Source organism: Pandoraea sputorum (assembly GCF_000814845.2).
Taxonomy (GTDB): domain Bacteria; phylum Pseudomonadota; class Gammaproteobacteria; order Burkholderiales; family Burkholderiaceae; genus Pandoraea; species Pandoraea sputorum.
Genome location: NZ_CP010431.2, coordinates 5691343 through 5742997 on the forward strand (window position 1 = coordinate 5691343; position 51655 = coordinate 5742997).

Below are 51655 nucleotides of genomic sequence, written 5' to 3' on the forward strand. Positions count from 1 at the left end.
GCGCCGCCGTGGCGGAAGCCGAAGCAGCGCAGACTTACGTGATGGCCCACGCATACACGCCGAAGGCCATCGCACGTGCCGTACGTTGCGGCGTGCGCACCATCGAGCACGGCAATCTGTGCGACGCTGAGACGGCGAAGCTCATGGCCGAGAAAGGTGCTTATGTGGTGCCGACGCTCGTCACCTACGACGCCCTCGCCAAGGACGGCGAATCGCTGGGCTTGCCGCCGGAATCCGTCGCCAAGGTGGAGAGCGTGCAACGCGCCGGGCGCGAATCGCTCGCGATCTACCGCGATGCCGGCGTGAAAATGGGCTTCGGCTCGGACCTGCTCGGCGACATGCACAAGTACCAGTCCGACGAACTGACGATTCGCGCCGACGTGCTGGGCGCGGCCGAGACGCTGCGTTCGGCCACGGTGATCGGCGCGGAGATTCTGAATCGCGCGGGTGAGCTGGGTGTGATCGCGCCGGGTGCACTCGCAGACGTGCTGGTCGTCGATGGGAATCCGCTCGAATCGATCGATGTGCTGACGGGTCAGGGCGAGGGTATTCGCTGGGTCTTCAAGGACGGCAAGGTCGCGAAGCAACCGTAACTGCAACAACGCTTTGCAAGAACGAAAAAACGCCGCGACGGGCATCACGTCGCGGCGTTTTTTTGCTTTCGTCGCGCACGCTCGCCAGCCCGGACGCGAGGGCAAAAAGTGAAAGCGACACGCAAGTTGAGGGACTAGTCTCATCTCACAAAACGTAGAGAACAAGGTCCCCCATGACAATCGTTCTGACGCCGCCATCGCCGCCACCGCCCCCCTTTTCGCGCCAGCTTTCGACGTCCCGTGCGAGAGGCAACGCACCGCCTTCGGTCGTCGGTGACTGGATCGTCAAGGTCACGCAGCAAAACGTGTTGTCGCTTGAGGAGGCCTGTGAAGTGCATTCGCTGGAGACACTCCGAACGTCCATTGCCGACGGACTACGGGCCATTAGCAACGCATGGAACAAGATCGAAAACGGGGTGAAGGTCGATGTTGACGACGTACCGCTGTCGAGGGAATTCGCGCCGATCAACGATCTCGTCGAGCGCGTGCGTGCAGCCTCGCGGCATTACGGCGACGGTCTCGTCGCGATCGAACCTTTGATCGGAAGTCTCGAAAAAGCGATCGCGCGAATCTACCGCTCGCGTCAGGCGCCGTGGGGCTCGTGGCGCTCGATCGGCTCACAGAAGACCTTGCTGGCGTGCGATGGGCTCACCCTCAATGCAACCGCTGCGTTCACGGTCTTCTATCACCTCGAACACGCCGTGAAAGACATCTTGTCGACATTGCTCGCCGTTCAGTGCGTGGAAGCGCAAAGCGCCCCCCTTTCGCTCGAACCACCGCAAATCGGTAGCGACGCGGCAAGCGGCGATCTGCCAAAAGACGAGGATCTGATCAAAGCGCAACAGCTCGCCGTTGCCTCCCGAAGGGCGGGACGCGCGCTGGACAAGATGCGACCGATTATCGACAACGCGCTCCTTCTTGCGTCGGCCGCCATGCCCCCGGAACGACGTCGATGGAAGACGAGAATCGCAATTCTTGTCGGCCTTTTCATTCTGTCGGCCACGCTCATCGTCGCGACGATATTGCTGCCGCAGATGTTTCCGTCACTCCTGATCATCGGCGTCGCACTGAAGATCGCATCGGGGGTTCTCAGCGGTCTTAGTCTCGTCAACAGCGTGTTCACCCTTGTCGCCTACCCGCGCAATCAGGGCTGGGCCGATATAGCGAGGTGCATTGAGAAAGTGCGAAATCTCTACGGCTCGATGAACTTGCGAATCAGAGAACAGCAGGAGGCTGTGTGCGAGCGCGAAGAGGAAATTCTGCGTCGAAGGATCAGCGACTGCGGCACCGAAATCCAGCTTGCCGCAGGCAAGCACATCGACATCATGCGCAAGCTCGATAACCTCAACGACGTGATGGCGCACGCGTCACTTTGATCGCGACGCTGTCGTCTGTTTCACTCACCGAATGACCTTTTGGATAAGCAACGTCATGCCAGAAATCTCCAATCAGTACCCACCTCCTCATCAATACCCCTCGTGTTCGCTGCCAGGCACGGCACGGGCGACAGCGGCCGCGATCGCCAGACGTGGATTGCTGTCGTACCGTAACAGCCAATTGCAGGCGCAAATGGCTTACGTCAGGCAGCTTCGTGCGAGTCAGGACAACGCGTTGCAGTTACTTAACCGACTCGAAGCACGGGCTGAGCAACTGATGAATCAAGGTGCCTCGTCGCATGCGCAAAGCCCGCGCCCGACCTCCTGCGCAACCTTTCGGGCGGAAATCAAACGCTGTCAGGCGGCGTTAGCGGCAGATCCGGATGGCAATGGGTGTACGGGCTCGCCGAATACACCCCCTGCCCTGTGCCCGACGCGCAGGATCCTGATGGAGACAAGTAACGTGATGCCTGCCGATCCCGATCTCACGCGTACGATGTAGCGCAGGTGTGAGAAGCGCACACGCCGTATCGAAATACCGCCCCAAAAAGAAACGGCCCTCCGAGGACTGACGTGCTTTCCAGTCCTCGGAGGGCCGATCCGTCACGCGTCAAGCATCGACGCGCAACGCCTGACTTACTTCTTCCAGCCCGGCGTGACGAATACCGAGCGCACGTCGTCGAGCGTCTGCGAGACCGTCTCGCGGGCGCGTTCGGTGCCCGCGCGCAGCATGTCCCACACGTAATCGGGGTTCTTCGCGTATTCCTCGCGACGCTCGCGCATCGGACGCAGCATTTCCTGCAGACGCTCTTCCAGACGCGCCTTCACCTTCGAGTCGGCCAGACCGCCGCGCACGTAGTGGTCCTTGAGCGCCTGCAGGCCTTCCTTGTCTTCGTCGAAGGCATCGAGATAGGCGAACGCGACGTTGCCTTCCAGGTGCCCCGGATCTTCGACCTTCAGGTGCAGCGGGTCGGTGTAGCACTTCTTCACGGCCGCGCGGATTTCGTCCGGCGAGGAGGAAATGTTGATGACGTTGCCGAGCGACTTGCTCATCTTCGCCTTGCCGTCGATGCCCGGCAGACGCCCGATCGGCGGCACGAGTGCCTTCGCCTCGGTGAGGATCTCCCGACCGGCCATGCGATTGAGGCGACGTGCGATTTCGTTCGTCTGCTCGATCATCGGCAACTGGTCCTCGCCCACGGGGACGAGCGTCGCGCGAAACGCGGTGATGTCCGCCGCCTGGCTCACGGGATACGTGAGAAAGCCCGCCGGAATGTCGCGCTCGAAGTTGCGCAGGGAGATTTCCTGCTTCACGGTCGGGTTGCGTTCCAGACGCGCCACCGTGACCAGATTCAGGTAATAGAACGTGAGTTCGGTCAGTTCTGGCAGCCAGGTCTGCACGCAGATGGTCGTGACGTCCGGGTCGATGCCGACGGCCAGATAGTCGAGCGCGACCTCGGAGACGTTGCGATGGACCTTGTCGCGGCCCTTGCCTTCGTCGTCGGTGTTGTCGGTCAGCGCCTGAGCGTCGGCGACCAGAATGAATTGCTTGTACTCGTGCTGATATGCAACACGGTTCTTGAGACTACCGACGTAGTGGCCCAGATGCAGCGGGCCCGTCGGACGGTCACCCGTGAGGATCACCTTGCGATCCGCAGGCGCCTTCGAAACACTCATTTTCCTCTCCGTAATCAAGCGTCGTTTCCGAATGGTAGCGCGTCGGCCCGATGACGGTACAGAAACCCCTCCCCCAGCACGTTGACGGTGCGGTCACACCAACGCTGTCCGCGCCATGAAAAACGGGGGCCGAAGCCCCCGCATGGTCCATCCTGTACGGTGCAATCGCCCGACTGAACGCTTAGCGCGACGTCACCACCGGAATGCCCTTGAGCGACTTCCCACTGCTGCGAGCGTGGGCGAGGGCCTGCTCGACGGCGTCGCCGGTGGCAGCGGTGATGCCCAGACGCCCCGCAATCGTCGCTTCGACGCGCTTGGCCATCGCCAGGTTCGCCAGCTTCACGTGCCCGTAGCCACGAATCTTCGCCGGGGCTTCGGCCAGCGCAATCGCGTCGGCCAGCGTGTCGGTCGAGAGACCGGCCAGCACGCGCTCCATCGTCGTGCGGTAGTCGGCGATCAGCTGACGCTCCATGCGACGCTCCAGCGTGTAACCGAAGACGTCGAGTGCACCGCCGCGCAAACCGCGCAGCTTCGCCATACCGCGCAGCACCGGCCACAACCACGGTCCGATCGTCACCTTCTTCGGCACACCGCCGTCCTTGCCACGGGCGATGAGCGGCGGCGCCATGTGGAATTCCAGACGGAAGTCGCTGCCCGGCTTGCCTTCGAACGTCTCACCCAACGCATCGGTGAACGTCGTAGCGGCGTACAGACGCGCCACTTCGTACTCGTCCTTGTACGCCATCAGACGCGAGAGCTGCTGGGCCACGGCACGCGAGAGACGTCCCGGCGCACCGGCCACACGCGTTTCCGCATCGACCACCTGCTTCACGAACGCCGTGAATTGCGAAGCGTATGCCGCGCTCTGGTACTGCGTCAGCAAGTCCACACGATGTGCGACGAGCGCGTCGAGCGTCATGTCGTCGGCGACCGGGGCATGCATCGGTGCGTGCGTCGCCTTGGCGGTCGTTTCCGTCAGCGCAGCAGGATCGCCTGCGGCAAGACGACCGATCGCCAGCGCCAGATGGTTCATCGGCACCGCCACGTTATTCAGTTCGATGGCGCGTTGCAGCGCGTGCAGCGAGACCGGCACCAGACCCAGTTGCCACGCATAGCCGAGCATGATGATGTTCGAGCCCATCGTGTCGCCGAGGAAGCGCTGTGCGAGTGCTTGCGCGTCGCAAGCGTCGAGCTTGTCGTTGCCCGCCGCGTGACGCATCTTCTCCAGCAGCGCCCCCGCATGCAGATTCGCATCCGGGTTCTGCACGAAGGTCGCGTTCGGAATGGCATGCGTGTTGACGACCACACGCGTGCGGTCGCGGCGCACCGTCTGCAATGCGTCGGCACTCGCGCCCACCACCATGTCGCATGCGAGCAGCACGTCGGCCTGCTGCGTGTCGATACGCACCTGATTGAGCGCTTGCGGCGTGTTCGCGAATCGCACGAACGACAGCACCGCTCCGCCCTTCTGCGCAAAGCCCATGAAGTCGAGCACCGACGCGCTCTTGCCTTCCAGGTGCGCGGCCATCGTGATCAGCGCACCGATCGTTACCACGCCCGTGCCACCCACGCCCGTGACCATGATGTCGAACGGTGCATCGCCTGCGAGCGCCACCGGCTGCGGCAGCGCGTTCAGGCGTCCCTCGAAAGCGGCCTGATCGAATGCTGCGGCCAGCGCCTTCTTCAACTGCGCGCCCTTGACCGACACGAAGCTCGGGCAGAAGCCGTTTACGCAGGAGAAGTCCTTGTTACACGACGACTGATCGATGCGACGCTTGCGTCCCATCGCCGTTTCCACCGGTTCGACCGACAGGCAGTTCGACGCCACGCCGCAATCGCCGCAACCTTCGCAAACGGCTTCGTTGATGAACAGACGGCGATCCGGATTCGGGAATTCGTTTTTCTTGCGACGGCGACGCTTCTCGGCGGCACACGTCTGGTCGTAGATCAGCACGGTCGCGCCGGGAATCTCACGCAGTTCGCGCTGCACGGCGTCGAGTTCGCTGCGGTGATGGAACGTCGTGCCCTTCGGGAATTGCCCTTCGTGGCCGATGTACTTCTCCGGCTCGTCGCTCACCACGACCAGTTTGGCGATGCCTTCGGCCTCCACCTGACGCGCAATCTGCGGCACGGAAATCGAGCCGTCGACCGGCTGTCCACCCGTCATCGCCACCGCATCGTTGTAGAGGATCTTGTAGGTGATGTTCGCCTTGGACGCGACCGCCTGACGAATCGCCAGCAGCCCCGAGTGGAAGTACGTGCCGTCGCCCAGATTCTGGAAGACGTGCGCACGCTTAGTGAAGTGCGAATGCGCTGCCCAGTCCACGCCCTCGCCGCCCATCTGGATCAGCCCGGTCGTATCGCGATCCATCCACGACGCCATGAAGTGGCAGCCGATGCCCGCCTGCGCGATGGACCCCTCGGGCACCTTCGTCGACGTGTTGTGCGGGCAGCCCGAACAGAAGTACGGCACGCGGCGCACGCCGTCGGCCGCATTCGACAGGATGTCGTGCGCCACGAGATCGACCACGCGCTCACGACGGTCCAGCGTCGGACGATGCTTCGCCAGCCAGTCGGCAAACACCGGCAGCACGCGCGACGGACGCAGCTCGCCCAGCGCGGAGAGCAGCGTACGGCCTTCGGCGTCGGTCTTGCCAAGCACGACGGGACGCGTGCCCGTGGTGCGGTTATACAGGTACTGCTTGATCTGCTGCTCGACGACCGGGCCCTTCTCCTCGATGACGAGGATTTCCTTCAGCCCGGCGACGAAGGTGTCCAGACGCGACATATCCAGCGGGAACGACAACCCCACCTTGTAAATGCGCACACCCGCCGCCGCGAGGTCGTCGACGGTGATGTCCAGACGGCGCAGCGTCTCCATCAGGTCCAGATGCGCCTTGCCGCACGTCACGATGCCGATGTCGGCGTCGGGTGCCGGGGCAATCCACTTGTCGATGCTGTTCACGCGCGAGAAGGCACGCACGGCGTCGAGCTTGTCCGCCAGACGCGCTTCGAGCGCCAGACTCGGCAGATCGGGCCAGCGATTGTGCAGACCGCCCGCCGGTGCCACGTAGTCGAGCGGCTCGGCCCAGTCAGTGCGGATCTTGTCGAGATCGACGGTGCCACGCGACTCGACCGTCTCGGAGATGGCCTTGAGGCCCGCCCACGCGCCGGAGAAACGCGACAGCGCGTAACCGTACAGACCGAACTCGACGAGTTCGCCGATATCGGCCGGATTGAGCACCGGCATGCTCCACGACATCATCGTGAAGTCGCTCTGGTGCGGCATCGACGACGACACGCATCCGTGATCGTCGCCCGCCACCACGAGCACGCCGCCATGACGCGAAGCGCCGTATGCGTTGCCGTGCTTGAGCGCATCGCCCGCGCGGTCTACGCCGGGGCCCTTGCCGTACCACATGCCGAACACGCCTTCGACGGTGCGCTCGGGGTCCGCTTCCACGCGCTGCGTGCCCATCACGGCCGTGCCGCCCAGTTCCTCGTTGATCGCAGGCAGGAACTTGACGCTCGCCGCGTCGAGCAGCTTCTTCGCCTTCCACAACTGTTGGTCCACGCCGCCCAGCGGCGAGCCGCGATAGCCACTGATGAAGCCCGCCGTGTTCAGGCCGCGTGCGGCGTCCAACTGGTGTTGCATCAGCAGGATGCGCACCAGCGCCTGCGTACCGGTCAGGAAAATCTGACCGCTACGCGCGGTGAGCGCGTCGGAGAGCTGGTAATCGGGATGGGCCAGGGGGTTGGCCGTGGGCGTCGCGAGGGCGGCGCGCATGGGGGCATTCATCGGGTATCTCCTGATCCCCGCGTCCGGCTGGCAACGTCATCGGTGTATCGACTCGCCAGCGGTGCTTCGGGGGCATTTGTTCTGTTCGTCCCGACAGCTTTGCGCATAGCGCGTGAACGTGTCGGTTATGGAAGCAGTGTATGGGGAGGCCCGAGAAAGATTTTTACTATTTCACTCCTTTCGGCGCACAATAAGAAACGTTCATTTCGCGAAAGGCGATTTAGAGAAATGGAATTACTCGACAACTTTGCGCGGCAGATCCTGCGTCTGCTGCAGATCGACTCGCGCCGTTCGGCGCAGGAATTGTCTGAAAACGTCGGCTTGTCGGCCACGCCTTGCTGGCGACGCATCAAGGACATGGAGCAAAGTGGCGTGATCCAACGCTACACGGTGCTGCTCGACCGGGAAAAGCTCGGCCTGCATGTGTGCGCCCTCGCCCACGTGCAACTCACGCGTCACACGGAAGGCGGTACGGAGCAGTTCGAACGCGAGATCCGCACCTGCCCCGAAGTCACCGAGTGCTACAGCACCACCGGCGAGGCGGATTACATCCTCAAGATCGTGGCGCCTGACATCAAGGCGTACGACGCCTTCTTGCACGAGCACATCTTCCGCCTTCCTGCGGTTTCTAACGTTAAAACCAGCGTTGTACTGCGTGAAATCAAGTTCGATACGAGTTTGCCCATCTGACTTCCGTGATTTCCGCAGGCTTTCCGCAACTTCCCATGCGTTGACATTGCGCAACATCCCCTCTTGACGGACCGGAGGATCTTCGCTAAAAATGCAAATGATTCTCATTTAAGTCTTTATCCAAGCTCTTCGTCTCAAGGCCGAACATTGCGGCCGGGTGGCGTGAGATTTTTTCGCCAGCCGCGCCTGCCAGCGTGTAGTGAAGCGTCGAGAGACGCCGCTCACACGCCGATTGCCACGAGCGCTCGCCAGCCAGCAACGGGGTTTTTTGCACTGGGAGCCAGCAGTGAAGCAGTCGTCGAGCGGCGGGGGCCGCGCCTTTGTCATGTCCATGCGCCGGGAACACGGCGTCAACGGTTCAACCAGCGCCATGCATGGCGCAAGAACCGAAGCCTCGCGACGCCAACCGGCGTCCGAGTCACGCCGGCGTCTGCATCCGCTCGCAGGCGCGGTGCTTGCCGCGTTCTGGCTGCCTGCCGCTTTCGCGCAACAGGCCCCGGCCGACGGGTCGGCGCAGCCCGCCAAACCCGTCCAGTCCGCCCAGACGATGCAACTCGCGCAGGCATCGCCCAACGCACCGATCCAGCTCGCCGAAGCCAATCTGCGAGAGGTGAACGTGACGGCAACGCGCACACCGACAGCCAGCGAACGTACGCCAGCCTCGATCTCGGTCATCACCGATCAGGACATCGAGGAGCAGCAGGCGCAGGACATCAAGGAAGCGCTGCGCTACGAGCCCGGTGTGACCGTGCGTCGTGCACCGTACCGTCCGGCCTCTGCTGCTGCGAGTGGTGGTCGCGACGGTAATTCCAGCATCAACATCCGCGGCCTCGAAGGCAATCGCGTTGCGCTGTTCGAAGACGGCATCCGCATGCCTTCCTCGTACTCGTTCGGCCCGCTCGAAGCCGGTCGTGGCGACTACATGGGCATGGACCTGCTGCGCCGCATCGAAATTCTGCGCGGCCCGGCATCGTCGCTGTATGGCAGCGACGGCCTGACCGGCGTCGTCAACTTCCTCACCAAAGATCCGCAGGACCTGCTCGACGTGTTCGGCAAGTCCACCTACTTCTCGCTGCGTCCGTATTACAACTCGATGGACCGCAGCTTCGGCACGACCGCGCAGGCCGCGTGGGGTGGCGAGCAGTGGCAAGGCATGTTGATCGTGGACGGCAACAAGGGTCACGAACTCGACGGCAAGGGCTCGAACAATTCCGCGAGCACGGCGCGCACGACGGCGAACCCGCAGGACACCAACGGCGACTCCGTCCTCGGCAAGCTCGTTTTCAAGGCCACGCCCTTCTCGACGTTCAAGCTCACGGCCGAGAACGTGCGCCGTCGCACGGATTCGGACGTGCTGTCCGCCGTCAATCCGCCCACGACGCTCGGCCTGCACACGAGCGACCGTCTGGAGCGCAACCGCGTCAGCCTCGATTACGACTTCAACGACGCCTCGCAGGCATACATCCAGAACGCACACGCGCTGGCGTACTTCCAGGACGCGAAGAACAGCCAGTACTCGTACGAAAAACGCACGGCAGGCGACCGTACGCGCGACAACACGTACAAGGAGCGCACCGTAGGCGGCTCGCTGCAAGCCGAGAGCAACTTTGTGACGGGTCCGCTCGCGCACAAGCTGGTGTACGGCACCGATGCGAGCCTGGCCTACATCACCAGCTACCGCAACGGCACCGTGCCGGGCATGGGTGAATCGTTCCCGAACAAGGCCTTCCCGGACACCAACTACACCCTCTTCGGCGCATTCCTTCAGGACGAAATCCGCTACGGCGCGCTGACCGTTACGCCGGGTATCCGCTACGACGCCTATTGGCTCTCGCCCAAGCAAAACGACCCGCTGTACGTCTCGCAGACGGCATCGGGCGCTCGCGTGCAGCCCACGTCGTCGAACGACTCCGCCTTCTCGCCGCGCATCGCGGTGATGTATGAGATCGCGCCGTCGCTGATTCCGTACGTGCAATACGCGCGCGGCTTCCGCACGCCGACCCCCGATCAGGTCAACAACGGCTTCTCGAATCCGATCTTCGGCTACATGTCGATCGCGAATCCGAACCTCAAGCCAGAGACGAGCGACACCATCGAGCTGGGTTTGCGCGGCCGTCTGGCGACCACGCTCGGCCCGGTGACGTACAGCACAGCCGTGTTCGCTGGCAAGTACCGCAACTTCATCTCGCAGCAGAACATCAGCGGCTCGGGCCGTCCGAACGATCCGCTCATCTACCAGTACGTCAACTTCAGCCGCGCCAACATTCAGGGTTGGGAAGGCCGTGCGACGTGGGCGCTCAAGGGCGGCATCACGTTGCGCACCGCCATGGCATACACGCATGGCACGACCGAAGACAACGGCGCGGCGAGCCAGCCGCTCAACACCATCAACCCGTTCTCGATGGTTCTGGGTGTGCGCTACGAGCCGAACAGCACTTGGTTCGCGCAGGCCGACCTGATGTTCCAGGCCGCCAAGTCGCAAAGCCAGATCGCGAAGACGTGCACGGCCGGTACGCAGCAGAACCAGAACTGCTGGGCGCCGCCGACCTCCATCGTGTTCGACTTGTCCGGCGGCTACCACATCAACAAGCACGCAACGGTGTACGCCGGGATCTACAACGTGTTCGACCGCAAGTACTGGAACTGGTCGGACGTTCGCAACCTCGCCGACAACTCCAACGTCAAGGACGCCTATTCGGCACCGGGCCGCAGCGTGGCTGTGAGCCTGAAGCTTCAGTACTGATCCTTCGGGATCGGTCGCCAGAACCGCGCCGACGCAAGCAGCTCGACGTCTGAGCTTCGCCCGTCGGCGCATGCCAGCCATCCGCTATCGCCAGCAAACACGCTATTCAAGGACTCGCCATGATGAACGCTCAAAACGCCACCTCCACCGCCCGCCCGGCATTCCCCGCGCTCGCCGACGTCACCCGTCTGCGCAGCGAATTCCAACGAGTGAAGACGGAACAGAACCTGCGCGATCGCGACGCCGCCGCCGCGCTCGGTGTGTCCGAAGGGGAAACGGTCGCGGCATTCGTCGGCGAGCACGTCGTGCGCCTGCGTCCGGAATTCGTCGAGATTGTCGAGGCGCTGCCCGCGCTCGGACGCGTCATGGCCCTCACGCGCAACAACGCCGCTGTCCACGAGAAGGACGGTCAGTACGAAAAGCTCTCGCATCAGGGCACCATCGGTCTGGGGCTGGGCAAAGACCTCGACCTGCGCATCTTCTATCACCAGTGGGCCCACGGTTACGCGGTCGAAACACCGGCGGAAAACGGCCCGCGGCGCTCGCTGCAATTCTTCGACAACTCGGGCACCGCCGTGCACAAGATGTTCCTGCGCGATCACAGCGACGTCGCCGCCTTTGAAGCGCTCGTCGCCCGTTTCCGCGCCGACGATCAGACGCCGGGTCAGCATGTTGTCGCTGCCGACGCCCCGAAGGCCGAAACCCCCGACGCCGACATCGATGCCGACGCTTTCCAGCGCGACTGGCTTGCGATGACCGATACGCACCAATTCTTCGACATGCTCAAGCGTCACGGTGTGTCGCGCGCGCAGGCACTGCGTCTCGCGCCCGCCGGTCACGCGCAGCGCGTGTCGTCCGCCTCCGTGCGTACGCTGCTCGAAGACGCCGCCGGAACCGATCTGCCGATCATGGTGTTCGTCGGCAATGCGGGCATGATCCAGATCCACACCGGCCCGGTGGAGAACATTCGCATGATGGGTCCGTGGGTCAACATCCTCGATCCGGGCTTCAATCTGCACCTGCGCGAAGATCTCGTCGACACCGCGTGGATCGTGCGCAAGCCGACGGCGGACGGCATCGTCTCGTCGCTCGAACTGCTCGACGCCTCGGGCATGGTGATCGCCATGTTCTTCGGTGAACGCAAGCCGGGTCAGGCAGAACGCGAAGACTGGCGCGCGACGCTGGTGCGCGTGGAGGGTTCGCAAGGGGTGACGGAGGCGTCAGCGTGAACAAAGCTAACGACGCACGCGACGCGCTTCGCATCTCGCGTCGCACCCTGCTCGGCGGTGGTGCGACGCTCGCCGCCAGTGCATGGCTCGGCACGCTGCTCCCGCACGCCCTCGTGGGCGAAGCGCATGCGGCGACGGATGCATCCGTCGCCAAGGACGGACCGAAGCGCGTGATCGTCGCCGGTGGCGCGCTGACGGAAATCGTCTATGCCCTCGGCGCGCAGAATCGCGTGATCGCCAACGATCTGACGAGCCTGTATCCGGAAGCGGCGTCCAAGCTGCCCAAGATCGGCTACCTGCGCACGCTCTCGGCCGAGGGTGTGCTCTCGCTGCATCCCGATCTGTTGCTCGCGGGTGCCGAAGCCGGGCCGCCCAACGTGCTGTCGCAGATCGCCGCCGCAGGCGTTCCCGTGCAGCACTTCAAGCACGGTTATACGGCCGAGCTGGTGCGCGAGAACATTCGCGGTGTCGCGAACGCGATGAAGCTGAACGATGACGGCGTGCGCGTAGCAGGCCGTTTCATGTCCGACTGGATTCAGGCGCGTGGCAAGATCGAGGAGATGTACGGCATTCAGAAACGTCCGCGTGTGCTGTTCATCCTCGGTCATACGGGCAATCAAGTGATGGTCGCGGGGCAGGACACCGCCGCCGATGCGATGCTGGCTTACGCCGGTGCCGAGAACGCGCTGCGCGGGTTCAACGGCTACCGTCCACTGACCGCCGAAGCCGCGGTCGCGGCGCAGCCTGACGTGCTGCTCACGACCACGACGGGACCATCGCCCGCCGACCCGGCCGCCACGCTGCTCGCGCAGCCGGGACTCGCCAACACACCAGCGGGGCGCGCCAGACGCGTCGTCAGTTTCGACGCCCTGTATCTGCTCGGCTTCGGCCCGCGTCTACCGCAGGCGGTCGCCGAGCTTGCCAGGCGCGTGCATACCGCCTGAGGTCGCTGCGTGAGCGTGGCGTGACATTGCGAGCGACTTCGCGGCGTCACGTCAATTCCCGTCCGCCGGCCCCGAACCCGTCATTCGCCAGCCACTCGCCAGTCATCGTTGCCATGTCAGCCGCTCCTCCGATTCCGAAGCCCGCGTCGTCAAGTTCGTCCAGCGCGTCCAGCCGCAGCCGCGCTGCGACGCTCAACGCCTCGACCGACCGTCCTGAGGTGCTGCGCCACACCGGCGCTGCACGTCGGCGTCCGCCGCGCTGGATCGTCATGACGGTACTCGTCGCCCTGCTCGCCGCCGCCGTGCTGGCCGCGTTGTGTGGCGGCGCGTATCGCATCGCTCCCGCCGACGCCATCACCGCCCTATTCCGTGGTGCGACGGGCGACTTTGCGCAGGATCAGGCGCGCAACGTGATGTTGCAGATCCGTTTGCCCCGCATCGTGCTGGGCGTGCTGGTCGGCGCGGGCTTCGGCGCGGCCGGTGCCGCGTTGCAAGCGCTCTTCCGTAATCCGCTGGCCGACCCGGGGCTGATCGGTGTGGCGAGCGGCGCGGCGCTCGGTGCCGCCGGCGTGATCGTGCTCGGCGCGGTGCTGCTGCCTGCCGCGCTCGCGGCGTCGCTCGGCTTGTGGATGCTGCCGCTGGCGGCGTTCGTAGGCGCGCTGGGGGTCACGGCACTCGTCTATCGTCTGGCCGCCGGACGCGGCCGTCTCGCCCTGCCTTTGCTGCTACTCGCAGGTATCGCAATCAATGCCGTCTCGGGAGCCGCCATCGGCTTGCTGACGTATCTCGCGAACGATACGCAATTGCGCACGCTCACCTTCTGGACGCTGGGCAGTCTCGGCGGCGCGCAATGGTCGATGCTCGCGGTGATCGTGTGGCCGGTCGCGCTGGGCATCGTCGCCCTCGCCTCGCAGTGCCGTTCGCTCAATGCGCTGCTGCTCGGGGAAGCCGAAGCGCTGCACCTCGGCGTGGCGGTGCAATCGGTCAAGCGACGGGTGATGGTGGCGTGCGCGTTGTGCGTGGGCGCATTGGTGGCGTCGAGCGGCATGATTGGTTTCATCGGGCTGATCGCACCGCACATCGTGCGTCTGGTGGTCGGCCCGGACCCGCGCGCCGTGCTGCCTGCTGCGGCCCTCTTCGGCGCGATTCTGACGTTGCTCGCGGACCTCGTGGCCCGCACGTGGGTCGCGCCCGCCGAATTACCGCTGGGCATTCTGACGGCGCTGCTCGGCGCCCCCTTCTTCCTCATGCTGCTGTGGCGACGCCGCGGGCAGTTCGGTTTGTAACGGGCCGCTTGCGCTCACCAGACGACCACAGCCGCAACCCCAGCCTCTACCGACCGAGACATCAGCCAACATCAGGACATCGCCATGCTCAGTGCCTACGATCTCACCATCGCCCACTCCGAGTCGCCCGTGCTCGACGGTCTTTCGCTCGACGTCCGTCCCGGGGAGTTGCTTGTGTTGCTCGGCCGGAACGGCGCGGGCAAGAGCACTCTGCTCAAGGCGCTGGCGGGCGAGCCGTTGCCGCCGCGCACGCACATGAGCGGCGCGATCACGCTCAACGGTGCGCTGCTCTCGCAATACTCGACGGCGGCGCTGGCGCGTCTGCGCGCCGTGCTGCCACAAACAGCCCAGTTGTCGTTTCCGTTTAGTGCACTGGAGATCGTGACGATGGGACGTCTGCCGTTTCCGAAGGCGAGCCGTAGCGACACGAAGATTGCCGCACTCGCCCTCGAACAGGCCGGTGCGCTGTCGCTGATCCATCGCGACGTGATGACGCTCTCAGGCGGGGAGTGGGCGCGTGTGCAGTTCGCGCGAGTACTCGCGCAGTTGTGGCCGGACAGTCCCACCGAGAGCACGTCGGCCCCGTCGGTGCCGCGCTACCTGTTGCTCGACGAACCGACGGCGGCGCTCGACCTCGCCCATCAGCATCATCTGCTGTCGCTCACGCGAACGTTGGCAAAGTCGTGGGGATTCGGTGCGATGGCCATCGTGCACGACGTGAACCTCGCGGCGCGTCACGCCGACCGTATGGCGTTGCTTGCCGACGGACGCATTCTCGCCACCGGCACGCCGCATGAAGTGATGCGTGCCGATCTGATCGAAACGACGCTGGGCCTGCCGGTGCATGTGATTACACCGGAGACGGCAGCGGGATACCCGGTGCCGACGGGGGCATCCGCTGGCGTGCCGTTCGCGTTGCCCGCCTAGTGGCCCGCCGAATGGCCTAGGCGGCGGGCACACCATCCTTCGCAAGATTCGCGCGCGCACACAGCACTGCCGCGAGATCCCACAGCGCATAGCCCACGCTCTTGAAGAGCACCGGCCCGCTCGATCGGAAACGGTCGGGTGTGATGATGGCGTCCATCAAGGGCGCGGCGCGTCCCCAGTCGATGGCGGCGTGCAGCAGATCGCCCGCCTCGTGCTTCACTTCCCACGTATCGACCACCAGCGTGCCGCGCACGGCAGCGTCGCGGCATAGCTGCGGCGGCAACTCGCGCATGTCCGGGCGAAACGCACCTACGCCCGCCACGAAAATGTCGTCACGCCAGCGCGTCACGTCGCTGTCCGGCAGCACCGGTTCGCTGCTGGTCGTCGCCGTGATCACGATGCTGACGGTATTGAGTACAGGCTCGATGGCATCGACCACCGTAGCTTCCACACCGAGCGTCGCGGCGTGATCGGCCAGCGCGTGCGCGCGCTCCGGACTGCGCGAGAAGATCATGAAATGACGCGTACCCATGCCCGCCGCGAAAGCCTCCAGATGCGCCCTCGCCTGCACGCCCGCACCGACGATCAGCACCGGCCCCTTCGGACGCGGCGCAAACTTTCTCGCAGCAAAGAGCGTAACGGCGGCAGTACGGCGCCCGGTGACGGTCGGTCCGTCGAGCAACATTTGCCGCTCGCCCGTGTGCGGGTCGAACACCATCACCTCGCCGATGATCGACGGCTTGCCCGCACGGCAATTCTCGGGATGCACGGTGATGTGCTTGGTCATCGCGACATCCCGATTGACGGCAGGCATCACCAGCAGCACACCGGTGCGGCGGCCGCGTTCGGGTTCGGTCAGGGGAAAGTGCAGACGCTCCGGGGCGCGCGCGGTGCCCGAGCGCATCTCCATGAGCATGGCCTCGATGCCATCGGCCAATTGAGGATAGGGCAACAACTGCGCGGTTTGATGCGCATCCAGCGTGATCATCGATTGTCTCCGCTTCGGGGCGTACGCCTTCGGGCGGCGGAGTTTGCACTCGTCGTCGTCACATTGCGTCACGCTTTGCCAAGTCTGATTTCAGTGTAGCGCGCATCGCGTGAACGCGTCTGCCACATCAAAATTTAATCGTGACATTTCGTATCGTCACGACGCGTCAGACCGTTGCGGCGTCGATGCGTCATCGCGCACATGCGCTCAGCGGCTCGCATTGCGCATGCGTTTGCCGTCGTTGACGGTCGCACCGCGTACCTCGAAGCGCACACTGTCGCGCACAGCACCGGACACGTCGACCAGCTCAAGCGTGTGACGCCCCGGCCACGGCAACCACCCCACGCGCGACGTACCGGATAACGGCTTTCCGTCGAGCCGCCACGCCGCTCCTTTGGGCCACGCTGCGGCCACCTGAAACCACAGTCGCTGGTTGGCGGGCGGGATATCGGGATCAAGCGCGACGATGGTCCCGTCCGTCGGTCCGGCAATGCGCCAGAGCGGGCCGCTCGGGGCCTTCGTCGCGAGTGCGGACAACGCAATCGTGCTCTGCGACGTGCCGGGCAAAAACCACTCCTCGCGCGCGGGTTCGACGTGCTCGGCATACTGCACTGCGACATGCTCTACACCGGGTGGCGGCGCGGGTGGCAGGCTTGCGGTTCGACGATGCAGATAGTCCATCACGCGATGCCAGATCGGGGCGGCGCCGGAGACACCGGAGACGTCCCACATCGGCGCGCCGTCCGCATTGCCGACCCAGACACCCACGGTATAGCGACGCGAATACCCGACGGCCCAGTTATCGCGCATATCCTTGCTGGTGCCTGTCTTCACGGCGGTCCAGTAGCGCGTCGAGAGCGGACTGTCGAGACCGAACGTGCGCGTTCTCGCCTGCCGGTCCGCAATCATGTCGGACACAATGAAGCTCACCTGCGGCGAGAAGACCGGGGTGCCTGCCGCCGGATGCGTGCGGTTGTCGTCCCTAGCGTTCTTACCCGCCGGTTTATCGTCCGTTCGCGCTCGCGCCGTCGAAGCAACACGCTCAGGCATGCGCTGGCGAATGCCGCTCGCCGTACCACCATTCGCCAGCGCGCGATACGCGTTTGTGAGCGAGAGCAACGTCACGTCCGCGCTGCCGAGCGCCAGGCTGAAGCCGTAGTAATCACCGCTTTGCGTGAGCGGCAAACCGAGCGCGACGAGCGTCTGCGCGAACCGGCGCGGCGTGACCATCACAAGCGTGCGCACAGCGGGCACGTTGAGCGACGAGCCGAGCGCGGTGCGCGCACTGACCCATCCCTTGAAGTGACGATCATAGTTCTGGGGGATGTACAGACCGCCGCCTGTGGGTAGATCGATGGGCGAATCGTCGAGGAGCGACGCCGCCGTCAGACGCTGCTCGGCAATCGCCTGCGCGTAGAGAAACGGCTTGAGCGTGGAGCCTGCCTGACGCAACGATGTCGCACCATCCACCTGTGCCGCAGACGACAGCGCACCGGACGAGCCGACCCACGCAAGGATGTCGCCGCTCGCGTTGTCGATCACGACAATTGCGCCATCCTGCACGTTGCGCGCACGTCCCGGGGTGCTCAACTCACGCAGCGTCTGCCCCAGTGTAGTCACTGCCATGCGCTGAAGATTCGCGTCCAGCGTGCTGGTGATGCGTGTGCCCGCTGGCGGACGGCTTTCGTTGAAGACGCGTCGTGCAAAATGCGGCGCGAGATTCACGGCGTCGCGCGTCGTCATCACGCTCGCGGGACGCGAAAACACCAGTTGCGTATAACCTTCCAACCCGCTGCAATCGGTCCCTTGCCCCATGTCCTTCAGAATGCCGCAGGCGCGCTGGGAGACGCGCCCGGCAGGTGCATTAGGGGCACGCAACAATGCGACGGCAATCGCCGCCTCACGCGCGTCGAGACCGATGGGCAGCTTGCCGAACAGCGTTTGCGAGACGGCCGAAATGCCGACGAGTTCGCCGCGAAACGGCACGAGATTGAGATAGGCTTCGAGAATCTGGTCCTTGCGCCAACGCTGCTCCAGCCATAGCGCCGTCGCTGCCTGCCCGATCTTCTGCGTCACCGAGCGGTTGCGCGCACTGGGGCGCAGGTCGTCGTCGAGCAAGCCCGCCAGTTGCATCGTCAGGGTGGAGGCGCCACGCGTGCGCGAATGCCAGAGATTTCCCCACGCGGCCGCGGCAACGCCGCGCCAGTCGACCCCGCTGTGCTCGTAGAAGCGCTTGTCTTCAGAGACGATCAGCGCTTCACGGAATGTAGGCGACACATCGGCCAGCGTCACCCAATCGCCGCGTTGCGCCTGCATGTCGGCGCGCAAACGCTGCAACGGCTCGCCACGACGGTCCAGCAAAATCCAGTCGGATGCACGCCAATCCTGACGCACCTCGTCGAACGACGGCACCGCGTGTGCGACGACCGGTGCCTGAAGCAACCCGAGCGCCAACGCAACGCTCAGCACGACACGACGCCTGACGCCTCCACGATGGCCTCCACGACGCCCATCAGGCACTGCGCACATTGGCTTCATCCTTTCTCATTCGACGGCAACGGTGCCTGCCCGGGCGTGCGGATGGCCATGATGCCCGCCACGAGCAGCAATTGCGCGAGCGCATACAGAATCCAGATCGCGTACTCTTGCGCGGGCACCGACCCAACAAAGCGAGAGGTGCCGATGAGCGCATCCGATACGGTGAAAAGCAGCGCACCGACCGGCGCCCACTCGCCGCGGACGTCGGCCAGCAGCGCCGCCGAGGCCATCATGGCGAGCACGACGACGTAGCACGCGACCGGTGCCTTCAACGCCCCCATGCCAGGCCAGTACAGCGCGTACAGGAGCGCCGCCGCAATCCATACCAGAACAATGGCTACACGGTGCCAGCGCGGCACCTGCGCCCAAGGCCGACGCACACGCCAGAACAGCATGAAGTACGCGAGGTGCGCCACCAAAAACGCCCCCAGTCCGAACACGAAGCCCTGCGCGAGCGCCGGGAGCGCGAGCAGCACATCGCCCGCTCCGGAGAAGATGAGCGCCGCACAGAGCCAGACCCGCTCACGCGGCACCCGGTGATACAGCGCAGCAAACAGCAGCAGCGCACACAGGAACACCTTCGCGATGGCCTGATCCGCATACGGCGCGCCACGCAACGCGACGGCATACGCCGCCCCCGCCACCGCGGCGAGCCACCAGAAGCGGCGTGCCTCGCGCGGCAGCGCCGCCGCTGGCGCAAAGAGGTTCGACGTCATTGCAATCGGTCTCCAATGCGTTATTGCTTGGTCGGCACAACTTGCACCGGCGCGTTCGGCGTCTCGCCATACATCGCCGGCTCGTACATCGCTTCGACGCGCGTGGGCGGTGTGGCGAACTTGCCGACGTTGTTCAGACGCACGGTGTACTCGATGCGATGCTGCCCCTTAGGCAGATAGTCGTAGTACGCGCGATAGGCGTCCTGCGCGCGCTCTTCGAACGCGGGCATCGCGCCTTCGCTCTTCTCGCCTTGCGTCGCAATGACCGAGTCGCGTCCAAGCCCGCCACCCAGTACCGTCGCCCCGCCCGGCAGCGGATCGCTCACCACGACCCAGCGCATGTCGGCCTGCGCATCGATATCGAGTCGTACGCGCAGCACGGCCCCCCGCACGAAGCTTTCGCCGGACTTGTCCGCCGCATCCTGCACCTGAACGCTGCGGGTGACGCGATAACCCGCCGCAAACGGTGCTTTGAGCGGCACCGCCGCGACACTCTGAATCGTCGCCCACGGTTTGCCCGCACCGGTCTGCTCAAGCCGCAACACATCGCGCGCGTTGTCGGTCCCGGCCGCCGCGTTGCTCAGCCACGGCAGCGACACGGTCGGCGGCACGGCGCCTGCCTTGAGCTTGTCCCAGTCGACGCTCTGCACCCCGCCGCTCGTCTGGTTGTCGCGCTGCCACTGGACCGTGGTCTGCCCCGTCGGCGTATCACGCTCGAAGCGTGCGGAGAAGCGGTCCACCGCCAGTCCGCCCCACACGTTGGCGGTCGTTGTCGACCATGCGCCACGCGACTGAAGGCCCAGCAAACCGATCACGAGACGCGGCATGTCGTCCTTCCATGCCGGGTTCGCGTTCATCAGCAACGCCAGCCGCGCCGCGTTGGTCTCCGGACCGACCATGAGCCACCAAAGGCCGTCGGTACCCTGCGTCGAGAAGCCCACCCGCGTGCCCTGATACGACAGGCGCGCCCGCAGAATCTGCTCGGCCTGCGCCATGCGTTCGGCCCGTTGCGGCGCATCGGGCAGACGTTGCAGGATCGCGTACCAGTCGATCACGGCCGACGTCGGCCAGTCGTTCGGGGCAATCGTCAACGCACCGAGCATGCGGGCGTTGGCGCGACCGTAGCGCGAGAGCGCTTCAATCGCACTGAGCTTGCGCAGCGTCAGGTCGTCGCGCGGTGCCCAGAAGCGTCGCGTGAGACGGCCTTCCACGAACGCCGTCAGTCCGTCCTCCATGCGCGCGAGCGCGTCGTCCGGCAGACCGTAAGCGGGATCCAACGCTTTCGCCTCATTGCTCATCGCGAGCAGATAGGCCGTCAGCGTATCGCTGCCCTGATTGGCGAAGCCCTCCTGCGGTGGGAAGTAGCTCGCGAGGCCATCTTCGTCGAGATACGACGGCAATGTGCCCATCACGCGCTTCCACTGCGCAACGTCGCGCAAGCCGAGTGCCTTGGACGCCTGCTGTTCCAGACACGCATACGGATACAGCTCGAACCAGCGCTTCACCCCCGGTAACCCCTGCGACAGACGCGGCTGCAAGTTGACGCGCACGCTCCCCCGCAGCTTGCCCGTGCTGTCCGCCACCGCCCCTGCGGGCGGCGCCATCGGCAACGTGAGACTGCCTTCGACCTGCGTGAGCACCGACTGCTGCACCGTCGCTGGCAGGGACGGCTGGATGTCCTGCCCGACCTTGATGGCGTCGCTCGCGGCCGGCGCACCGCCCGCTGCCGGTGCCTGCGCACTGACCTCCCACAGCACTCGCTGCGCACGCGTGTCAGCCAGCCCCGTTGGCGCGGTGACTTCCCACATCACCTCGCGCGACTCCCCGGCTGGCACGTCGATGCGTTGCGGTGCGAGCGTGAGTTGTGTCGCCCGCGCGGTCAGTTGCACCTGCATGGCGTGCTGCGTCGTATTGCGCACGGTGAACTGCGCACGGTAGTTGTCGCCTTCGCGAACCAGCGGCGGCAATCCCGAGATCAATTGCAGGTCCTGCGTCGAACGGATCGTCGCGGAGCCAGTACCGAACCAGCCAAGCGCCTGCGTGCCGGGCTTGCCATCATCCGCCACTGCCACAATCCGGAAACTCGACAGCGAGTCGTTGAGCGGCACGTCGACCGTCGCCTCGCCCTTGTCGTCGAGCACCACGCGCGGCTGCCACAGCAAAAGCGTGTCGAAGAGTTCGCGCGTTGGACTCTTGCCCCCGCCGCCACCGGCAGGCACCGCCTTGCGCCCGTAGTGACGACGGCCAATGATCTCCATTTGCGCCGTCGCCGTCGTCACGGTGTAGCTGCGACGCTGCCACATGGCATCGAGCAGATTCCAGCTTGTGTTGGGTGCGAGTTCGAGCAGCGCTTCGTCCACTGCGGCGACCGCGACCTCCGACCCTGCTGCGACCGGCTTCCCGTCCGGCTGCGTGACCTTGATGCGAACCTTTGCGTGGCCGCGCACGGGATACGTCGCCGCATCAGGCTTCACTTCCACGGCAAGGCGCTGGCCCGCCGTCCCTACACGCAGTTCGGTCAGACCGAACCGGTATGCGGGCTTGCCCAGATCGACCAGACCGGTCGGGGCCTGATATTCACGCCCCTCGTACCAGAACGCACGGAACCACTCCAGGGGCTGTTTCCATCCCCACTGGAAGAAGGAGTACCAGGGCACTTCGTGAATGCGGCCACGCACCGCGAGCACCGAGACATAGACGTTCGGTCCCCATGTCGGATCGACCTTTAGCGAGATGTTCGGATCCTTGCCCGAGATCTCCACCGTTCGCGTTTCCATCACGCCTTCGCGTTCGATGGCCACCAGCGCCGTTGCCGAACGGAACGGCATGCGCACCTGTAACTTGGCCGTCTCGCCCGGCTCATAAGCGCGACGCTCCGGCAGCACGTCCATCCGGTCGGTGTTATCACCGCCGAACCAGACTTCGCCCCGGCCCGTGACCCACACACCGGTCGTCGACGTGCTCAGGTTGCCCTTGTCGTCCTTCGCCTGCGCGACCAGCGTGATCTCGCCCGGCTGGGAGAGCGATACGTCGCACGACAACTCGCCACGCTCATCCGTCTTGCCGCTGCACACCTTGCCGAGATCCTTGACCTCGGTGCGGTTGTCGTAGGCATAGAAGCCGCCCACCATCCGCTTACGGCTGCTCGTGGTGATACGCGCCTCCGCGCGCACCTCCATCGCTACGCCGGACTTCGGCTTGCCCTGCAAATCCAGCGCCAGCGCCTTGACCGGCAGCTTGTTGGTCACCGACACCCAGCTTTCGCTGCGCACGCCGGTGATCAGATTGGCCGGCCACAAGGTGGCGTTACCGCGAAGCGTCTGAATCTCGCCGTTCGGATCGGCAAAGCTCGCTTCGAGCACGAGATCGCTCGGACGGTCGACCTTCGGCAGATCCTTGAGCGTCAGCGTGCCCGCCCCGTTGCGGTCGAGCACGAGTCGTTGCTTGTCAGCCACCAGCTTCTGGTCGCTCGATCCCGAACTTTCGTCGTTGCCCTGATCGTCATCATCGCCGCCCGATTGGGCAGATGGCGGACGATAGGGCGTGAAGCTGTAGTCGTCGTATCCGTCGAACGTAAGATCGCGCACGCGCATCAATGCCGACACGCGCACCGGCAGGTTACCCGCCGGACCACCCGCGACGTAGTTCACCTGCACATTTACCGGCGCTTCGGTCTTGTTGATCAGCGGCGACTTCGCTGCATCGCGTACGCCAATCGATCCGGCCAGCACCGGCAGGCGGAAGGCTTCCACGCGGAAGTGTCCGGCGTCGAGCGACTGCGGATAGGTCTTCGGCCGCGAATCGTTGTCCGTGTAGTCCAGCGTCACCGCGTATTCGCCCAGCTTCGCGCCCTGCGGAATCTGGAAGCTGTTCTCGGCCAGCCGTCCGTTACGCCATGTGAGGGGCTGCGTGTACGTCTGTCCGGAGCCCTCGTGCGTAATCGTCATCTGCGACGGCAGGCTCGCCGGTAATGCCAGCCCCTGCATCGTCTCCTGACGGATGAAGTGCTTCATCGACACCGTCTCGCCCACACGGAACAGCATGCGATCGAACACCGTCTGCGCGCGCACGGTCGGGCTGTTGCCGCCGTCGGTCGGCACGTGAAAGCGCCACGGTTCGATGCCGCGATCCCAATCGGACGACACAAACGCCATATCGGGATCGTTGCCCTGCGTGCGGGCCACTACGAAGTATCCCGAGCGGCTCGTCTTCTGGCAGTACTTGTAACGTTCGAGCGCCTTGTCGATCTTCGCGACGCCCGTCTTGTCGGTGACGGCCGTCGCGACTTCGCTGCCGTCACAGTCGAGCACGCGTACCTTGGCATTGGCGACCGGCTGCCCCTTGTCGAGCGTTGTCACCCATGCGACAGCATTCTCGCGGCCCATCTTGAAGTGCACGCCCAGATTGGTCACCAGCACCGTGGTACGCACGTACATCGGCAACGACTTGCCCAACAGCGCCGCCCCGAGCGAGGGGGACGCCAGTTCCACGACGTAGAAACCGGGCTTTTGAAACGGAATACCGACCACTTCGAACGGCCGGGGATCCTTCTCCTTCGGCACGGGCAAGGTCAGAGCCTGAACGCCTTGCAGCCCCGAGAGCAGGGACAGACTACGCGTGTCGTAATACGTGACTTTCCCTTCGACGATGGTCGCCGAGTTGGGTCCAAACGACTCCTTCGCCGCCGGCGCCGTCAGGATCGACGGCATGTCCAGCCCGATCTGCTTGCGCGTCATTATCGTTTCGTCGAAGCGACGCACGCGCGACATCCAGTTCAGCACTTCGGCGTCATCGTCCACGCGCAGTTGCAACGTCCGCCCCGCACCACCCGCATCACCTACTTTCGCCGCTTCGCCCGCAACGCCCAGACCGTTGATTTGCAGCGCAGGCTCGACCTTGCGCAACGTCACCGGCAACATGGGCGGCATGCCGGGCTCCGCGAACCGCTCGACGATGCCGAAAGGTGCCGCAGCAAACTTCGCCAGCGGCGGCATCGTTGCCGTCTTCGTCTTCAACGGAAATTCGCTGGCGTTGTCGAGCGCGCGACCGCTGTCGTCCGTGAAGCCCTTCGGCAGAGTGATCGTCAGTTCGGCCTTCTCCGGGAACGGCGCATCGAAGGTGACGTCCGTCACGCTCGACGAACGATCCGAATCGCTGGCCTTCGGCGACCGATCGGCCCCTGCCCCCTGCACGCGAATCTTCGCGGCCATGTCTCGCGCTACGGGTGAATTAAACGTCAGACGCAGGGGACGCAACGGTGTGCACGGCGCGTTGGCATTCTCACGCTCGCAACTAAAGCTCGCCGTGAACGGCTCACGCACGTCGTATTCGAAACGCCGCGCCTGTTTGGTCGGCACCCCGGACGGCGTGGCAATCCCCGCCCCCCAGACCAGATGCATCTTCGCGCCAGCGGCAAGCGTGCGATTGCATTGCAGCATGACGACACGCGCCGACTGCTTGTCGAGATTGAAACGCTTGAGCAACGCCGCACGCGTGTCACCCTCGATCCACTTCACGCCGATGCGCTCGCCCACGCCTTCGGTTTCACACCAGGCGTTCTGACGCACGCTGGCAGGCGTTGCCGCCCCATTGAGCGTGAGAATGAAAATCTGGTTTTCGTCGATAGGACCGTACGACGGACGGATGGACGAGACGGCCGGACCGCCCGTATTGAATGCGTACTTCGTGGTGCCGGAGAGCGCGGTGCCTGAGACGGCGGACAGGCCGCTGCGCATCTCGACGGAACACTTCGCGCCCGGCGGCAAATCGCTCTTGAAGTCGAAGACCCAGATCTTGGGTTCGAGCCAGTGGCCGTCGCCGGTCAGCGACGTATCCGTACACCGCACGGCAGCGGGCGCCGTCGCCCGGGGATCTCCTGCGGGCACCATCGCTTCGTCGAACTTGACGACGACCTGGTTCACACTGGCGACCTCGCCCTGCGGGCTGACGCTTACGACGCGAGCGGCCTGTGCCGGCGACGCCATGATCATTCCAAGACTCAGCGCCGCCCACGCCAACGGCGCGGTCGGCCAGACGCGTTGCGTTCGGCTATGCATGCCGGACTCCTCCCGGGTTCTGGTGAGGCGATTCTAACCCGCAGTCTTTGGCATATCGAACCGTTTCCCAACAGAACCTGGACGGAAAACGATATTTGGGATCGGATCCCTGACCGGGTCGGAATCGTCCGGACGGTCGCTCGGAATTCGCTTCGAAACTCTTGCGAATGGGCAAACAAGAAGACGGCCTATGTCACACTGGCGCTTCCCGCATTCGTCACCCGCGCCGCCCATGTCTGTTGCCTTTCTGCACCCAAAGAAGAACGCGCTGGTCTATCTCGTCAAGATTCTTAGCGGGTCGCTGATCGTCTGGTTCGGCCTGCGCGCCGCAGGCTTTCCCGAACCGTACTGGGCGATGATCTCGCTCATCATCGTGACCGAGCCCGATCCGTTGCAGGCCCGCAGCAACTTCAAGGCGCGCTCGATCAACACGATCACCGGGGCGGTCGTGGCATGTATCGTGCTGCTGATGATGGGGCCGGGTCTGGCGGCGATGCTGGTGGGTATTACGATTGCGACGCTCGCTGCGATGCTGGTGCAGAACTATCCGGCGAACTGGCGACTGGGACCGGCCACGGTCGTGATTCTGATGTCGGCGGCGCTCAGCGGACAGGGGCAAGGGCTGCACGAAGAGCTCAGCCTCGCCATGCTGCGCGTGATCGAAGTGTTGATCGGCTCCACCGTCGCGCTTATCCAGTCATTGATCTACGGACGCTACGTGAAGCCGTGGCTAATGCCTGAGGATTGAACCCCGTCCCGGGGCAACGCGGCGTCCGGTGCCACGCAGCGCCACCATCGTGCCGACATCGGCAGCGATCAGCGTGACGCCGGTCGGTTGTTCGACAGATAGCTCAACGGCAACGCGTTGCTGCGCTTGAAAGCGCTTAGCACGATGTTCGAGCGCACATTCTCTACGCCCGGCACCTGCATCAGCCGCTTCATCACGAACGCCGACAAGGCATTCAGATCCGGCACCACGATCCTCAGCAGGTAATCGGCCTCGCCCACCACGGCGTGGCACTCGAGCACTTCGGGCAGCAAATCGATCTCTGCCTGAAACCGTTCGATGACCTGATCGCCGTGATGTTGCAGGCGCAGGGTCGTGAACGCCGTCACCGCCAGGCCTAACGCCTCGGGGCGCAACACCACGCGATACCCCTCGATCACACCTGCGGCTTCGAGCCGTTGCAGGCGTCGACCGATCTGCGACGCCGACAACGCCACGTGCTCCGCCAACTGGTGATGGGTGGCCCGGCCTTCCTTCTGCAAGGCGTCCAAAAGGGCCAAATCGAAGCTATCCAGATCAAGCATGACGATTCTCCGCAATAAATCACATTTTTATGCGAAATTTATGCAAACGACTTTCACCACAGGCGCATTATGCGCCCATTTCGCATGCCATGCGCAATACACTTTCAATCATTGTCACCGCTTAATTGAGTCGTTCGCATCATGTCCCTTACTGCCATGCTCCAGGAGCAATTCGACGCAGGTCTCACGACCCGCTCCGACTTCACCATCGATCAACCCGTCGAGCAATACGGCGCGGTCGATCACGCGGTGTGGCAGCAGTTGTACGAACGTCAAACTGCGATGCTGCCCGGCCGTGTCTGTGACGCCTTCATGGAAGGCATTCGTGCTCTCGACATGGACGCACGACGCGTGCCGGAGTTCGAACGTCTGAACGAAAAACTGATGGCAGCTACCGGCTGGCAGGTCGTGGCGGTGCCCGGACTAGTGCCGGACGAAGTCTTCTTCGACCACCTAGCCAATCGCCGTTTCCCGGCGACCTGGTGGATGCGCCGTCCGGACCAGCTCGACTACCTTCAGGAACCTGATTGCTTTCACGACGTGTTCGGTCACGTGCCGCTGCTTGCCAATCCAGTGTTCGCCGACTTCATGCAGGCCTATGGGAAAGCGGGCACGGTTGCACAATCGCTCGGCGCGCTGCCGCTACTGGCACGTCTGTACTGGTACACGGTTGAATTCGGTTTGATGCGTGACGGCGACGGACTGCGCATCTACGGCGCGGGCATCGTGTCGAGCCGTGGTGAAACGGAGTTCTCGCTGACCTCGCGTGAGCCAAATCGCATCGGCTTTTCGCTCGAACGCGTACTGCGCACGCAATACCGCATCGATACGTTTCAACAGACGTACTTCGTCATCGACGACTTCGCCCAGCTGTTCGACGCTATGCGCGCCGACCTCCCGACGCTGTTCAAGGCGTTCGCCGAACAGCCGTCGTTCGAAGCCAACGCGCGCCGCCCGGAAGACACGCAGATTCTGATGCCGGCATGATGGCACGACCCGGGGCGACCCGGGCGCTTTCGTCCAAAGCCCCCTTCAAGCACGACCAGACTCAAGCGCTATCAGACAGCGCTTACACACGTGCGTCGCCCGCCTGTGAAACAATAGGCCGAATGAACCGGCGAACCGGCCGTTCATGGTTGCAAGAAACGTTTTGAAAGGAATGCCATGACAACACGACTCTCATCCGAGGCACGCGCCAGCCTGGCCGAAGTGCTGCCCGAGTGGCACCAGGTGGTCGGACGCGACGCCATCCAGCGCAGCTTCACGTTTCACGACTTCAACGAAGCCTTCGGCTTCATGACGCAAGTCGCGCTCAAGGCGGAAAAGATGGACCATCACCCGGAGTGGTTCAACGTCTACAACCGTGTGGACATCACCCTCTCGACGCACGACGCCGATGGTCTGACGCAACGCGACGTCGACCTGGCGCTGGCCATCGACCAGTTCGCAGGCGACCGCGCGTCGCGCTAACCTTCCCCCTTCTTCACGCGCTCAGCGCTTCGGCGCGAGCAGCGTGCCGCGACAGGCCTTGCTGCCACAGTGGCAAGCGTATTCGCGTTTGAGTTTCTTGGTATAGCGGGCGTCGATCACAAGACCGTAATCGTAGAAGAGCTCTTCGCCCGCTTCGATATCGCGCATCGCATAAATATAGACGTGCTCGCCTTCCTCGCGCGCTTCGCAGTTCGGCGAGCACGCGTGGTTGATCCAGCGAGCATTGTTCCCATCGACCTTGCCGTCGATGCAGCGACCGTCTTCCAGGCTGAAGTAGAACGTATGGGTCGGATGATCCGGATCGTGCGGATGGCGACGCAACGCCTCGCGCCACGAAATGATCTCGCCCTTGTACTCGATCACGCGATCCCCTTTCTTGAGACGCTTGACCGCATACACTCCCTTACCGTGGACGCCCGACTTCCTGACTTCGATTCTGCGCTTGGCTGCCATCTCTATGCGATGAGGTTTCGTGGATGCAAAAAAGCGCAGTGTACAGGCACGCGACGGTCATGTGCGTGACAACGTCCGACGAAAAAAAACGTCACCCGGTCGCGGATGACGTTCTCCCCCTTGATTCGCCCTGCTCCGGCATCTCACCCGAGCGCAGCGAATACCGGCCGGCGTTCAGCTCTTGCTGTAAAGCTTCCAGACCTTGTTGCGCGTCGCCAGGTCGGCTTCCTGGTGCGCATTGCAGTCGATCGCAAGACGCGAATCGTCGTACGTCGTATTGAAATAGTTGCAGTGGTACATGCCCTTGCCGCGCGGCGCGGCTTCGAAGTGCTCGCATGTCAGGCACATGCGTTGCTGCGGCATGTCCCCGCGGCTCTCCATCGTGGACATGAGCTTGACGAGCATGCGGTACAGCTGTGCCCGGTCCTTCTCGCTCAGCACGTCGGCAGCCGTCGTCACGAAGCTCGCCCATTGCGAAGCCCGTTTGGCGGACGTGCGGCCCTTGGCCGTCAGGCGCAAAGCCAGCGCGCGACCGTCGTTGGCATCGCGACGCTTCTCGACCAGACCTTTGCTCTCAAGCGTACTCACGGCCTCGCTGACCGTGGCCGATGTGAGCGCGGCATCCTCCGCAATTTCGCCCAGTCGCATCGGCACGCCGCGCATGAGCAGGAGCGTGAGAATCTCACCCTGCGTCGGCGTCAATCCAGACAGTGCCGCGCCTTCCCAGGCGTGGCTCCGTAACGCAGTTCCCATGCGCAGCAAGCTTGCCGTGACGCGCTTGGAAAGCGGTTCATCAAGTGGGGTCGGGGTAGCCATGATTTTCGTTAGGATTTCTAAAAACTATACGTCGATAAAACAGCTTGTCAAATGAACTCACGGGCGGTGCATCACACGTCTCTGCCTATTGCTTCGTATATTTTGGCGCCCCGCCCGGGGGAAACCCTAAGCCACTTCCGTGTCGATACTCGACGGCGAGTCGCTGTTGAACCCGCCGCCCCACCACGATTCCATTGTGTGTTCTGAGTTTAATTTTGGCGTATCAGTTCTTGTACTGATCTCCCAAATCCTACTCGCGATGTTTACAAAATATTGGTGTCCTGCGCACTTCTGTAGCGAAGTGTCGTATCGAAAAAAACGTTTCGCATCCCATGCGAATTACATCGCTCGCTGAATTGATGTAACGCGCGGCGGCGTGTCGAAGCACGTCGTACCCCAGACCAATTCTCACCTCGCTCGCAAAGCCTCGCCGGACGTGGCTCGTAGACCGTAACGACCCGCGGCGCATGCGCAACGTCCCTGTTACGTCCCCCTCCAAAATCACTAGATATTCGAGACGACGCTGGCTTGCCCGGGTCATTGCGCGCGCGCACAGACTCCCCTGCGTTTAGGACAGAACGCAAATGATTTGAAACACAACCGTCGGTCGTCAGTGGCCGAGGGTCGTGCTGCGCGAAAAAAAGGGGAAAGAACTGATCGGCGTGTCGGCAAGCGAGCGCTGCGGAACACGCGAATTGAGAAATTTGGCCAAAAGGAGGCTGTCGCTCGTTACGGCCAGCAAAACCAACATCATTCACTTCTTACACCACGTACGGCAGGTCCGGGATTCGGCGTGGCGAGATTGTAGCCGCGAACCGCCCGGTCAATGCGAGAACGTCAAAATTATCCACAAAACCGTGTTTTCGGGGGTACTTTGCACAATATTTAAGCGCCTGTGGATAACTTTATGGATAAGTTATCGGACTAGTTGTGCATGGGTTCGGGATAAGTCGCGAATCTTTCCACAGGGGTCGAAAACTGTTCAGAGTTGTTCTCTGGATACCCGCTGTTTGTCCATCCAGTTCTCATTCCGGCAACTTCCTGTTTACTCAACGTTTACTGTGGTTATCCACAGAAGTTGGCTGCCTTTGTTAACTACTACTATGTATACATACAGTAAACCTATTAAAACCTTAAAACCTTGCTGTGAGCCGAGCGAAAACGGCAAAAAAGCCTGTTGGCCCGAACAGTGGAAAACGTGCAGCGCGCAGCGCCTGCGATACGTGATTCGACGGATTTCTATCCTGCGGAGCGTCATGGCACGGAGATTTGCCTTTGACCAAGGCATGAAGCTGTCGCTGAGTCCCTGGCGCAAAACCGTCGGGCAAGAAAAACCCCGCCAAGGCGGGGTTTCGTCAAACCAGTCGTCAGACAACCGACAGAGCTTGCAACAAGTGTTTCAGTTCACGCGGCCCAGCGAAGACACTGCTGACGAACCATCTCGTTGAGCGATTTGGCGTCCGCATGGATCTCGCGCAGCCAGACAGCGTCGTTCTTTCCTGACGACACGAGCTGACGGATATCCTCGCAGGCCGCTTCGGCTTCCAGGACCGCCGCATGCGGTTTGATGAGTTCCAGGGTCTTCGCGATGTGGTCGCCCAGCATCGAGCGTTCACCCGTCTGCGGATCCACGTAAGCACCTTCCAGACCGAAACGGCAAGCCTCGAAGCGATTGAACGTGTAGACCAGGTAATCGTCCTCGCTCAGGTCGAACGGACGTTCATTGAGCAAATAATGGGCCAGGGACTGGATATAACAGGCAATAGCAGCCGCCCGATCCACCGACAAGGGGGTATCCATCACCCGGACCTCGATCGTCCCAAAACCCGGTTTAGGACGAATGTCCCAGTAGAAGTCCTTCATGCTCTCGACCACGCCCGTCTTCACCATCTTGTCGAAGTAGGTCTCAAAGTCGGACCACTTCAGGACAAACGGCGCACGGCCCGACAGTGGGAACGCGAAAACCGAGTTCAGACGGGCCGAATGGAAACCGGTGTCCACCCCCTGCACATAGGGCGACGAGGCCGACAGCGCGATGAAATGGGGGATGTAACGCGACATTGCGTGCAGGAGGTACAACGCGCTGTCCGGATCCGGGCAACCAATGTGGACATGCTGACCGAACACCGTGAACTGCTTGGCCAGATAACCGTAAAGTTCGGAAAGGAAGTGAAAGCGCGGCGAATCGTAGATCGTGCGCTCGCTCCAGCGCTGGAAGGCATGCGTGCCGCCACCGCACAGACCGACGTTGAGCTGCTCGCTGGCAGCCACCAGCACGTCGCGCACACGACGCAACTGGGTGACGGCATCGCTGTGGTGATGGCAGATGTCCGTCGACAACTCGATCATGCTTTCCGTCATCTCAGGCTTGATCTCGCCCGGATGCGTCTCCTTGGCGACGAGCCGCATCACATCGGACGCAGCCTTGGTCAGATCGTAATCGTGACGATTGACGATCTGCATCTCCAGCTCCACCCCGAAGGTGCAAGGCTTCGAGGGAATGAATTCTTCTAATGACATGGCTTAATCCTTCCGTTCACCGACAAGGGCCAATGCCCAATAGACCACCAGCGGGCCAGCCAGTTGCAGCAACGCGATGGTGCACATCACCACGGCCTTGAGCATCGGATCGAACTGCGGGTAGATGTCGTACGTGTCGGCGACGAGTACGAACGCGAGACTGGCCATCGGGCACAACGACATCCCGAGCGCGACGGCCTGCTTGTAACTGATACCGGCCTGATGGGCGGCCGCCACGGTGCCCACGACCTTGGCGATACCGCGCACGACGATGATCGCCAGCGCCGCCACCCCGCCCAGCACGACGTATTCCCACTGGAACGCCAGCGACGTGAGGACGAACAGCACCACGGCAAGCAACCAGCCGGCCGTGCCGAAGTACGCCGGCCAGAGCTGCGGACGTTCATCCAGATTTCGGAAAATGATCCCGGCGAGCAGCAGCGTGAGCGAGTTCGGCAGCTTGAGCATGTGCACCAGCGCCACCATCAGCATGATCAGGCCGATCAGCATCACGAAAGCGTGGTGGTCCTGGCTGCCGAACTTGCGAAAGACCAGATTGCAAGCCTTGGCCAGCACGAACGCCAGCACGATCGACCCGATCAGCAGATACAGCGGATGGAATAGCACCACCCAGAAGCTGGAGTGGTAGGCCTGGTGCATCCAGCCGTAGACGAGCTTGACCGCCACGACTGCGTAGACGCTGTTCAGGGCGGCAAGCGCCAGCAGACGCTCCGTGACCTGCCCCTCGGCTCGCAACTCGTTCTTGAGCTGGATAACCACCGCTGGCGAGGTGGCCATGCTGATGGACGCGATCAGTACCGCCGTGAGTGGTGAAACGCTGAACACGCGCAACACCACGTAGACCGCGATGAAGGTCAGCAAAGCTTCGAGCGCACTGGTGACGATGATCCACGGATTGGCTCGCATCCATTTCAGGTTCAGGCGGCTACCCAGTTCGAACAGCAGCAGGCCCAGCGCCAGGTCGATCAGCAGGCGGATGGCCGCGCTGGTCTGCGCGTCCAGCATTGAGGAAAGACCCAGGGTGCCACCGACCAGCCCGACCACGGCGTAACCGGTGATGCGCGGCAGGCGCAATCTCCGGAAACAGATTTCCCCCGCGAGACCGGCAAATACCAATGCCAGCCCTGCGAAGAAAACGGGATCGGGCGCCGGCGGCCAGCCCGGAAAAAGGGACAGTTCCGACGTCATTAATGCTCGCTTTGCGCCGCTTGACGGCGCATCAAGTGGTGAAAAGGAAAGAAAGTCGCGCGCGGGGTTGCAGATGAAAGGACAAATGCGCGACGGACCCGAAGGGTTGGGGTCATTTTGCCACAGACGGTTTCTGAGGCTTTCAAACGGTCGTCTTGACGGCCACTGCCCCGCCGCACGGGCGTGTCCGGGCACTTCATCGTCGACGGCCGGATTTCTGCCGGGCCTTCAGGGAGACAGACCGAACTTCGGGCGCCTGAGATCGGCGCTGAGGCAGGGAAGTACGGGGGCAAGCGCCGATGGCGCGCCGCCCCCGCATGGGGCGGACGTTGAACCCCTATAGGGTCAGATCCGATTTATTGAGCGCTTCGTTCTTTCAGAGAACCGGCCCATGAGAGCGCGGATTCGTGAGCGTCGAAGGGCGCGAATAACGGTTAGCGCCGGGTTTTGCCTGACGATTCGGGCGTCCCGTCGCCCGCCGTCGTTACTCCCGTCACGCTTTGCGCAGGGCGTGCATCAGATAGCGCGCCGGATCGATGGCGTCTGCCAGATCGCCGCCGATGGGCCACGGCTCGCCCTCGATCTGGCTGGCGACCAGCTCCGCGCACAACGACGCGAACACCAGCCCTCGCGACCCGAAAGCGAAGCTCGCGTACAGGCCGTCGAGACGTGGCAGATCCCGCAGATGCCCGCCAGTCAGACGGCGCCGCATCGGCTCGATGGCGCGCAGGTCGGGCAACTGCCCCGCCATCGGAAGACGGTCGGGGACCATCGCACGAAACGCCGTGCGCCCGCCCAGCTCGGCGGCGGCGCTTTCACTGGCGAGGCCCGCGTCCCCGAACAACTCGGCATGGGCGGGAAGCAGCGCAGCGAGGCGTCGCAGGTTCGCCTGATGGTCGGCCAGACGCACTTCCTCGGCCGGATCGTCGAAACCGTAGGTTGCACCCGTGATGGGGCCTGCACCGCCCAGGGGGGACGGCGCGACATAGCCGTCTCCACAGACCGGCACGCGCAGGCCGGGCAAGACATCGGGCGGAAGGAAGGTCAGTTGCCCGCGCACCCGCCGTACCGGGAGGAAATCGGGCGCGAGAAAAGGCGAGAGCAGCTTTTGGGAGACGTCGGCCGCCGTCACGATGACGACATCCGCTTCGGCCAGCACACGACCCGCGTCGTCAAGCGCCGTCCAGCGGCCATCATCGCGACGCTCAAGCCGTTCGACGCTCACACCGTAACGCGCATCCATCGACGGCCCTGCCGCGACCAGCTCGGCGCGGCAGAGCATCGAGGGGGCCAACCATCCGCCCTCCGGATACCAGACGCCGCCGTACGCGAGCGTCTCCCCGGCGAGCGCCGATGCCTGCTCGACGTCTACCCACTTCGCATACGACTCCGGATACGCGTGCGCATCCATGAGTTGCTGTAAGGCTTGCGCCTCCGTGGCGGACGTGGCGACCTGAAGCAAACCATCGGCGTGTCCGGGCAGTCCGCCGGGCAGCGTGCGCCATTGGGAGAGCGCGTAGAGAAATCCGGCGCGCGTGAGTCGCGAGAGCACGTTGTCGTCGGCCGACAATTGCGGATGGAAGACGCCGGCCGGGTTGCCCGAGGCGGCGGTGCCCGGGGCCTGTGCCCGCTCAAAGAGCCGCACTCGCCATCCGCGCGCGACGAGCCGTCGCGCCATCGCGGCACCCGCCATGCCAGCGCCGACGACGAAGGCTTCCCTTGCGCGCGGCGCAGGTGCGGGCGGCGGATCGTAGCGCCGCATGCGGTAGGGCGGCGCGTACGGCCCGGCGAGCATCGAGCGCTTCGGTTCGTCGCCGTTGCCGTCACTGTCACCGCCACGCGGCACGACCTGAAACCCGGTGGCCACGAGGTCGCGTCTGACCTGCGCCTCAGCGGTGTACGCCGCCAGTGTTGCGCCATCGCGCGCGAGACGCCCGAGCGCCTTGAAGACCTCAAGTGTCCAGATATCGGGGTTCTTCGCCGGGGAGAACCCGTCGAGATAAAACGCATCGGCCCCGACGCGCACCGTCGGTAGCAGATCGGCGACGTCGCCAAAGCCAACGCTCAGCACGACCCCCGGGGCCAGTTCCAATCGGTGCCAACCCGCCACGGGGGCGGGCCACACCTCGCACAGCCTCTGCACCAACGGCGCGAGTTCGGCCATACCCGGCTGCACGAGCATGGGTTCGAGCATGCGGCGTAGATCCACCGGCCGGAACGGAAACTTCTCGATCGAGACGAAGTGCAGCCGCGCGGGGCGTTGGGGGTCTTCGCGCCACTCGGCCCACGTCGCCAGAAAGTTAAGGCCCAGACCGAAGCCCGTCTCGAGGACGACGAACTGATCGCGGCCGCGCCAGCGCCCGGGCAGGCCGTTGCCTTCCAGAAACGCGTGGCGCGCCTGACCCAACGCGTCGTGCGCGCTGTGATAGACGTCCCCAAACGCTTCCGAGTACGGCGTGCCGTCTTCGGTCGTCGACGCCTGTGCGGGAACGAGTGGGCCAGTGCCCGGGCGGTGGCTCATTCCTCGCCCCGCTCTTCGGTCACGATTTCAATCAACCCGGGCAGCGAGACCACGCCCAGCCACTTCCCTTCGACGCCCGTCACCGGCACCCAGTCGGCGTGCATCTTGCCGACCGAACGAAGCGCACTGACCAGCGCCATGTCGCCGTCGAGCGCCTTGCACGGCGTGACGGTTTCCGTCCAGAGTTCCGGTTTGCCGGTGGCCTGTCGACGCCACCAGCTTGCGGCGTCGAGCGTGCCGATCAGGTGACCGTCTTCCGCACGTACCACGAGGTTGCGGTAGCCGGTCTCGACGAAGCGCTCGCCGATGGCGTCCGAGCTGTCGGCGGCGCTCACCACGGCGTCGTTATCCACTGCCAGCGACGACAACCGCATTTCGCTGCCCTCGCCCGTCATCGAGAGCCAGCGGCCCGCGACCAGATTGCGCCGCAGCGACTTGGCATACACAGAGTCGGCGCGCAGCGTGTGCGCCGTCAGATAGGCCGTGACGCACGCGAGCATGAGCGGCAAAACGACCTGATAGCTCAGCGTCATCTCGAAGATCATCAGAATCGACATGAGCGGCGCGTACGTCGTGGCCGCCAGAAATGCCCCCATGCCGACCACGGCGTAGCTGCTCGCGACAGATGCGGTTGACGGCGCCAGGGCGTTCATCGCCAGCCCGTAGAGGCTGCCGAGCGCGGCACCCACGAAGAGCGTGGGCGTGAAGACCCCGCCGACCGCGCCCGAACCGGCGGACGAAGCCGTCGCCAGCACCTTGAACACCAGCACCATCGCGAGCGCTTGCCACGCCCAGTGCGTGTGCAGGATCGAGTTCACGACGCTGTAGCCGTTCCCCCAGACCTGCGGCACCTGCAACGACAGCACGCCCACGATCAGGCCGCCCGTCGCGAGACGCAGGAACAGCGGGACGGGCAAGGCGCTGAAGCGCTGCTTCGCGGTGTCGAGCAAGCGCAGGAACAGCGGCGCAAGCACCCCGGCCAGCACGCCGAGACCGACGTAGAAAAAGACTTCCCAGCCGGAGACGAAGTCGAAGCGCGGCATTTGATAGACCGCGTCGTAACCGAGGAACTGGCGGATCACGATGTTGGCGATGACCGACGCCACGACCAGCGGCCCGAGCGTGGCCGTCGAGATCGAGCCGTAGACGATTTCCGAGATGAACAATGCGCCCGCGATGGGGGCGTTGTAAGCGGACGTGATACCGGCTGTCGCCCCGCACGCAACCAGCAGGCGAAGCCGCTCTGGCGGGAACGCGAGAATGCGACCGACGAGCGACGCGAACATTGCGGCGAGCTGCACCATCGGCCCTTCCCGGCCAATCGATGCACCCGACGCCACCGAACACAGCGACGACAGGCTTTTGACGAGTGTCTGGCGCAGACTCAGGACACCCGTGCCGATGGCGATGGCCTCCATGTAGTCGTCGGAGCCCTTCTTGGGCACCCAGAGCGAGGCGTATTGGAGAATGAGCCCGGCGATCAGGCCGCCAGCGGTGGGCAGCAGCAGGCGCTGCCACCAGTTGAAGTTCAGCGCCAGCTCGACCATGCCGCTGTGATGACCGGCGAGGAGAAATTGCAGGCCGGAGAGCGCTTCACGAAACGCCACGGTCGCCAACGCCCCCAGCAGCCCGACGATGCCAGCGAGCAGCAGCGTAATTTGCAGGGTGTTCGGTGCGAACTGACGCCGCACCCACACAACGACGGGCGATTTGGCCCAGGCGGACACTGCTGACACGGATAGAAGACCGATGTTGTCGTAGTTGGGCCTCATGGTATCGATCGACGCCTTTTTTTGAAAGCGCACGGCCCGGCGGGTGATTTTTGCCGCAGAAACTGAGGATTGCTCAGGTAACGTAGTTTTCGGACGGAAGTTTGTCGAAGGAGCGGTACAGCGAGGCTACCTGGGGTGAACCGGGCGCAATCCGGATGGACTGAATCCGAAGCGGATTTTTTCGAATCGAATTCCGACGCTTCGTTTTGTTCGACACGATTTAGGCGCGAGTGATTTGCCATCCCCCGCCGTCGGCATGGATTTGACGTCGATGGATTCCGTGGACGTCGATTTTCCGACGTGCGTTTTACCGGGGAAATAAAAAACTGAGGATTGCTCAGATAAGGCATTTTTCCATGCCTCGGTTGCCCAGAATCTGGGGAATCCGCAGCGCGCCGCTACGACCGTCGATTTACCCCTTCTCAGCGTTTTCGGTTCGATGAACTCAGTCAGCGGCTGCGCCGATCAGGCATTTCCGAATCGTTTTCAGATAAAGGTAATTTTCGAGGCCCGAACGCGATTCGGAGAGCAATTTCTGGACGTTTTCCAAAGTTGTTCCACGGCTAGACGCCGGGCAGACGGATGGCGCGATGCCCCCGGTCCCAGTGCTTTCCCGGTTCTGGCGACCGGGAGCAAGACCGCGCTGTCGCGCTTATCTCCAGACTGTTCTTCGTGCTGGTCACATTCCACGCGGTGAAATAGAATGGCGCGCAATTGAATTGGAACCGAAGCGTAATACCCGAATGGCAGTGAGCAAAAAAGCCGCACAAAAAACGCCCGTGCGTCTGGAAGATCAATTGGGCTTCGCGTTGTACTCCGCATCGCTGGCAATGACCAAAGCACACAAACCGATGCTCGACAGACTCGGTCTGACGTACTCGCAATATCTCGCGATGGTGGTGCTCTGGGAGCAGGATGACATCGCCGTCAATCAGTTGGGCGCGCGTCTGGGACTTGACTCCGGGACGCTGACACCTTTGCTGAAAAGACTGGAAATCATGGGACTTTTGACGCGTCGTCGAGGCGAATTCGATGAGCGTCAGGTGTTCATCGATCTCACGCCGCGCGGCGTGAATCTGCGTCGCGAGGCACGTCAGGTGCCTGCGCAGGTGCAAGCGGCATCGGGACAATCGGATACCGCGCAAAAGACACTCCGTAACCTGCTCTTGCAATTGCGCGACGCACTCAACGACGCGTAGTCAAAACAAAACGCGCGCCTCCTTGCGGAAAAGCGCGCGTCATTCAGTTGTGCGCAATTGAATGCGCCGCTGGCGGGTATCAGTGCGCAGGCACGAGCATATCCATGCCGTCGATTTTCTCGACGGTGTAGCCAGCGTCACGCCATGCATCGAGTCCGCCGAGCAGCGGGCGCACCTCCGAAAAGCCCTGTCGACGCAGTTCTTGCGCCAGCTTCGCCGCCGTCACCTCGTTGGGACAAGCGCAGAACACTACGATCCGGCGATCGCGCGGGATGTCTTTCAGCTTGGCTACGATCTCGTCCGGTTCGATGGCCAGTGCGCCCGGAATCGTGAATGGGTCCACGGCGCGGCGCGCGGCTGAGCGCACATCGATCACGACCGGCGTGATGTCGTCCTTCATCCACGATTCGAGCGTCTGCACGCCGATGCGGGCCATGCGCAGCGAGCGCAGCAGCCGGTAACGGTTCAGCCAGCGGTTGAGCAGGTACAGCGCGAAGATCAGCACCACCAGCCAGAGCACCCCGCGGCCGAGGGTATCGAAGGCGTCGAGCACCGCGACGATGTGCGAGGCAAAGCCGACGCCGAGCGCCACGGCCAGCCCCGACCAGAGCACGGCGCCGATGGCGTCGTACATCAGAAACTTGCGCCACGAGACACCGAGCGCGCCCGCCATCGGCACCGACAACGCCGAGAGGCCCGGCACAAAGCGGGCGAACATCAGCACTCGCACACCGTGACGTCCGATGGCCCCTTCGGTGCGGCTCACGCACGTGTCCGGCGAGATCGACAGACGACACATGAGGCGCAGGATGTGGTGGCCGTAGCGGCGCCCTGCGAGGAACCAGAGCGCATCGCCCAGCAGTGCAGCAAAGACCGCCAGCGCGACGATCGAGAGCGGCGGGAACAGCGACGTCGAGGCCGTCACGATGAGCGTGGGATAGGCGGGCAACGGCAGCCCCAGCGCCTGTCCGAAGATATTCAGAAAGACAAGCCAGAGCCCGAAGCGGGCAATGAGATCGAACAACATGCCGGGTACCTGTTGGCAGAGAAACGTTGCGGGGGGAAACAAAACGCAAATACGCCCAATCGGGCGCGATACCGCATGTTAACGCCGTACCGTGACGCTCAGAAGCCGTGAAGTCGAAAAGTATTGTTGCGGATCTGGAACGATGGCCGTGATGTACGGGGAACACGTGCCCCTATCGCACCGATAGTGTCCGGCGCGATAGGGGCAACCGGGTGTCAGTGTCCCATCGCCGCCGATGCCCCTTTCTTCGGTTTGGTCAGCCAAACCAGCGCCGCCATCGCGAGAAAGACGTATCCCGAGAGATGGAAGATGTCGTTCGTCGCCAGCATGAAGGATTGCCGCGTGACGAGGTCGTTCAGCACCCCGAGGTCCGCGCCGTTCGTGAGCCCGAGTCCCTGACGGAGCTGGTCGAGGTAGCTCGTCGTGGCGTCCGAGTATGGCGTGACGTGCTCGACGAGCCGCGCGTGATGGTAGATCGCGCGATCCTCCCACATCGTCGTACTGACAGCCGTGCCGATGGCGCCCGAGAGCGTCCGGAAGAAGTTCGACAAGCCGGATGCCGCCGCCAGACGCTCATCCGAGATGCTGGAAAGCGTGATTGTCGTGACCGGCACGAAGAAGCACGCGATGCCGATGCCCTGCACGAGGCGCGGCTCGATGACCTTTGCGAACGACAGATTCAGCGCGAAATGCGAGTTCCAGAACGATACCCCAGCGAACACGAAGAACGCGAACGAGGCCACGGCGCGCAGATTCAGCCGGTTCATGTTCTGCCCGATGATGGGCGACAGAACGAGCGCCAGCAGGCCCACCGGCGCTGTCGCAAGTCCTGCTTTGCCCGCGGTGTAGTCCATCACCGTTTGCAACCACAGTGGGAAGATCACGACCGACGCAAAAAACGTCATGAAACCGAACGAAATCACCACGACGCCCAGCGCGAAGTTTCGATCCTTGAACAGGGTGAGATCCACGATCGGTTTGTCGGACGTCAGCTCCCACAGGATCAGGAACGACAGACAGATCGCGGCGGTGAGCGCGAGTGTGACGATCAGGCTGTTGTTGAACCAGTCGCGATCCTTGCCGAGGTCGAGCATCATTTGCAACGAGCCGACGCCGATGGCCAGCAGCGCGAGACCGATCAGATCGATGGGCAATTTCTGCGTCTTCGTTTCATGCCCGCGCAGCAGGATCAAACACGACACGGCGGAGAAGATACCGACCGGCACGTTGATGTAGAAGATCCACGGCCAGGTGTAGTTGTCGGTGATCCAGCCGCCGACGACCGGACCGAAGATCGGCGCGACGATGACGGTCATGGCCCACAGGCCTAACGCAAGGCCGCGTTTTTTCTCTGGAAAGCTGCGCAGCAGAATCGTTTGCGAGAGCGGCACCATCGGGCCGGAGACAAGCCCTTGCAGCAGACGGAAGAAGACCAATGACTCCATGTTCGGCGCGAGGCCACACAGCATCGATGCGAGAGTGAAGGCCGCCACGGACATGACGAAGAGCCTCGCTTCGCCCACGCGCCGCGCGAGCCATCCGGTGAGCGGCACGGCGATCGCGGCGGCGACCGCGTACGAACTGATCACCCATGTGCCCTGACTGTTCGACACCCCCACGCTCCCGGCGATGGTCGGCACGGCAACGTTGGCGATGGACGTGTCGAGCACCTCCATGAACGTGCCCAATGCTAGTCCCACGGTGAGGATCGCCAGTCGTGCGCCGGTGAGCGGCGCGCCTTGCGGCGGGGCGGCGGAGGATGCCGTGGCGGCGTCTGCCATGTAAAACGTCTCCCTGTATTGAAGGCCGGACGATGTCGGTCCCGGTAGCGTCCGGCGTCCGAGGCATCGCAGCCAAAGTCTTCCCCGGATGGTGCCGCACATCCCGCACGCTGTGCGACGCAGGTTTGGAAGTGGGTCTCTAAATTGTCAGTTTGCGCTCGTAACTCTCTCGCAATTTGGCTCATCTTGCGTGAATCACGCGCCCTGCAAGGGTTTGCGACCGGTCCGGATCGGGGCGTTCAGGGCTGGCGCGGCGATTCACCGGCGGCAGCCGAATGTCAGACGTTTTTCCCCCTTGACGGCGTTCGGGCGGCGGGATTGAATCGCCGGTAGCGCCCGACGTTAGCGATGCAACATCGTAGTCCTCAGGGCGCTGCCGTCGCTTTATCGATGTCGTGCAGGCTCAAATAAGAAACGCTCGTCCACCGCCTATCGGCGTCCCGGCGACAGCAAAATCACAGGATAAGCCCATGCAGCCAGGTAGCGTCGTCCCTCTTTATTACAGCGAATTCCTTGTCCTGCTTTCCTTCGTGATATCGGCGCTGGGAGCCTATGTCGCGCTGGTCGCGGCGTCGCGCATTCGTGACGAAGACGGACGCATCAGCCTTGGCTATCTCTCGGTATCTGCGCTGGCGCTCGGCGGCATCGGCATCTGGGGCATGCATTTCATCGGGATGGCGGCGCAGCGCATGCCGTTCCCCGTCTCCTATTCCCTCTGGCCGACCGTTGGCAGTCTGGTGCTTGCCGTCGTCGTCTCCGGGGCGGCGCTCTGGTTCGTGGCTCGTGCGCCGTACCGCAACATCCTCCAATGCACGATTGCGGGCGTTGGCGCGGGACTCGGCGTAGCCGGCATGCACTATCTCGGCATGAGCGCCGTGCGCACGCAGGCGTATTTCGAATGGGACACCACGATCATTGCGTTGTCCGTGCTGATTGCCATTGTGGCGGCGAGCGTGGCGCTGTGGCTGGCGTTCCATCTGGAAACGAGTCTGCAACGCGCCCTGGCGGCGCTGGTGATGGCGGTTGCTGTGTGCGGCATGCACTACACGGGCATGCGCGCCGGGACGATCATCTGCACCGCCGAGACGCGCGCGCAAGTCAGCCTGCGGCTCGGGGGTGATACGCTGCCGTACGGCGTGTTCGCTATTGCCTGCGTGGTGTTGCTGGGCATGGCGGTGCTGCTGTATCGCACGTCGCGCAGACGGCGTGAGCGCATGGCCGCGCGGCTCGATGCGCTCATGCGTCAGCGCGCGGGGCATGTCTGAGGCGCATCCTCCGGACGTCGCGCCGAATCCATTGAGTCAATGAAAAACGCCGACCCGTCTTTCGACGGGGCGGCGTTTTTCATGTGGTGCCTACCAAGCGCCTCGCGGCGCAGCACGATGTTCAGTGCAGGATCGGGCTTCCTCCGACAGGCATGACGTCGCCTGTTTCAATCAGGTCGACGATATCGAACGGTTCAGTGTTGAGCTCGCGCGATGCACCGGGCTGGCCGGCATACCACTTAACCATCGCCATATGACCCAGCACACGGGTCACGATGCCAATGGCACCACGCGGCACTGCGATGTGATTGGATTTGACGATCGATCCGACTTGCACTTGAGCCTCCTGCGAATGACGAGAAACCGACGCGCCGACCGGACGGCACATCGTCATCCGACTATACCGTATTGCGTTGCGGGCATTGCCGATTTCTCGGCGGACGTCTCGAAAAAGACGTCGGGTTGCCCGCCGCGCTGTCCGCCGGACTCTCCGCTATGGTGCTCGGCCAGCAAGCGATAGTGCGGCCCGCGCGGTGTGCGTACCGAATGCACGAGGACGTAGCCGTCGCAATGCCAGATCAGCGGAGGTGGATGGAGATCCGAAGGCGCGCGTCGCGCGTGACGCAGCAGCGACACGTGGGGACGGAAGGACTGCGTCACGACGCGCGCACCGGTGGCGCGCCATTGAGACAGCAGCGTGTTGCGGGTGGCAACGAGTTGGTCAGGCACGCCCGGCGCACCCGCCCACACGATCTTCCTGTCCGACCAATAGCCCAGATGATCGAACGTCAGCGTGAACGGTTCGAGCGGCGTGCGCTGCATGAGCGCGAGCAACACGGGCAGACGAGCGGGATCGACTTCGTCGAGGAAGGCGAGCGTCAGATGTAAGGTCTGGGCGCGGAGCACGCGTCCGCCGCATTCCGAATGCGCCGACACGGCCCACTCGTGAAGCTGCGCACGCACGCCGGGCCCCGGCCAAAGCGCAAGGAAGAGTCGCATGGGAACACCAGGGAATGGATCCGACTGATGATTCTCATAGTAGGCGGGCGCTCAGACGAATGCCAGGTGCATACCTTGTCGGTTTTGGCACCCCGAGACGTGACCCTTCCGTTCGGTTCGTTCGATGTGTCCGATTCGTCAGCGATCAGTTCGTGGAAATACCCGGCGTGATGCCCCGGCGATTGCGGCGTGGCGTCTCAGGCGGCTTTTCCTCGGCCTTGGGGGCGGGCGGACGCGTGATGCTGTTCCAGTTGTTCTGGATAGCGGTGTCGGTGGTGTCGCGGGAGACGGCGCGCGAGATATCGGCGCTCGGATTGAATACGGACGAACCGCCAGCGGGTGCCGCGCTATTGGCTGGCGCAGGCGTGTTTTGCGCGTGCGCGTGCGGGGTGATGAACAATGCGGCGGCGATGGCCGCGGGCAACGTCAGCCATAGTGCTTTATGGAGCGACTTTTGCATTACAGAAGCGCTCGGTGCGCGGGAGGCGAAGCGGGACGTCGGGTCGTGGGCCATCGGATGTCTCGTGCGAGAACACGTGCGACGGCCGACGTCTGTGCCCGGGCGGGCTAACGTCGGCTGACGGCTGTCTTCTCGCTATTGTCGATAGGGGTCAGTAGCTGCCGGGCGGCGGCTTCCATCCCGGGGGCGGAGGCGGCGGCGGTGCATAGCGCTGAATCGGTTGCAACGACACCATGTCGCCGCGCACGGGAACGCGATTGCCTGAGGCGTACATGCACTGAACGTAGGCCTGATCATAACGGCTTTGCGTCAGATATGCAGACGACTGCGCGCTGCCCGCACCGACGGCGCCGCCCGCGAGCAGACCGGCCCCGGCTCCGATGGCGGCGCCCGACCCGCCGCCGATGGCTGCACCCGCTGCCGCGCCCAGCGCGGTGCCGAGCACGGCGCTACCGATGGCGCTGGTGTTGGCGGAGGTGGTCGTATCCACGCCACCGTTTTGTCCAGATGCGTACTGGCGGCAGTTGAAATCGTCTTGCCGGAACTGATCGAACGACTTCCCGGTGCCGGGCAGCGCCATCATGCTCGGCCCGTTAGGGACCACGACGCAACCCGCAAGCGTTGCAGCTGCGATAACAGCGGCGACGGGGGCCGCAAGGCGTTTCAGGCGAGGTTGCGAGTCGAATGACATCACGTGTCTCCCGATCAGTTCGATGCCGGTTGCGCGGGCACTTCGCGCCATCCGGCCGGACACGTTTTCACGTAGGGATAGTAGGCACCCGCCTTGTCGCAGTAGTACCAGGTGTCGCTGTTCGCGCCGGGCTGATCGTATTGCGCACCGGCTTGCGGTTGCTCGACGTACTGCTGCGGCTGGCTGGGAACGACGACGAGGGGCGGCGCGTAATACGGCGACGGCGCAGCGTACGGATAGGCGTAGGGGTATGGGTAATAGCCGGGACCGACCCAGACGCCCACGCGGCCATGCCAGGCGAAGGCGCTGCTGCTGGCCATAGCAGCGGCCACAGCGATGAAGCCGAGGACAACAGGAAGACGTTTCACGACACGGACCTCAAAGAACCCGGGAGCTGACGTCTCCGAGTCTAGGCCCGACGCCCCTGCGGAGCAATTACGATGCCTGTTAGAAGTGTTTCAAAGCATTACCTTTCGGGGGGCGGCGATGGTGCTGGAGATGGCGTTGTCGGTGCTTTGTCGTTGTATCGAAGCGTGTACTGCAAGCGGGCAGCTACATGTGGTTACACGTGCCGTGATCGCGGGGTGAGCGTCTTAAGATCCGCTTAAGCTTGGCTTCGCATACTGGGTTCGTCACTCGCACGACAAACGTCGCTCACAGAGGTAAATCATGGACTCGCAGGAAATGCAGACGCTTCAGAGTTTTCTGACCCAACTCACGCAGGCGCAGGCAGGCGTCAAGGACGCGCAGGCCGAGGCGTTGATCGCCGACGCCGTACGCCGTCAGCCCGACGCCGCCTACCTTCTGGTGCAGCGCGCCTTGCTGCTCGACCACGCACTGGTTTCGGCGCGCGCACAGATCTCGACGCTCCAATCGCAATTGCAGGCCGCACAGGGCGGCGCTCACGATTCGTTCCTGGGCGGAGCAAACGCGTGGGGGAATGGCGGCGCTGCGGGAAATGGTGCGGGCACCACTGGCTCGATGGGTAACGGTGGTCCGGTCGGCTACAACCCGAACGCTGCGCCAGCGTCGTATCCGGCGCAGATGCAAGCACCGACGCAGGTGGCGTCGCAACCTCAGGCACCGGCGCAACGTTCCGGATGGCTGAGCGACGGCGCGCGTGGCACGCTCGGTAGCATCGCGACGACAGCCGCTGGCGTGGCGGGCGGCGCTTTCCTCTTCCAGGGCATCGAAAGTCTGTTCCACCGAAACGGTGGCGGGGGCTTCTTCGGTCAACCGGCGATGGGGGGATTGGGCAGCGGCATGATGCCCTCGGAGACGATCGTCAACAACACGATCTACGAGAACGGAAACGGTAATGGCAACGGAAGCGGAAGCGGAAGCGACAACTTCCTGGACACGTCGAACTCGGACTTCTCGAACATCGACGACAGCCTGACCGACACCGGCGACTACGACGACGATTCGAATTTCATTTGATGCGTGATGATGCTTGAGGCAGTGAGCGCGCAGTGAGCGCGAATGGCGCGCTCGCTGCGTCGATGCTGTCGTCACTTCCCAATACAAAACCGGCTGAAAATCACCCCGAGCAAATCATCCGAAGTGAACTCGCCGGTGATGGTGCTGAGTTGTTCCTGGGCGAGACGCAATTCCTCGGCGAAGAGGTCGAGGGCACCGGCGTTCTGACGCGCGTGCGCGTCCGCCATCTCGACGTGATCGCGCGCGGCACGCAGCGCCGACAGGTGACGCTCACGCGCCAGGAACACCCCTTCGTTGCCCGCCTGCCATCCCGCGATCTTCAGTAATTCGGCACGCAGGAAATCGATCCCCTGCCCGCCCTTCGCCGACAAGCGAACGCCCAGCGGCGCTGCCCCTTCCTTCGGCAGTACCGTCGCCGGTTCGCCCGCCAGATCCGTCTTGTTGTACACACGCACGATGGGCACGTGCTTCGGCAATTGCGTTGCGATGACTTCGTCTTCCGGGGTCATGCCGGTGCGCGTGTCGAGCAGATGCAGTACGGCGTCCGCCTTCGCGATTTCGCTCCAGCTGCGCGCGATGCCGATGCGCTCGACCTCGTCCTCCGTCTCCCGCAATCCCGCGGTGTCGATGATATGCAGCGGAATGCCGTCGATCTGAATCGTCTGCTGCACTTTGTCGCGCGTGGTCCCGGCAATCGGCGTGACGATGGCCAGCTCGGCGCCGGCCAGCGCATTGAGTAACGACGACTTGCCCACGTTCGGCTGACCCGCCAGCACGACGTTGATCCCTTCGCGCAGCAACGCACCCTGCTTCGCCTGTGACAGTACCTGCGCCAACTGCGCGCGGATGCGTTCGAGTTGCCCGAAAGCATCGGCGGCTTCCAGAAAATCGATCTCTTCTTCCGGGAAGTCGAGCGTTGCCTCCACCAGCATGCGCAGGTGAATCACCAGATCCACAAGCGCATGAATTTCGCGCGAGAACGCACCGTCCAGCGACCGGCTCGCCGAGCGTGCCGCCGCCTCGGTGCTCGCCTCGATCAGGTCGGCCACCGCCTCGGCCTGCGCCAGATCGAGCTTGTCGTTCAGGAACGCGCGATGTGTGAACTCCCCCGGTTCCGCAAGACGCACGCCGAGCTCAGTGCCTTCGTCGATACAACGCTGCAAGAGCAATTGCAGCACGATGGGACCGCCGTGTCCCTGCAGTTCCAGTACGTCCTCGCCGGTGTACGAATTCGGGCCGGGAAAGTACAGCGCGATACCGCGATCGAGCGCGTCGCCCGTACCGTCCAGAAACGGCAGATACGACGCGTGACGCGGTTTGAGCGGCTGACCGACCAGACGCGTGATGACACGCTGCACAGCCTCGCCGCGATGCTTGCCGAAGGAGACACGCACCACGCCGATACCGCCGCGTCCGGGGGCGGTGGCAATGGCGGCAATCGGAACGGTGGAGACGGTAGCGCTCATGGAACGATTCGTTGAAAAACAGTGGCTTATTTTGACATGCACCAAACAAAACCGCCCGCGAGAGACTCGCGGGCGGCTATGTCAGTCAGACGGTCTAACCTGAATCGTCAGGCCGCCTTTTCCTTCTTTTTGGTACCGAGCATCCGGTTGATGGACCATTGCTGCGCAATCGACAACGTGTTGTTGACCACGTAGTACAGCACCAGACCCGACGGCAGGAAGAGGAACATGACCGAGAAAATCAGCGGCATGAACATCATCATCTTGGCTTGCATCGGATCCGGCGGCGTCGGGTTCAGCTTCGTCTGAATGAACATCGACACGGCCATCAGCACCGGCAGGATGTAATACGGATCCTGCGTCGAGAGGTCATGAATCCAGCCCAGCCACGGCGCGCCGCGCATTTCCACCGACGAGAGCAGCACCCAGTACAGCGCGATGAACACCGGAATCTGAATCACGATCGGGATACAGCCACCGAACGGATTGACCTTCTCGGTCTTGTACAGCTCCATGAGCGCCGCGTTCATCTTCTGCGGGTCGCTCTTGTAGCGCTCGCGCAGCGCTTGCATGCGCGGCGTGATTTCCTTCATGCGCGCCATCGACTTGTAGCTTGCTGCCGACAGCGGGAAGAACACCAGCTTGATGATCACGGTCACGGCGATGATCGCCCAACCCCAGTTGCCGAGCAGCGCATGCAGCTTCGAGAGCAGCCAGAACAGCGGCTTGGCAAGGATCGTGAAGTAACCGTAGTCCTTCGTCAGTTCCAGGCCCGGCGCGATCTGCTCGAGCATGTGCTCTTCCTGCGGACCCGCGAACAGACGTGCATCGACCGTCTCGCTGCCATTTGCGGGAATGGCGGCAAGCGTTTGTCGCACGCCAACGCGGTACAGACCGTTGTCCAGCTTCTGGACGTAGTTCTTGCGCTCCGCGCCTTCCTTCGGAATCCAGGCCGTGGCGAAGTAATGCTGCACCATGCCGATCCAGCCATCGTTCGACTGCTTGACGTACTTCGCCTTGTCCTTGTCGATGTCGCTGAACGTGATCTTCTGGAACTTCTCGTCGCTGCTGTAGACCGTCGGGCCCGTGAACGTGTGCGAGAACTTCGCCCCGCTGATTTCACGGCCGTCACGCACCAGTTCCATGTACAGCGTCGGCTTGATGGGGGCGTCGGTCTTGTTGACGATCGTGTTCGACACGTCGATCACATAGCTGCCGCGATGGAACGTGTACGCACGCACCAACTGCAGGCCGCCCTTGACCGGCGACTCGAACTTCACGGTCAGCGTGTCGCCCGTCATCGTGGTCGGACCCGGCACCATCGTGAAGATGTCGTTGTGGTTCGGGAAGTCGCCGTCGACCAGCCCCGTGCGAGCGAAGTACTGATGGCTCGGGGTGTTGTCGAACAGCACGACGTGCTTGTCGGCTTCGTCGGCGTCGGGCCACTTCGTGAGCGCCAGGAACGACAGCGTGCCGCCCTGCGTGCTGATGTCGGCTTCGTAGACGTCGGTGTTGATGCGGACGTTCTGCGCGCTCGCAGCGGCGGGGGCATTACCCGGCGCATTGCTCGTCGCCGGGTTGGCGTTGGCAGCCTGCGGCAGGTCGTTGCCCGCTGTCTTGTTACCCGTGGCGGCCGGGGCGGAAGCTTCCGGCGTCGGGAAGAACAACGACGAATGGCCATTGGCGCGTTGCCAGTTGTCGAAAAGCATCACGACAGACAGCGCGAAAATGACCCAGAGTACGGTGCGTTTGATGTCCATGCGGTAACTCGTGGTGGACGAAACTCAGGAATGGCCCGGCGCGCGGCGCGTAACTGCCGATGCGGCCGCGGGCCCGGACGAGACCGTCTGCTTAGCTCGCGACGTGTCGCTTCCGGCGGCCTTGTCGGCGCCATCGGCGGGGGTGTCGGGAACGTTACAGACGTGTCGAGCAGGCGGTACGGGATCGAAACCGCCGGGATGAAACGGATGACAGCGACATAGACGCCGGGCCGCGAGATAAGTGCCGTAACCGGCACCGTGCTCGACGATGGCCTCGCGTGCGTAGTCGGAGCAGCTCGGATGAAAGCGGCAACGGTTACCCAGCCAGGGACTGATCACCAGCTTGTAACCGCGCAGGAGCAACAACAGCACGCTTCGCATCTCGATTCCGCCTGTCAGTCCGGTCACAGGGTGACCGGGTGGGCGGCGCATGCCCGGGGTCGGGCGCTACCGTTTGGGGACTAACTACCTTCGGTCTTGTCGTCGGACGCGCGGCGCTTGCGGGCAGCTTTCTCGGCTGCGTCGAAGAGCTGCGCGAACTCGGTCTGGCACAGTGTGTTCAGCACTGGCGCTGCGGCCGCCGTATACGTCCCCTTGTCGAATCGCCGGGTCAGTCGCAGTACGAAGTCCCAGCCGGCCAGCGCCTCACGACGCTGACGAAACATCTCGCGAGCCTGACGTTTGATCAGATTGCGAGTGACCGCGCGCGGCGCATGCTTCTTACCGACGACAATGCCGATGCGGCCTTCATGAGGCGTGGCATCGGCAGGGGTGTCCGGCGCTTCTTCGCGCCAGCGCATATACAACACGAAGTGCGCGCTGCGACGCAGAGGGCGCAAACTAAAAACGGATGAAAACTCATCCGTTTTGAGAAGTCGCGCGGCTTTGGGAAACCCCAGTGCCGGGACTTCGCGCCTTGCGGATTTAACGCGCAAACCGCGGTACGACCGAGAACCGCGATTAGACGGCCAGGCGCTTACGGCCCTTGGCGCGACGAGCGGCGATGACCTTGCGGCCGCCACGGGTCTTCATGCGAACCAGGAAGCCATGGGTGCGCTTGCGGCGCGTCACGGAAGGCTGAAAAGTACGTTTCATGATGCACTCACTGTGTGAAAAAATTCCCGCGCAGCAGCATCGTAAAACGCCACAAGGACACCGTGAAAACCTGCAAATTCAAGGACTTTCACGCGCGGCCCAGCCGTCGGGAGTTGGATAGGAATCCGGTTATCTTTCTAACGAACCCGCTATTTAATCGGCTTTTCCGTTGTGTGTCAATAGGTTAGCCATCGCCCCGACGGCATCCGCACACGATCGGTGTCGTCGTTGTCGCGGAACCGCCAGCCCGTGGGGCTGTGGCTGTGGATAATGGCGGAAATTGCCGGATGCTTCACTTTTTGCCGGTGGATAAATGGGAAATCGTGAAGATGTTCTGGCGGTCGCGGCAAATCGTCGCAATTGCCGGTCATTTGCGCAGCCATCGCGCGAAGTCAGACGGGTTAACGCGGTACGGCCGCCCGGAGATGCGCGTGCTGTGGGCATTCCTGTGGATAACTCGCTTTGCGGACGCTTTGGCGGTAAAATCCCCCATCAATTTTTTTCCCAGCAGAGTACCGGTGACGCCGCCATGTGGATAGCGCGCCGGGTTTTGTCGTCTGCGCGCGCCGGAGCGACCGGTCGTACGCGCGAGACCAAGCCCGAGCGCCGCGCCGTGGTTCGTCGGATGCCGGACGTCTGCAATGCGCCGCTGGTCCGACTCGATCCCGGCCGGAATTCCGTCCCCCAAGCGTTGGCGGACGGAATTCCGGCTTGGTTTGGCGCGTTCTGCCCCCATATCTGATGTAACGGATAGTGGACGGTAAGAGCGCCAGACGAAGCAGTCGGATGGGCCCCGCGCCACCTGGACACACGCTGC

39 protein-coding genes (1 of these 39 cut by a window edge) are annotated in these 51655 nt (G+C 63.4%); 14 read left to right on the forward strand and 25 right to left on the reverse strand.

Going from position 1 to position 51655, the window contains the following annotated elements; translation table 11 throughout:
* Positions 1–593 carry the end of a metal-dependent hydrolase family protein gene (locus tag NA29_RS25225; RefSeq protein WP_039394169.1) on the forward strand. 646 nt of this gene lie to the left of the window's left edge, so only the last 593 of its 1239 coding nucleotides appear in the window; its start codon lies beyond the left edge, outside the window; its stop codon occupies positions 591–593.
* A 173-nt stretch (positions 594–766) separates the two neighbouring features.
* A complete protein-coding gene (locus NA29_RS25230) occupies positions 767–1969 on the forward strand; it encodes a hypothetical protein (protein WP_039394172.1) in 1203 nt (400 codons plus the stop codon).
* A gap of 636 nt (positions 1970–2605) precedes the next feature.
* Here NA29_RS25230 and trpS read toward each other — a convergent pair.
* Both trpS and NA29_RS25240 read right to left on the reverse strand, forming a co-directional pair.
* Positions 2606–3646 carry a tryptophan--tRNA ligase gene (gene trpS / locus NA29_RS25235; RefSeq protein ID WP_039394173.1) on the reverse strand — a complete coding sequence of 347 codons (1041 nt, stop codon included), beginning with the start codon at positions 3644–3646 and terminating at the stop codon, positions 2606–2608.
* Between the two features lie 181 nt (positions 3647–3827).
* Positions 3828–7433 carry an indolepyruvate ferredoxin oxidoreductase family protein gene (locus NA29_RS25240; protein WP_039401792.1) on the reverse strand — a complete coding sequence of 1202 codons (3606 nt, stop codon included), beginning with the start codon at positions 7431–7433 and terminating at the stop codon, positions 3828–3830.
* 240 nt (positions 7434–7673) lie between these two features.
* Between NA29_RS25240 and NA29_RS25245 the strand changes: the two genes are divergently transcribed.
* The 6 genes from NA29_RS25245 to NA29_RS25270 all read left to right on the forward strand — a co-directional run bounded on the left by NA29_RS25245 (position 7674) and on the right by NA29_RS25270 (position 15264).
* Entirely contained in the window at positions 7674–8135 is a 462-nt protein-coding gene (locus NA29_RS25245) for an Lrp/AsnC family transcriptional regulator (RefSeq protein WP_039394177.1), read from the forward strand.
* Between the two features lie 370 nt (positions 8136–8505).
* Entirely contained in the window at positions 8506–10878 is a 2373-nt protein-coding gene (locus tag NA29_RS25250; RefSeq protein WP_095178502.1) for a TonB-dependent hemoglobin/transferrin/lactoferrin family receptor, read from the forward strand.
* Positions 10879–10997: 119 nt separating this feature from the next.
* Positions 10998–12107, forward strand: coding sequence for a hemin-degrading factor (locus tag NA29_RS25255; RefSeq protein ID WP_039394180.1), 1110 nt, complete (start codon positions 10998–11000; stop codon positions 12105–12107).
* The gene (locus NA29_RS25260) at positions 12104–13051 is read left to right on the forward strand and encodes a heme/hemin ABC transporter substrate-binding protein (RefSeq protein ID WP_052252396.1); all 948 of its coding nucleotides are present in this window, start codon (positions 12104–12106) and stop codon (positions 13049–13051) included. Before NA29_RS25255 ends, NA29_RS25260 begins: the two co-directional genes overlap by 4 nt.
* A gap of 113 nt (positions 13052–13164) precedes the next feature.
* On the forward strand, positions 13165–14337 hold the full coding sequence (locus tag NA29_RS25265) for a FecCD family ABC transporter permease (protein ID WP_072633385.1): 1173 nt from the start codon (positions 13165–13167) through the stop codon (positions 14335–14337).
* Between the two features lie 84 nt (positions 14338–14421).
* Positions 14422–15264 carry a heme ABC transporter ATP-binding protein gene (locus tag NA29_RS25270; protein ID WP_039394190.1) on the forward strand — a complete coding sequence of 281 codons (843 nt, stop codon included), beginning with the start codon at positions 14422–14424 and terminating at the stop codon, positions 15262–15264.
* Between the two features lie 16 nt (positions 15265–15280).
* Here the strand turns inward: NA29_RS25270 and NA29_RS25275 are convergent, their stop codons facing one another.
* The 4 genes from NA29_RS25275 to NA29_RS25290 all read right to left on the reverse strand — a co-directional run bounded on the left by NA29_RS25275 (position 15281) and on the right by NA29_RS25290 (position 25562).
* Positions 15281–16252 (reverse strand): delta(1)-pyrroline-2-carboxylate reductase family protein, encoded by a 972-nt coding sequence (locus tag NA29_RS25275; protein ID WP_039394193.1) that lies wholly within the window; start codon positions 16250–16252, stop codon positions 15281–15283.
* Between the two features lie 207 nt (positions 16253–16459).
* Positions 16460–18781, reverse strand: a complete 2322-nt coding sequence (gene pbpC / locus NA29_RS25280; protein WP_084104121.1) for a penicillin-binding protein 1C — start codon at positions 18779–18781, stop codon at positions 16460–16462.
* 5 nt (positions 18782–18786) lie between these two features.
* A complete protein-coding gene (locus NA29_RS25285; RefSeq protein WP_039394196.1) occupies positions 18787–19506 on the reverse strand; it encodes a lysoplasmalogenase in 720 nt (239 codons plus the stop codon).
* Positions 19507–19526: 20 nt separating this feature from the next.
* Positions 19527–25562 carry an Ig-like domain-containing alpha-2-macroglobulin family protein gene (locus NA29_RS25290; RefSeq protein ID WP_039394198.1) on the reverse strand — a complete coding sequence of 2012 codons (6036 nt, stop codon included), beginning with the start codon at positions 25560–25562 and terminating at the stop codon, positions 19527–19529.
* 232 nt (positions 25563–25794) lie between these two features.
* Between NA29_RS25290 and NA29_RS25295 the strand changes: the two genes are divergently transcribed.
* On the forward strand, positions 25795–26310 hold the full coding sequence (locus tag NA29_RS25295) for an FUSC family protein (protein WP_039394202.1): 516 nt from the start codon (positions 25795–25797) through the stop codon (positions 26308–26310).
* 68 nt (positions 26311–26378) lie between these two features.
* On the opposite strand, the gene NA29_RS25300 is transcribed toward NA29_RS25295, so the two are convergent.
* Complete coding sequence (locus NA29_RS25300) at positions 26379–26873, reverse strand: Lrp/AsnC family transcriptional regulator (RefSeq protein WP_039394205.1); 495 nt, start codon at positions 26871–26873, stop codon at positions 26379–26381.
* Between the two features lie 141 nt (positions 26874–27014).
* Between NA29_RS25300 and phhA the strand changes: the two genes are divergently transcribed.
* The gene (phhA, locus tag NA29_RS25305; RefSeq protein WP_052252398.1) at positions 27015–27860 is read left to right on the forward strand and encodes a phenylalanine 4-monooxygenase; all 846 of its coding nucleotides are present in this window, start codon (positions 27015–27017) and stop codon (positions 27858–27860) included.
* A 177-nt stretch (positions 27861–28037) separates the two neighbouring features.
* Positions 28038–28343, forward strand: coding sequence for a 4a-hydroxytetrahydrobiopterin dehydratase (locus tag NA29_RS25310; RefSeq protein ID WP_039394212.1), 306 nt, complete (start codon positions 28038–28040; stop codon positions 28341–28343).
* A gap of 21 nt (positions 28344–28364) precedes the next feature.
* On the opposite strand, the gene NA29_RS25315 is transcribed toward NA29_RS25310, so the two are convergent.
* From NA29_RS25315 to NA29_RS25340, 6 genes are all read right to left on the reverse strand, one after another.
* A complete protein-coding gene (locus NA29_RS25315) occupies positions 28365–28817 on the reverse strand; it encodes an SET domain-containing protein (RefSeq protein ID WP_039394215.1) in 453 nt (150 codons plus the stop codon).
* Positions 28818–28991: 174 nt separating this feature from the next.
* Positions 28992–29633: a MarR family winged helix-turn-helix transcriptional regulator gene (locus NA29_RS25320; RefSeq protein ID WP_039394218.1), complete on the reverse strand. Its 642-nt coding sequence runs from the start codon at positions 29631–29633 to the stop codon at positions 28992–28994.
* A 1404-nt stretch (positions 29634–31037) separates the two neighbouring features.
* Positions 31038–32153: a YbdK family carboxylate-amine ligase gene (locus tag NA29_RS25325; protein ID WP_039394223.1), complete on the reverse strand. Its 1116-nt coding sequence runs from the start codon at positions 32151–32153 to the stop codon at positions 31038–31040.
* A gap of 3 nt (positions 32154–32156) precedes the next feature.
* The gene (locus tag NA29_RS25330; RefSeq protein WP_039394226.1) at positions 32157–33362 is read right to left on the reverse strand and encodes a cation:proton antiporter; all 1206 of its coding nucleotides are present in this window, start codon (positions 33360–33362) and stop codon (positions 32157–32159) included.
* A 493-nt stretch (positions 33363–33855) separates the two neighbouring features.
* Positions 33856–35883 (reverse strand): bifunctional tRNA (5-methylaminomethyl-2-thiouridine)(34)-methyltransferase MnmC2/FAD-dependent 5-carboxymethylaminomethyl-2-thiouridine(34) oxidoreductase MnmC1, encoded by a 2028-nt coding sequence (gene mnmC / locus NA29_RS25335; RefSeq protein WP_039394231.1) that lies wholly within the window; start codon positions 35881–35883, stop codon positions 33856–33858.
* Positions 35880–37655, reverse strand: coding sequence for a ClcB-like voltage-gated chloride channel protein (locus NA29_RS25340; RefSeq protein ID WP_306592147.1), 1776 nt, complete (start codon positions 37653–37655; stop codon positions 35880–35882). The genes mnmC and NA29_RS25340 overlap by 4 nt, the downstream gene beginning before the upstream one ends.
* A 743-nt stretch (positions 37656–38398) precedes the next feature.
* Between NA29_RS25340 and NA29_RS25345 the strand changes: the two genes are divergently transcribed.
* The gene (locus NA29_RS25345; RefSeq protein WP_039394234.1) at positions 38399–38854 is read left to right on the forward strand and encodes a MarR family winged helix-turn-helix transcriptional regulator; all 456 of its coding nucleotides are present in this window, start codon (positions 38399–38401) and stop codon (positions 38852–38854) included.
* 79 nt (positions 38855–38933) lie between these two features.
* On the opposite strand, the gene NA29_RS25350 is transcribed toward NA29_RS25345, so the two are convergent.
* Together NA29_RS25350 and NA29_RS25355 are read right to left on the reverse strand one after the other, a co-directional pair.
* On the reverse strand, positions 38934–39881 hold the full coding sequence (locus NA29_RS25350) for a DedA family protein/thiosulfate sulfurtransferase GlpE (protein WP_039394237.1): 948 nt from the start codon (positions 39879–39881) through the stop codon (positions 38934–38936).
* Positions 39882–40096: 215 nt separating this feature from the next.
* Entirely contained in the window at positions 40097–41662 is a 1566-nt protein-coding gene (locus NA29_RS25355; protein WP_039394239.1) for a DHA2 family efflux MFS transporter permease subunit, read from the reverse strand.
* Between the two features lie 470 nt (positions 41663–42132).
* Between NA29_RS25355 and NA29_RS25360 the strand changes: the two genes are divergently transcribed.
* Positions 42133–42927 carry an MHYT domain-containing protein gene (locus tag NA29_RS25360; protein WP_039394243.1) on the forward strand — a complete coding sequence of 265 codons (795 nt, stop codon included), beginning with the start codon at positions 42133–42135 and terminating at the stop codon, positions 42925–42927.
* A 121-nt stretch (positions 42928–43048) separates the two neighbouring features.
* Here the strand turns inward: NA29_RS25360 and NA29_RS25365 are convergent, their stop codons facing one another.
* The 5 genes from NA29_RS25365 to NA29_RS25385 all read right to left on the reverse strand — a co-directional run bounded on the left by NA29_RS25365 (position 43049) and on the right by NA29_RS25385 (position 45445).
* On the reverse strand, positions 43049–43264 hold the full coding sequence (locus tag NA29_RS25365) for a hypothetical protein (RefSeq protein ID WP_039401808.1): 216 nt from the start codon (positions 43262–43264) through the stop codon (positions 43049–43051).
* A 53-nt stretch (positions 43265–43317) separates the two neighbouring features.
* Positions 43318–43926 (reverse strand): RNA 2',3'-cyclic phosphodiesterase, encoded by a 609-nt coding sequence (gene thpR, locus NA29_RS25370; RefSeq protein ID WP_052252399.1) that lies wholly within the window; start codon positions 43924–43926, stop codon positions 43318–43320.
* A gap of 145 nt (positions 43927–44071) precedes the next feature.
* On the reverse strand, positions 44072–44386 hold the full coding sequence (locus tag NA29_RS25375; RefSeq protein ID WP_039394247.1) for a hypothetical protein: 315 nt from the start codon (positions 44384–44386) through the stop codon (positions 44072–44074).
* A 151-nt stretch (positions 44387–44537) separates the two neighbouring features.
* On the reverse strand, positions 44538–45077 hold the full coding sequence (locus NA29_RS25380) for a glycine zipper family protein (RefSeq protein ID WP_052252400.1): 540 nt from the start codon (positions 45075–45077) through the stop codon (positions 44538–44540).
* A 14-nt stretch (positions 45078–45091) separates the two neighbouring features.
* Positions 45092–45445: a hypothetical protein gene (locus NA29_RS25385; protein WP_039394249.1), complete on the reverse strand. Its 354-nt coding sequence runs from the start codon at positions 45443–45445 to the stop codon at positions 45092–45094.
* 301 nt (positions 45446–45746) lie between these two features.
* On the opposite strand from NA29_RS25385, the gene NA29_RS25390 reads away from it, so the two are divergent.
* Positions 45747–46517, forward strand: coding sequence for a DUF2076 domain-containing protein (locus NA29_RS25390; RefSeq protein ID WP_039394252.1), 771 nt, complete (start codon positions 45747–45749; stop codon positions 46515–46517).
* A gap of 71 nt (positions 46518–46588) precedes the next feature.
* Here the strand turns inward: NA29_RS25390 and mnmE are convergent, their stop codons facing one another.
* From mnmE to rpmH, 5 genes are all read right to left on the reverse strand, one after another.
* The gene (gene mnmE / locus NA29_RS25395) at positions 46589–47983 is read right to left on the reverse strand and encodes a tRNA uridine-5-carboxymethylaminomethyl(34) synthesis GTPase MnmE (RefSeq protein ID WP_039394255.1); all 1395 of its coding nucleotides are present in this window, start codon (positions 47981–47983) and stop codon (positions 46589–46591) included.
* 107 nt (positions 47984–48090) lie between these two features.
* The gene (yidC, locus tag NA29_RS25400; RefSeq protein WP_039394259.1) at positions 48091–49743 is read right to left on the reverse strand and encodes a membrane protein insertase YidC; all 1653 of its coding nucleotides are present in this window, start codon (positions 49741–49743) and stop codon (positions 48091–48093) included.
* Between the two features lie 24 nt (positions 49744–49767).
* Positions 49768–50124: a membrane protein insertion efficiency factor YidD gene (gene yidD / locus NA29_RS25605; protein ID WP_084104123.1), complete on the reverse strand. Its 357-nt coding sequence runs from the start codon at positions 50122–50124 to the stop codon at positions 49768–49770.
* Between the two features lie 80 nt (positions 50125–50204).
* Entirely contained in the window at positions 50205–50642 is a 438-nt protein-coding gene (gene rnpA, locus NA29_RS25410) for a ribonuclease P protein component (protein WP_174555937.1), read from the reverse strand.
* Between the two features lie 61 nt (positions 50643–50703).
* Positions 50704–50838: a 50S ribosomal protein L34 gene (rpmH, locus tag NA29_RS25415; RefSeq protein ID WP_010806664.1), complete on the reverse strand. Its 135-nt coding sequence runs from the start codon at positions 50836–50838 to the stop codon at positions 50704–50706.
* Between the last annotated feature and the right edge of the window lie 817 nt (positions 50839–51655).

What these genes read in the sequence shown, in the direction of transcription:
- thpR (WP_052252399.1), bottom strand. Translation starts at nt 43,926, where the DNA reads ATGCGACTCTTCCTTGCGCTTTGGCCGGGGCCCGGCGTGCGTGCGCAG.
- NA29_RS25340 (WP_306592147.1), bottom strand. Translation starts at nt 37,655, where the DNA reads ATGAGGCCCAACTACGACAACATCGGTCTTCTATCCGTGTCAGCAGTG.
- NA29_RS25330 (WP_039394226.1), bottom strand. Translation starts at nt 33,362, where the DNA reads ATGACGTCGGAACTGTCCCTTTTTCCGGGCTGGCCGCCGGCGCCCGAT.
- trpS (WP_039394173.1), bottom strand. Translation starts at nt 3,646, where the DNA reads ATGAGTGTTTCGAAGGCGCCTGCGGATCGCAAGGTGATCCTCACGGGT.
- NA29_RS25270 (WP_039394190.1), top strand. Translation starts at nt 14,422, where the DNA reads ATGCTCAGTGCCTACGATCTCACCATCGCCCACTCCGAGTCGCCCGTG.
- NA29_RS25350 (WP_039394237.1), bottom strand. Translation starts at nt 39,881, where the DNA reads ATGTTGTTCGATCTCATTGCCCGCTTCGGGCTCTGGCTTGTCTTTCTG.
- NA29_RS25320 (WP_039394218.1), bottom strand. Translation starts at nt 29,633, where the DNA reads ATGGCTACCCCGACCCCACTTGATGAACCGCTTTCCAAGCGCGTCACG.
- NA29_RS25360 (WP_039394243.1), top strand. Translation starts at nt 42,133, where the DNA reads ATGCAGCCAGGTAGCGTCGTCCCTCTTTATTACAGCGAATTCCTTGTC.
- NA29_RS25275 (WP_039394193.1), bottom strand. Translation starts at nt 16,252, where the DNA reads ATGATCACGCTGGATGCGCATCAAACCGCGCAGTTGTTGCCCTATCCT.
- NA29_RS25265 (WP_072633385.1), top strand. Translation starts at nt 13,165, where the DNA reads ATGTCAGCCGCTCCTCCGATTCCGAAGCCCGCGTCGTCAAGTTCGTCC.
- NA29_RS25230 (WP_039394172.1), top strand. Translation starts at nt 767, where the DNA reads ATGACAATCGTTCTGACGCCGCCATCGCCGCCACCGCCCCCCTTTTCG.
- NA29_RS25255 (WP_039394180.1), top strand. Translation starts at nt 10,998, where the DNA reads ATGATGAACGCTCAAAACGCCACCTCCACCGCCCGCCCGGCATTCCCC.
- rpmH (WP_010806664.1), bottom strand. Translation starts at nt 50,838, where the DNA reads ATGAAACGTACTTTTCAGCCTTCCGTGACGCGCCGCAAGCGCACCCAT.
- NA29_RS25390 (WP_039394252.1), top strand. Translation starts at nt 45,747, where the DNA reads ATGGACTCGCAGGAAATGCAGACGCTTCAGAGTTTTCTGACCCAACTC.
- mnmC (WP_039394231.1), bottom strand. Translation starts at nt 35,883, where the DNA reads ATGAGCCACCGCCCGGGCACTGGCCCACTCGTTCCCGCACAGGCGTCG.
- NA29_RS25325 (WP_039394223.1), bottom strand. Translation starts at nt 32,153, where the DNA reads ATGTCATTAGAAGAATTCATTCCCTCGAAGCCTTGCACCTTCGGGGTG.
- NA29_RS25375 (WP_039394247.1), bottom strand. Translation starts at nt 44,386, where the DNA reads ATGCAAAAGTCGCTCCATAAAGCACTATGGCTGACGTTGCCCGCGGCC.
- pbpC (WP_084104121.1), bottom strand. Translation starts at nt 18,781, where the DNA reads ATGTGCGCAGTGCCTGATGGGCGTCGTGGAGGCCATCGTGGAGGCGTC.
- mnmE (WP_039394255.1), bottom strand. Translation starts at nt 47,983, where the DNA reads ATGAGCGCTACCGTCTCCACCGTTCCGATTGCCGCCATTGCCACCGCC.
- NA29_RS25250 (WP_095178502.1), top strand. Translation starts at nt 8,506, where the DNA reads ATGCATGGCGCAAGAACCGAAGCCTCGCGACGCCAACCGGCGTCCGAG.
- yidD (WP_084104123.1), bottom strand. Translation starts at nt 50,124, where the DNA reads ATGCGAAGCGTGCTGTTGTTGCTCCTGCGCGGTTACAAGCTGGTGATC.
- NA29_RS25315 (WP_039394215.1), bottom strand. Translation starts at nt 28,817, where the DNA reads ATGGCAGCCAAGCGCAGAATCGAAGTCAGGAAGTCGGGCGTCCACGGT.
- NA29_RS25290 (WP_039394198.1), bottom strand. Translation starts at nt 25,562, where the DNA reads ATGCATAGCCGAACGCAACGCGTCTGGCCGACCGCGCCGTTGGCGTGG.
- phhA (WP_052252398.1), top strand. Translation starts at nt 27,015, where the DNA reads ATGTCCCTTACTGCCATGCTCCAGGAGCAATTCGACGCAGGTCTCACG.
- NA29_RS25310 (WP_039394212.1), top strand. Translation starts at nt 28,038, where the DNA reads ATGACAACACGACTCTCATCCGAGGCACGCGCCAGCCTGGCCGAAGTG.
- NA29_RS25380 (WP_052252400.1), bottom strand. Translation starts at nt 45,077, where the DNA reads ATGTCATTCGACTCGCAACCTCGCCTGAAACGCCTTGCGGCCCCCGTC.
- NA29_RS25245 (WP_039394177.1), top strand. Translation starts at nt 7,674, where the DNA reads ATGGAATTACTCGACAACTTTGCGCGGCAGATCCTGCGTCTGCTGCAG.
- NA29_RS25295 (WP_039394202.1), top strand. Translation starts at nt 25,795, where the DNA reads ATGTCTGTTGCCTTTCTGCACCCAAAGAAGAACGCGCTGGTCTATCTC.
- NA29_RS25285 (WP_039394196.1), bottom strand. Translation starts at nt 19,506, where the DNA reads ATGACGTCGAACCTCTTTGCGCCAGCGGCGGCGCTGCCGCGCGAGGCA.
- NA29_RS25345 (WP_039394234.1), top strand. Translation starts at nt 38,399, where the DNA reads ATGGCAGTGAGCAAAAAAGCCGCACAAAAAACGCCCGTGCGTCTGGAA.
- NA29_RS25355 (WP_039394239.1), bottom strand. Translation starts at nt 41,662, where the DNA reads ATGGCAGACGCCGCCACGGCATCCTCCGCCGCCCCGCCGCAAGGCGCG.
- NA29_RS25300 (WP_039394205.1), bottom strand. Translation starts at nt 26,873, where the DNA reads ATGCTTGATCTGGATAGCTTCGATTTGGCCCTTTTGGACGCCTTGCAG.
- NA29_RS25240 (WP_039401792.1), bottom strand. Translation starts at nt 7,433, where the DNA reads ATGCGCGCCGCCCTCGCGACGCCCACGGCCAACCCCCTGGCCCATCCC.
- yidC (WP_039394259.1), bottom strand. Translation starts at nt 49,743, where the DNA reads ATGGACATCAAACGCACCGTACTCTGGGTCATTTTCGCGCTGTCTGTC.